The 55973-nt window shown below is 60.9% G+C and carries 52 protein-coding genes and 3 pseudogenes (1 of these 55 cut by a window edge); 26 read left to right on the plus strand and 29 right to left on the minus strand.

Annotated elements, in window-relative coordinates; genetic code table 11:
- Nucleotides 1-473 (minus strand): FAD-dependent oxidoreductase (locus B7L72_RS15875; RefSeq protein WP_176212916.1); only part of this gene is annotated, 473 nt, incomplete at its 3' end.
- 124 nt (nucleotides 474-597) lie between these two features.
- On the minus strand, nucleotides 598-1077 hold the full coding sequence (locus B7L72_RS18375; protein ID WP_139788524.1) for a hypothetical protein: 480 nt from the start codon (nucleotides 1075-1077) through the stop codon (nucleotides 598-600).
- Here B7L72_RS18375 and B7L72_RS15885 point away from each other — a divergent pair.
- The 4 genes and pseudogenes from B7L72_RS15885 to B7L72_RS19005 form a co-directional block, all read left to right on the plus strand.
- Nucleotides 1076-3791 (plus strand): annotated as a pseudogene (locus tag B7L72_RS15885) (nitrate reductase). The gene B7L72_RS18375 and the pseudogene B7L72_RS15885 sit on opposite strands and share 2 nt — an antisense overlap.
- Nucleotides 3751-4641, plus strand: coding sequence for a uroporphyrinogen-III C-methyltransferase (cobA, locus tag B7L72_RS15890; protein WP_081195447.1), 891 nt, complete (start codon nucleotides 3751-3753; stop codon nucleotides 4639-4641). The pseudogene B7L72_RS15885 and the gene cobA overlap by 41 nt, the downstream one beginning before the upstream one ends.
- A 95-nt stretch (nucleotides 4642-4736) precedes the next feature.
- Nucleotides 4737-4904, plus strand: coding sequence for an alternative ribosome rescue factor ArfA (arfA, locus tag B7L72_RS15895; protein ID WP_081195449.1), 168 nt, complete (start codon nucleotides 4737-4739; stop codon nucleotides 4902-4904).
- 165 nt (nucleotides 4905-5069) lie between these two features.
- Nucleotides 5070-5198 (plus strand): annotated as a pseudogene (locus B7L72_RS19005) (RNA-guided endonuclease TnpB family protein); the annotation flags it as partial.
- Between the two features lie 441 nt (nucleotides 5199-5639).
- Here the strand turns inward: B7L72_RS19005 and B7L72_RS15910 are convergent.
- Both B7L72_RS15910 and B7L72_RS15915 read right to left on the minus strand, forming a co-directional pair.
- Nucleotides 5640-6170: a chromate transporter gene (locus tag B7L72_RS15910; protein ID WP_016914716.1), complete on the minus strand. Its 531-nt coding sequence runs from the start codon at nucleotides 6168-6170 to the stop codon at nucleotides 5640-5642.
- Nucleotides 6167-6724 (minus strand): chromate transporter, encoded by a 558-nt coding sequence (locus B7L72_RS15915; protein WP_081137758.1) that lies wholly within the window; start codon nucleotides 6722-6724, stop codon nucleotides 6167-6169. The genes B7L72_RS15910 and B7L72_RS15915 overlap by 4 nt, the downstream gene beginning before the upstream one ends.
- Nucleotides 6725-6939: 215 nt before the next feature.
- On the opposite strand from B7L72_RS15915, the gene B7L72_RS15920 reads away from it, so the two are divergent.
- Both B7L72_RS15920 and B7L72_RS15925 read left to right on the plus strand, forming a co-directional pair.
- Nucleotides 6940-7608 carry a GntR family transcriptional regulator gene (locus B7L72_RS15920; RefSeq protein WP_081195451.1) on the plus strand — a complete coding sequence of 223 codons (669 nt, stop codon included), beginning with the start codon at nucleotides 6940-6942 and terminating at the stop codon, nucleotides 7606-7608.
- A 101-nt stretch (nucleotides 7609-7709) separates the two neighbouring features.
- Nucleotides 7710-8297 carry a DUF1415 domain-containing protein gene (locus B7L72_RS15925; protein ID WP_081195453.1) on the plus strand — a complete coding sequence of 196 codons (588 nt, stop codon included), beginning with the start codon at nucleotides 7710-7712 and terminating at the stop codon, nucleotides 8295-8297.
- Here the strand turns inward: B7L72_RS15925 and B7L72_RS15930 are convergent.
- Together B7L72_RS15930 and B7L72_RS15935 are read right to left on the minus strand one after the other, a co-directional pair.
- Nucleotides 8275-8622 (minus strand): GGDEF domain-containing protein, encoded by a 348-nt coding sequence (locus B7L72_RS15930; protein ID WP_254893835.1) that lies wholly within the window; start codon nucleotides 8620-8622, stop codon nucleotides 8275-8277. The two genes, B7L72_RS15925 and B7L72_RS15930, sit on opposite strands and share 23 nt — an antisense overlap.
- 34 nt (nucleotides 8623-8656) lie before the next feature.
- Complete coding sequence (locus B7L72_RS15935) at nucleotides 8657-9157, minus strand: GNAT family N-acetyltransferase (protein ID WP_081195455.1); 501 nt, start codon at nucleotides 9155-9157, stop codon at nucleotides 8657-8659.
- An 83-nt stretch (nucleotides 9158-9240) separates the two neighbouring features.
- Here B7L72_RS15935 and B7L72_RS15940 point away from each other — a divergent pair, with 83 nt between their 5' ends.
- Nucleotides 9241-9873: a LysE family translocator gene (locus tag B7L72_RS15940; protein ID WP_081195457.1), complete on the plus strand. Its 633-nt coding sequence runs from the start codon at nucleotides 9241-9243 to the stop codon at nucleotides 9871-9873.
- 19 nt (nucleotides 9874-9892) lie between these two features.
- On the opposite strand, the gene B7L72_RS15945 is transcribed toward B7L72_RS15940, so the two are convergent.
- From B7L72_RS15945 to B7L72_RS15965, 5 genes are all read right to left on the minus strand, one after another.
- Complete coding sequence (locus B7L72_RS15945) at nucleotides 9893-10891, minus strand: LLM class flavin-dependent oxidoreductase (RefSeq protein WP_081195459.1); 999 nt, start codon at nucleotides 10889-10891, stop codon at nucleotides 9893-9895.
- A 110-nt stretch (nucleotides 10892-11001) separates the two neighbouring features.
- Nucleotides 11002-12276, minus strand: coding sequence for a nitrate regulatory protein (locus B7L72_RS15950; protein WP_081195461.1), 1275 nt, complete (start codon nucleotides 12274-12276; stop codon nucleotides 11002-11004).
- A gap of 73 nt (nucleotides 12277-12349) precedes the next feature.
- Nucleotides 12350-13702, minus strand: coding sequence for a NarK family nitrate/nitrite MFS transporter (locus tag B7L72_RS15955; protein WP_016914702.1), 1353 nt, complete (start codon nucleotides 13700-13702; stop codon nucleotides 12350-12352).
- 333 nt (nucleotides 13703-14035) lie between these two features.
- Entirely contained in the window at nucleotides 14036-15055 is a 1020-nt protein-coding gene (locus tag B7L72_RS15960; protein ID WP_081195463.1) for a patatin-like phospholipase family protein, read from the minus strand.
- A gap of 108 nt (nucleotides 15056-15163) precedes the next feature.
- A complete protein-coding gene (locus tag B7L72_RS15965; RefSeq protein ID WP_081195465.1) occupies nucleotides 15164-15919 on the minus strand; it encodes a murein L,D-transpeptidase catalytic domain family protein in 756 nt (251 codons plus the stop codon).
- Nucleotides 15920-16089: 170 nt separating this feature from the next.
- On the opposite strand from B7L72_RS15965, the gene B7L72_RS15970 reads away from it, so the two are divergent.
- Entirely contained in the window at nucleotides 16090-17727 is a 1638-nt protein-coding gene (locus B7L72_RS15970; protein WP_081195467.1) for a L,D-transpeptidase family protein, read from the plus strand.
- 76 nt (nucleotides 17728-17803) lie between these two features.
- Here B7L72_RS15970 and B7L72_RS15975 read toward each other — a convergent pair whose 3' ends face one another.
- A complete protein-coding gene (locus B7L72_RS15975) occupies nucleotides 17804-19465 on the minus strand; it encodes a peptidoglycan DD-metalloendopeptidase family protein (RefSeq protein WP_081195469.1) in 1662 nt (553 codons plus the stop codon).
- A gap of 611 nt (nucleotides 19466-20076) precedes the next feature.
- Between B7L72_RS15975 and B7L72_RS15980 the strand changes: the two genes are divergently transcribed.
- Nucleotides 20077-20997, plus strand: a complete 921-nt coding sequence (locus B7L72_RS15980) for a LysR family transcriptional regulator (RefSeq protein WP_016914697.1) — start codon at nucleotides 20077-20079, stop codon at nucleotides 20995-20997.
- A 78-nt stretch (nucleotides 20998-21075) separates the two neighbouring features.
- A complete protein-coding gene (locus B7L72_RS15985) occupies nucleotides 21076-22086 on the plus strand; it encodes a glutathione S-transferase family protein (RefSeq protein WP_081195471.1) in 1011 nt (336 codons plus the stop codon).
- Nucleotides 22087-22165: 79 nt separating this feature from the next.
- On the opposite strand, the gene B7L72_RS15990 is transcribed toward B7L72_RS15985, so the two are convergent.
- The gene (locus B7L72_RS15990; RefSeq protein ID WP_016914695.1) at nucleotides 22166-22645 is read right to left on the minus strand and encodes a PRC-barrel domain-containing protein; all 480 of its coding nucleotides are present in this window, start codon (nucleotides 22643-22645) and stop codon (nucleotides 22166-22168) included.
- Nucleotides 22646-22741: 96 nt separating this feature from the next.
- Entirely contained in the window at nucleotides 22742-22939 is a 198-nt protein-coding gene (locus B7L72_RS15995) for a CsbD family protein (protein ID WP_016914694.1), read from the minus strand.
- 508 nt (nucleotides 22940-23447) lie between these two features.
- On the opposite strand from B7L72_RS15995, the gene B7L72_RS16000 reads away from it, so the two are divergent.
- Complete coding sequence (locus B7L72_RS16000) at nucleotides 23448-25160, plus strand: DEAD/DEAH box helicase (RefSeq protein ID WP_016914693.1); 1713 nt, start codon at nucleotides 23448-23450, stop codon at nucleotides 25158-25160.
- Nucleotides 25161-25295: 135 nt separating this feature from the next.
- On the opposite strand, the gene B7L72_RS16005 is transcribed toward B7L72_RS16000, so the two are convergent.
- Entirely contained in the window at nucleotides 25296-26006 is a 711-nt protein-coding gene (locus B7L72_RS16005; RefSeq protein ID WP_016914692.1) for a glutamine amidotransferase, read from the minus strand.
- Nucleotides 26007-26118: 112 nt separating this feature from the next.
- Here B7L72_RS16005 and tpx point away from each other — a divergent pair, with 112 nt between their 5' ends.
- Nucleotides 26119-26622 (plus strand): thiol peroxidase, encoded by a 504-nt coding sequence (tpx, locus tag B7L72_RS16010; RefSeq protein ID WP_081195472.1) that lies wholly within the window; start codon nucleotides 26119-26121, stop codon nucleotides 26620-26622.
- Here the strand turns inward: tpx and B7L72_RS16015 are convergent.
- Both B7L72_RS16015 and B7L72_RS16020 read right to left on the minus strand, forming a co-directional pair.
- Nucleotides 26619-27287 (minus strand): gamma-glutamyl-gamma-aminobutyrate hydrolase family protein, encoded by a 669-nt coding sequence (locus tag B7L72_RS16015; protein WP_081195731.1) that lies wholly within the window; start codon nucleotides 27285-27287, stop codon nucleotides 26619-26621. The two genes, tpx and B7L72_RS16015, sit on opposite strands and share 4 nt — an antisense overlap.
- Entirely contained in the window at nucleotides 27280-28278 is a 999-nt protein-coding gene (locus B7L72_RS16020; protein WP_081195474.1) for an amidoligase family protein, read from the minus strand. The genes B7L72_RS16015 and B7L72_RS16020 overlap by 8 nt, the downstream gene beginning before the upstream one ends.
- A gap of 126 nt (nucleotides 28279-28404) precedes the next feature.
- Here B7L72_RS16020 and B7L72_RS16025 point away from each other — a divergent pair, with 126 nt between their 5' ends.
- Nucleotides 28405-30789: a mechanosensitive ion channel family protein gene (locus B7L72_RS16025; RefSeq protein WP_081195476.1), complete on the plus strand. Its 2385-nt coding sequence runs from the start codon at nucleotides 28405-28407 to the stop codon at nucleotides 30787-30789.
- On the opposite strand, the gene B7L72_RS16030 is transcribed toward B7L72_RS16025, so the two are convergent.
- Complete coding sequence (locus tag B7L72_RS16030; RefSeq protein WP_081195478.1) at nucleotides 30757-31194, minus strand: hypothetical protein; 438 nt, start codon at nucleotides 31192-31194, stop codon at nucleotides 30757-30759. The genes B7L72_RS16025 and B7L72_RS16030 overlap by 33 nt on opposite strands.
- A gap of 80 nt (nucleotides 31195-31274) precedes the next feature.
- Entirely contained in the window at nucleotides 31275-32297 is a 1023-nt protein-coding gene (locus B7L72_RS16035; RefSeq protein WP_081195480.1) for a J domain-containing protein, read from the minus strand.
- Nucleotides 32298-32478: 181 nt separating this feature from the next.
- On the opposite strand from B7L72_RS16035, the gene B7L72_RS16040 reads away from it, so the two are divergent.
- The 5 genes from B7L72_RS16040 to B7L72_RS16055 all read left to right on the plus strand — a co-directional run bounded on the left by B7L72_RS16040 (nucleotide 32479) and on the right by B7L72_RS16055 (nucleotide 37121).
- Nucleotides 32479-33900 carry a hypothetical protein gene (locus B7L72_RS16040; RefSeq protein ID WP_081195482.1) on the plus strand — a complete coding sequence of 474 codons (1422 nt, stop codon included), beginning with the start codon at nucleotides 32479-32481 and terminating at the stop codon, nucleotides 33898-33900.
- Between the two features lie 146 nt (nucleotides 33901-34046).
- Nucleotides 34047-34826, plus strand: a complete 780-nt coding sequence (locus B7L72_RS16045; protein ID WP_081195484.1) for a ThuA domain-containing protein — start codon at nucleotides 34047-34049, stop codon at nucleotides 34824-34826.
- Complete coding sequence (locus tag B7L72_RS16050; protein ID WP_081195486.1) at nucleotides 34823-35872, plus strand: Gfo/Idh/MocA family protein; 1050 nt, start codon at nucleotides 34823-34825, stop codon at nucleotides 35870-35872. Before B7L72_RS16045 ends, B7L72_RS16050 begins: the two co-directional genes overlap by 4 nt.
- Entirely contained in the window at nucleotides 35869-36030 is a 162-nt protein-coding gene (locus tag B7L72_RS18640) for a hypothetical protein (protein ID WP_176212905.1), read from the plus strand. Before B7L72_RS16050 ends, B7L72_RS18640 begins: the two co-directional genes overlap by 4 nt.
- A gap of 101 nt (nucleotides 36031-36131) precedes the next feature.
- Nucleotides 36132-37121, plus strand: a complete 990-nt coding sequence (locus tag B7L72_RS16055; RefSeq protein WP_081195488.1) for a LacI family DNA-binding transcriptional regulator — start codon at nucleotides 36132-36134, stop codon at nucleotides 37119-37121.
- Here the strand turns inward: B7L72_RS16055 and cdd are convergent.
- The 7 genes from cdd to B7L72_RS16090 all read right to left on the minus strand — a co-directional run bounded on the left by cdd (nucleotide 37118) and on the right by B7L72_RS16090 (nucleotide 44109).
- On the minus strand, nucleotides 37118-37525 hold the full coding sequence (gene cdd / locus B7L72_RS16060) for a cytidine deaminase (protein WP_081195490.1): 408 nt from the start codon (nucleotides 37523-37525) through the stop codon (nucleotides 37118-37120). The two genes, B7L72_RS16055 and cdd, sit on opposite strands and share 4 nt — an antisense overlap.
- A gap of 53 nt (nucleotides 37526-37578) precedes the next feature.
- The gene (gene deoD, locus B7L72_RS16065) at nucleotides 37579-38304 is read right to left on the minus strand and encodes a purine-nucleoside phosphorylase (protein WP_016914679.1); all 726 of its coding nucleotides are present in this window, start codon (nucleotides 38302-38304) and stop codon (nucleotides 37579-37581) included.
- Between the two features lie 158 nt (nucleotides 38305-38462).
- Nucleotides 38463-39707: a phosphopentomutase gene (locus tag B7L72_RS16070; protein WP_081195492.1), complete on the minus strand. Its 1245-nt coding sequence runs from the start codon at nucleotides 39705-39707 to the stop codon at nucleotides 38463-38465.
- Complete coding sequence (gene deoA / locus B7L72_RS16075) at nucleotides 39707-41059, minus strand: thymidine phosphorylase (protein WP_081195493.1); 1353 nt, start codon at nucleotides 41057-41059, stop codon at nucleotides 39707-39709. Before deoA ends, B7L72_RS16070 begins: the two co-directional genes overlap by 1 nt.
- Entirely contained in the window at nucleotides 41060-41863 is an 804-nt protein-coding gene (gene deoC / locus B7L72_RS16080; RefSeq protein ID WP_081195494.1) for a deoxyribose-phosphate aldolase, read from the minus strand.
- A gap of 82 nt (nucleotides 41864-41945) precedes the next feature.
- A complete protein-coding gene (locus B7L72_RS16085) occupies nucleotides 41946-43229 on the minus strand; it encodes a NupC/NupG family nucleoside CNT transporter (protein WP_081195495.1) in 1284 nt (427 codons plus the stop codon).
- Between the two features lie 34 nt (nucleotides 43230-43263).
- Nucleotides 43264-44109 carry an outer membrane protein OmpK gene (locus B7L72_RS16090; protein ID WP_081195496.1) on the minus strand — a complete coding sequence of 282 codons (846 nt, stop codon included), beginning with the start codon at nucleotides 44107-44109 and terminating at the stop codon, nucleotides 43264-43266.
- Nucleotides 44110-44385: 276 nt separating this feature from the next.
- On the opposite strand from B7L72_RS16090, the pseudogene B7L72_RS16095 reads away from it, so the two are divergent.
- The 6 genes and pseudogenes from B7L72_RS16095 to cyoE all read left to right on the plus strand — a co-directional run bounded on the left by B7L72_RS16095 (nucleotide 44386) and on the right by cyoE (nucleotide 50344).
- Nucleotides 44386-45154 (plus strand): annotated as a pseudogene (locus B7L72_RS16095) (DeoR/GlpR family DNA-binding transcription regulator).
- A gap of 266 nt (nucleotides 45155-45420) precedes the next feature.
- Nucleotides 45421-46482, plus strand: a complete 1062-nt coding sequence (cyoA, locus tag B7L72_RS16100) for a ubiquinol oxidase subunit II (protein ID WP_081195498.1) — start codon at nucleotides 45421-45423, stop codon at nucleotides 46480-46482.
- Between the two features lie 2 nt (nucleotides 46483-46484).
- Entirely contained in the window at nucleotides 46485-48509 is a 2025-nt protein-coding gene (gene cyoB / locus B7L72_RS16105; RefSeq protein ID WP_081195500.1) for a cytochrome o ubiquinol oxidase subunit I, read from the plus strand.
- Nucleotides 48509-49120 (plus strand): cytochrome o ubiquinol oxidase subunit III, encoded by a 612-nt coding sequence (gene cyoC / locus B7L72_RS16110; RefSeq protein ID WP_081195502.1) that lies wholly within the window; start codon nucleotides 48509-48511, stop codon nucleotides 49118-49120. Before cyoB ends, cyoC begins: the two co-directional genes overlap by 1 nt.
- A 1-nt stretch (nucleotide 49121) precedes the next feature.
- Nucleotides 49122-49463 carry a cytochrome o ubiquinol oxidase subunit IV gene (gene cyoD / locus B7L72_RS16115; RefSeq protein ID WP_026001799.1) on the plus strand — a complete coding sequence of 114 codons (342 nt, stop codon included), beginning with the start codon at nucleotides 49122-49124 and terminating at the stop codon, nucleotides 49461-49463.
- Nucleotides 49421-50344, plus strand: a complete 924-nt coding sequence (cyoE, locus tag B7L72_RS16120; protein ID WP_026001798.1) for a heme o synthase — start codon at nucleotides 49421-49423, stop codon at nucleotides 50342-50344. The genes cyoD and cyoE overlap by 43 nt, the downstream gene beginning before the upstream one ends.
- 115 nt (nucleotides 50345-50459) lie before the next feature.
- Here the strand turns inward: cyoE and pta are convergent, their stop codons facing one another.
- A complete protein-coding gene (gene pta / locus B7L72_RS16125; protein ID WP_081195504.1) occupies nucleotides 50460-52643 on the minus strand; it encodes a phosphate acetyltransferase in 2184 nt (727 codons plus the stop codon).
- The gene (locus B7L72_RS16130) at nucleotides 52644-53825 is read right to left on the minus strand and encodes an acetate/propionate family kinase (RefSeq protein ID WP_081195506.1); all 1182 of its coding nucleotides are present in this window, start codon (nucleotides 53823-53825) and stop codon (nucleotides 52644-52646) included.
- Nucleotides 53826-53978: 153 nt separating this feature from the next.
- Here B7L72_RS16130 and B7L72_RS16135 point away from each other — a divergent pair, with 153 nt between their 5' ends.
- Both B7L72_RS16135 and B7L72_RS16140 read left to right on the plus strand, forming a co-directional pair.
- The gene (locus B7L72_RS16135) at nucleotides 53979-54899 is read left to right on the plus strand and encodes an EamA family transporter (RefSeq protein WP_081195508.1); all 921 of its coding nucleotides are present in this window, start codon (nucleotides 53979-53981) and stop codon (nucleotides 54897-54899) included.
- A 128-nt stretch (nucleotides 54900-55027) separates the two neighbouring features.
- Nucleotides 55028-55537: a porin family protein gene (locus B7L72_RS16140; RefSeq protein ID WP_039176693.1), complete on the plus strand. Its 510-nt coding sequence runs from the start codon at nucleotides 55028-55030 to the stop codon at nucleotides 55535-55537.
- 206 nt (nucleotides 55538-55743) lie between these two features.
- Here the strand turns inward: B7L72_RS16140 and aztD are convergent, their stop codons facing one another.
- A protein-coding gene (gene aztD / locus B7L72_RS16145; RefSeq protein WP_081195510.1) for a zinc metallochaperone AztD crosses the window boundary here: on the minus strand, nucleotides 55744-55973 show its 3' end. The gene runs 1030 nt beyond the window's last position; only the last 230 of its 1260 coding nucleotides appear in the window; the start codon falls outside the window, past its right edge; its stop codon occupies nucleotides 55744-55746.

Genomic DNA, 55973 nt, shown 5'->3' on the forward strand with positions numbered 1-55973 from the left:
ACCACCACCACGTGGCCACCGCGCTGGGCAATGGCTTCCAGGGTGGCGACATCCTCGAGGGTGCGAAAACCGTGTACGCCGCGCAGGGCGACCCCCGGCAGGTCGGGCATGGCCGAGCGGGAGCCGGTGGCTATCACCAGGCGGTCATAAGAGAGTGCATCGCCCGAGTGAGTGATGACCCGCTGACGTTGACGGTCGATCTGCGCGACGCGCTGGCCAAGGCGCAGGGTCACGCCTTGCCGGGCAAGGGCCTCTGGGTCTTGCAGGGTCAGGGCCTGCTGCTCCAGTTCACCGGCTAACCGAGGTGACAGCAGGATGCGGTTGTAGGCAGGCACCGGCTCCTCGCCGATCACGGTGATGCGTGCCGGGCGCGCCGGGTGACGCAGCAGCGTTTCGACCAGTCGATGGCTGGCCATGCCGTTGCCAATGACCACCAGATGCGCGTTGGGTGTGCATCGAGAGACCGTTTCCATGGTGGCTCCTGTGAATAAAAAACGCCCCTGACACGACCTTCACGAGGAAGGGTGTCAGGGGCGTCGTTGCCCATGGGCAGATTCAGTTACATGTCGCAACCGCCATTGGCTGCGCGATGTAAACTCATATGACTAGCAGCAGCAAAAAATCGGCCAGCCGATGGCTGGAGCAGTATAGTTTTTTTAAAATCAACTGCTTGACGTCATCAATAGCGGCCCCATTAACCGTGATATGGGCCATGGCTGCACTGGTTTGGTGCCTTGTGGAGTGGTTCTGCACCAGCGAAAGGCTCGCTGGCGTGTTGTGGAGGCACTGAATGTGAGAGGCGGTTTCTTTAGGTTTATGTTTTTGCTGATATTTATGAGTTTTTTGGAATATAGGGCCAATACTTGCAGTACTCCAGGTAACAACCAACAACGGCTCATTGCAGCACATTTGCCCATAATCAGCACAATGACTAATCGCGTCGAATAACGCTAAACGCAGCAAACCACTGATGAGTACGGCACGTGACGTGCCCCTGTGACAACGGCGTCCAGGCAAGCCTCTTGAGAGAGGCTGGCTTGGGCGCTTTTTGCTTTTTAGCGCGGGAGGAAATGCCATGCCAACGACCGCTCAGGTCAACACCACCTGCCCCTACTGTGGCGTGGGCTGCGGAGTGACGGCTACCCTGGTAAACGGCCGCGTTGCGGCGGTAGAAGGGGATCGCGGGCACCCTGCCAACCATGGCCGGTTATGCGTCAAGGGCACGGCGCTGCATGAAACCCTGGGCCATCATGGGCGACTGCTGCGCCCTCGGGTCGATGGCCGTGAGGTGAGTTGGGAGCAGGCATTGACCGCCACGGCCGAGCGGCTGCAGGCCCAGCGCAGTGCCCATGGCAATGGCTGCGTGGCGGCCTACCTGTCAGGACAGCTGCTGACCGAAGACTACTATGTCGCCAACAAGCTGTTCAAAGGCTTCCTCGGCACCCCGCATCTGGATACCAACTCACGGCTATGCATGGCGTCGGCCGTAGCGGGCTACAAGCGTGCCTTCGGGGCGGATGCCGTGCCCTGCCAGTATGAAGACCTGGAAGAGGCCGAGCTGGTGGTGCTGGTGGGCTCCAATCTGGCCTGGAATCATCCTGTGCTGTATCAGCGTCTGAAAGTCGCCAAGGAGCGTAATCCACTGATGCGTGTGGTGGTGGTGGACCCGCGAGTCACGGACACCTGTGATATCGCCGATCTGTACCTGGGCATCGCGCCAGGCAGCGACGCCTTTCTGTTCAACGGGCTGCTGGCCTGGATGGCGGCCCAGCAGAAGCTGGACGACGTCTATTTGCAGCGGCACACCGAAGGGATCGAGCAGGCGCTGGTCGCCGCCCAGCAGAGCGCCGGTAGCCTGCAAGCGGTCGCGAAGGCCTGCGACGTCGACGAAGAGCGGCTGGAGACCTTCTACTACTGGTTTGCCAGCCAGCTGCATGTGGTCACTCTGTACTCTCAGGGCGTCAACCAATCCTCCAGTGGTACCGACAAGTGCAATGCGATCATCAATTGCCACTTGGCGGGCGGCAAGATTGGCCTGCCGGGGGCCGGGCCCTTTTCGATCACCGGCCAGCCCAATGCCATGGGAGGTCGCGAAGTGGGCGGGTTGGCGAACCAGCTGGCGGCGCATATGGATTACCACACGCCCGGGGCACGCCAGCGTGTCAGCCGCTTCTGGTCGACGGAGCACCTGCCAGCCTCGTTGCCTGACGGGCCGGGCCACAAGGCGGTGGAGCTGTTCGAGGCCATCGAGCGTGGCGAAGTCACGGCGCTGTGGGTCATGGCCACCAACCCGGCAGTGAGTCTGCCGAACGGTGAACAGGTGCGTCGCGCCCTGGCCAAGTGCCCGCTGGTCATCGTTTCGGAGTGTGTGGCCCATACCGACCTGCTGCCCTTTGCCGATATCGTGCTGCCCGCGTCGGGTTGGTCGGAAAAGGATGGCACGGTCACCAACTCCGAGCGGCGCATTTCCCGCCAGCGGGGAATGCTGCCTCCGCCGGGCGAGGCTCAACACGACTGGTGGATCATCTGCGAGGTGGCCAAGCGGTTGGGGTTCGCAGAAGCGTTCGATTATGCCCACCCCTGGGAAATCTTCGATGAGCATGCGCGGCTTTCCGGCTATGAAAATAGCGGTGCCTCTGCGCGGCTGTTCGACATCTCAGGCCTGAGCGGCCTGGGCCAGGCGGCGTATGATGCGCTGGCCCCCATTCAGTGGCCGGTCACTCGGCAAGCGCCCCACGGCACGCCGCGGCTGTTCGTGGATGGCCAGTTTGCCACGCCCAACGGTCGTGCACGGCTGCTGCCGATCGATCCGCGTTTGCCCCAGCAGGCGCTTTGCGAGCGCTACCCGCTGCGCCTCAACACTGGCCGCGTGCGCGACCAGTGGCACACCATGACCCGCACGGCCCGTGCGCCTCGCTTGATGAACCATCGCGCCGAACCCTTCATCGAGCTGCATCCCGAGGACGCCGCCGAGCATGGGCTCGAAGCGCAGTCGCTGGCTCAGTTGAGCGCGGCCACGGGGGGAGTATCGGGGGCGTGTGCGCCTTGCCCATGGGCAGCGGCGGGGGGAAGTGTTCGTGCCCATGCACTGGACCGACTGCTTTACGGGCCAGGGGCGCAGTGGCACCTTGCTGCAAGGCATCACCGACCCGGTCTCGGGCCAGCCAGAATCCAAGCAGGGCGCTGTGGCCCTGCGTCGGTTACCCATCGCCTGGCAGGCCACCTTACTGGTGGCCCAGGCAGACGAGTCGCCCGCGTGGTGCGACAGCGATTACTGGGCGCGTATTCCCTTGCCAGGCTGTACGCGCTGGCAACTGGCGGGCTGCCAGCCGAGGGAGGATTGGCTGGCCACGCTCGCCCACTGGTGTGGAACCCCGGCCTCGCTATGGTGTGAAGACGCCGCCACGGGGCGCTTGCGAGCAGCCAGCGTGATCGACGGGCAGCTGCGCTGGTGGCTGATGGTCGGGCCGCCTGACGAGCTGCCAGGGCTTGCCTGGTTGGCTGAACGGTTCACCGATGCGGCCCTCTCCAACGCTCAGCGGCGACGCCTGCTGGCCGGCTGTGACGATGGCGCAGCGGATGCTGGCCCAGTGGTGTGCAGTTGCCATCAGGTGGGGCAGGCCAGCATCGTCAAGGCTATTCATCAAGGGGATACCAGCCTCGAGGCGCTGGGCGCACGGCTGGCCTGCGGCACCCAGTGCGGGAGCTGTATCCCTGAATTAAACGCGTTACTCGAACAGGAGCGGCCGAATGCGCACACTCGCCAAGCAGTTAACCCAGAAATGGCCTGAGGCCCTCATGCGTTTTGGCCTGCGGGCCTTGGCGCCGCTGCAAGACGACGCGATGACGAACGTTCGCTTGTCGCTCAGCGGCGAGTGCCGGGCAGGTACGGTCTACCTGGTGGGCGCTGGCAGCGGGGACGTCGAGCTGTTGACGCTGAAGGCGGCACGGTTATTGATGCAGGCCGATGCCGTGGTCTACGACCGTCTGGTCGGGGATGACGTGCTGGCGCTGATTCCCCCCGGCACCGAGCGCTACTACGTCGGGAAAGCCCGAGGCCACCACAGCGTGCCACAGGCCGACATCGGTCATTTGCTGGTGTCACTGGCCCTGGCGGGCAAGTCGGTGGTGCGCCTGAAAGGCGGTGACCCGGGCGTGTTCGGGCGCATGGGCGAAGAGCTGGCAGCGCTGGCGCAAGCCGCGTTACCGGCACACATCGTACCGGGCATTACCGCCGCGTCGGCAGCCGCAGCGGGGATGGGAATTCCTTTGACCGACCGCAGCCATGCCCAGCAACTGCGCTTCATTACCGCGCAGCTGTGCCGAGAAGGTGGCACCCCGGACTGGGCAGCGCTGGCCCGACAGGATGAAACACTGGTGTTCTATATGGGGTTATCCAAGGTGGAGACCATTTGCCACGGCTTGCGCCAGGCAGGACTGCCAGACTCCTGGCCCATCATGCTGGTCGCCAATGCCAGCCAGCCCGACCAGCAATCGCTGACCGGCACCCTGGCGAGCATGCCAGACCAATTGAGGGACCAACCGCTACCATCGCCTTGCTTGATCATGGTCGGCAGCGTGGTCAGCATGGTGGTGGGGGGCGCATCTTTAGCGGCCATTTCCAGCAGCCATTTCCAGTAGCGATTGCCGCTCCAGGGAACCAACCTGCCGATTCTCTGTCCAGAAGTGGGCCAATGCTCATTTGAAAGTCCGAAGGAATTTACATAGGTAAACGTATGAAAAAGCGACACGGTATCAAGGACAATGCCTTGAAAGCACAGCTGCGAACACCCATGTTCAAACTGCAGCAGCAAACGCCCAGGAAGGGAAAAGGCAGCTACTCGCGCAAAGGACGGGGAAGGTTGACTCGATCAGCCGACAGAGGGCATCGCCAAGCCGCTTGACGCAGGCAGTTTTGCGATGCTTTCCCCAGGCATCACTGCACACGCTGACGCGTGATTGCAGACTCTCATCAGCTTCGCCGACCCAGGCACCTTGGGGTGTCGGTCGGCTTTTTCGCCTACCGAGAGCTGATAGCGCACGAAGTCCTGGAAAATGACGCCCACGCGGGCACGCAAGGCATTGACCGCGACGTAAACGCTGCCCGCAACATACTGCAATCGGGCAAAGCCATTCTGGCCGGGGCTGACAAGCTTCGCCAGCATGAGAAAACTACCGTGGGGCTCACGGGAGGTTAAGCCTGTGGAGCTTGTGTAAGACCTGAGGTGCTATCACCAAAGGCAACGGGCTGCGAAGCAGGAACCTGGAAGGCAGCAACCAGGGAGTCCCCTTCCTTTCCGTTGTCAGACGGCAGCGCAAGCTGAGGGAGGGGAGGAGGTCAAGAGGCTGTAAACACTGTAAGCGATCGAGGCGACCGCTAGTGCAAGCAGTAAAGCGGATATGGGGCGTGTGAAAAATAGAGTCCAGTCAGTGCTGGTTTGAAAGGCATGCCTTAAATTCGTTTCGGCAATGGGGCCCAGCACAACACCTGGCACAAGAGGTGCAAGAGGGTAGTCCAGTTTTTTCAATATATATCCGACAATGCCAATGCAAGCCAATAGCTTCAGGCCGGCGAAGTGCCGCATGGAGTCAATCTCGTACAGAGCATCTTCCATCGCCGGATCGCTCAGGTTATATCTTCAGCCCAGAAAGAACCCTCCATAAACCAGTGCGCCGATGACAACGAACGCGGGGTGGGTGTTGAATCGCACGAGGGCGATGGCCGCGACGATGCCGATGATCAGGGTGTGAACGATGCCGCTGCTGGCGGTACTTTCCAGCAGGAAACTGAGCGTGAGCCACGCCATCATGATGGCAATGACCGGGCGTACCCACTGGCTCATGCGCTTGACCCTGGGCGATTCACGGTGGCGGTAGAGCAGCCCCAGTGCCCCGATCATCAGCAGCAGGGAAGGAACCACCGTCGCGGCCACGGCAACGGCGGCGCCTCCCAAGCCGGCGACTTCATAGCCGATATAGCCCGCCATCTTGGTGGCGATAGGGCTGGGAAGCGCGTTCCCCAGGGCCAGGGTTTCGGCAAACCCCTGCGAACTCATCCAGCCGTAGCGGCCAACCACTTCTGCCTCGATGAGCGGGATGATGGCTGGCCCGCCACCGTAACCCACGATGTTGGGAATAAAGAACGCCAGAAACAGCTCCCAGTAGATCATGCGGCCTCCTTCGAGCGCGCTTGGCGGTTTGGCCGCAGCAGCGCTGCCAGCAGAATGGCGCCGATGACAAAGCCTGGGTGAACGCCAAGCCAGTAGATGACGCCACCCGCGACGACGGCCATGACAATACTGACCAGCCAGCCCAGCGCGGCGCGTGATTTATCGAAGAAATCCCAGGTGAGCTGGCCCATCATGACCATCACCACCGGGATCACGGCCTGCCCCATGCCCTGTATCCAGCCAATGTCGCGATAGCGACTGAAAGCACCCAGCATCACGACCATGGCGATCAGCATGGGCAACACCACCGCCAGCACGGAGAGCACGCACCCACTGATACCCGCCACGCGGTAGCCAATGTAGCCTGGCATTTTGGTGGCGATGGGCCCCGGCAGGGTATTGCCAATCGCCAGCACATCGGCAAACTCCTCGTCGGTGAGCCACTGATGACGTGTCACGACTTCTGCATGCACCAGCGGTATCATGGCAGGGCCACCGCCAAAGCCAAAAATGCCCACCCTGAAAAAAGCCCAGAAGAGCGCGGTTTGTTTCATGTGTCGAACGCCTGTGTAAACGTCTTCGAGGACGGCGTGGCAAAGGCCGAAGCGGGGGTGAATGGCATGCGGATGACTCTTTGATCGTTTATGGGTTAAAAAATCGATTATCTTGTCTAAAATAGAATATAGGCGAGCCTGTCGAGGGGCGTCAACACTTGGTCTCTTCATCTCTGCCAACCGATGCAGAGAAAAACCTGCCTGAGGACTCGGTAATGAACAAACATATTCAGCTCTCCGCAGAGAAAGTGCCTGGCTCCATTTACGACGTTTTGCGCCGTGATTTGGTCGCGGGGCGTTTTGCGGCAGGGGAGAAGCTGGCCATCAATGCGCTCAAGGAGCAGTATCAGGTGGGGCTGAGCCCACTACGTGAAGCCTTGAACAAGCTGGCAGCCTATGGCCTGCTGATTCAGGAGAATCAGCGTGGTTTCAGAGTGCCCAAGCTCTCCCGAGAAGAGCTGGACGACATTGCTCGGATGCGCACCGAGCTCGAAGGCATGGCGCTGGAGCGTGCCATTGCCCACGGAGATGCGGTATGGGAAGCCGATCTACTGGCGGCGGCACACCGCCTCAAGCGGGCCGACCTTACACTGGACAAGGTAGAAGAGTGGGAACGGCTGCACACCCAGTTTCATCGTACGCTGGTGGCGCCCTGCGGTTCGGTGTGGCTGCTGCGCTTCATCGAGCAGTTGCACGACCAGTTCGATCGCTACCGTCGGCTAGGCCCGAAAATGCCCACCGTTCGTCAGGAACTGGACGATCAGCACCATCAGCTGGTAGAGCTTGCCCTGAAACGAGATGCGGTTGCTGCGCGGGCATTAATGGACGACCATATCCAAAAATCCTACGAAGTCGCGCTGGCGCGGTACCACCAGCATGCCTGATGGCTGGGTTCCAAAAGAGTGTTAGGGATCGTTTTTAAGAATCATTTTTTAGAGATGGTTTTTAGTAATCGTTTTTAGTAATCGTTTTTAGGAATAGCTTTATGGATACCGCTTCCTCTGCTTCGCATCACGCTGACGATGCCCTGGTCGTTGCCCAGACGCTCACTTGGGTGGCCAACTTCATCGTCGGGCACAATATCTGCCCCTTTGCCAAGCGTGAATTGGAGCGCGAGGCGGTGCGTGTGGAAGTCGTGCGCTCCAAAAAGGTGGATATTGCGCTGGAGGAGCTGGTCGCCGAGTTCGAGTGGCTGGATGCCCATCCAGAGGCAGAAACCAGCCTGCTGGTGTTTCCCACGCTGTTCAAAAGCTTCGACCACTACCTGGACTTCGTGGAACTGGCGGAACAGCTATTGGAACAGCTGGGCTATGAGGGCGTGTATCAATTGGCGACGTTTCACCCCGATTACTGCTTCGCCGATGCCGACCCCGACGAGGCCGCCAACTACTCCAACCGTTCGCCGCACCCGATGATCCACGTATTACGCGAAGCCAGTGTGGAAAAAGCCATCGAGTTCCACGGCGATACGGCGGCCATTCCGGAACGCAACATCACTTACCTCACCGAGATGGGCCAGGATGCGCTGGAGCAGCAGTGGCAGCGCTGTTTTACTGGTCAGGTCGATAAATGACCAGGCGATGTTTGCCCTGATGCTTGGCCTGATACAGCGCGCTGTCGGCATGGCGTAGGATCTGTTGCATGTCCATGCCATGCTCGGGCCACACCGCAGCGCCCAGGCTGCAACCGACTTGGGCGGTCATGTTGCCGGGCAATTCGATAGGCAGTGCGATTTGAGTGAGTAAGCGCTGGCTTACTTCCTCGGCTAGAGAGTGACTATTTTCTGGCGTGCTCTTGATAACCATGAGGAACTCATCGCCGCCCAGCCTGGCGACCACAGCGAGATCATTACGAAACGTATCGGTAATCAGCCGTGAGTAGTGATGTCTGCCGGTCATGGCCTCAATGCGCTATGTAAGCATTCACTACGAGTCACTTGTTGAGAGATTTGTGCATGACGTAGGTGTCCACCAGTCCCAGCGACGGATGGCGAAACGCCTGGGGTACGGTGCCGACAATGGCAAATCCCAGCCGCTGCCACAGGGTGACCGCAACGTGATTGCTGGCCACGACGGCATTGAACTGCATCGCCTCGAAGCCAGCGTCACCGGCCAGTACCTGAGAGTGTTCGCACATGGCGCGGGCCACGCCCTTGCCGCGTGCATGGGGTGTCACCATATAGCCGCAGTTGCAGACATGCTTGCCGGGGCCTGCGGCATTGGCCTTGAGGTAATAAGCCCCCAGCAGTTGACCTTGCTCGTCCTTGGCGGCCAGGCTGTGCAGCGGCAGCGTACACCATAGATGGTAGGCATCATCAAAGGTGATGTCGGGGTCTATCGCGTACGTTTCCTGTGCCGCTACAATACTCTGGAACGTTGGCCAGAACAGGGCGAAATCGTCGCGGGTCATCGGGGTAAATGCAAAACGCTGCATGAGTATTCCTGCATACAAGACATGGCATACGCTAGCATAAGCGGATGCCTGAAAGCGTCAACCGAAAGATGGGGAGCCGTCACATGACCCTCGAGAGTGCCCTGACCTATTTCGTGGCGATCTTCGTCTTCGCCATTACTCCTGGCCCCGGTATCTTTGCGCTGCTGGCCAAGGGGATGTCCCAAGGCGTGCGCGCCTGCTGGCCGCTGGCTGTGGGCATGACCGTGAGTGATGTCATCTATCTGATGCTGGCCTTCTATGGGCTGGCTGCCTTGGCAGAAAACTGGGGTGAAGCCTTCACCGTGTTGCGCTATGTGGGCGCGGCTTACCTGTTTTATCTGGGCTGGAAAATGTGGACGGCCAGCGTCACGCCCCCGCGCCTGGAAGGCGGTACGCCCGTGGCGGCCACATCCGCTCGTGAGGCCCTCAAGGGGCTTACCCAAGGGGTCCTGATCTCGGCCTCCAACCCGAAGGTCATCCTGTTTTATGTCGCGTTTCTACCCACCTTCATTGACCTGACCACGCTGAACCATGGCGACATGCTGCTGGTGGTTGGGCTTACCCTAGTGGGCTTGATGATGGGGCTGATGCTGGTGGCGTCGTTTGCCTCGTCGGCACGGCGCTTTTTCCAGTCCGAACGCGCCCAGAAGGGCACCAACCGCACAGCAGGTTCCTTGATGCTGGCGGCAGGTGCTTTCTTGATTGCCAAAGGCTGAAGGTCACCAGGTGAACGTGTCAGGCGTCCTTGACGACTGACGCGACGATCTCATAACTGCGCAGGCGGTCCGCGTGCTGATAGAAGTCACTGTTGATCATCAGCTCGTTGGCCTCGGTACGTGCCTGGAAGTCGGCCAGCTGCTCCTTGACCGTTTCAGGGCCACCGATGATGGCCGCGCCAAGAAACTGGGCGACCTGGGCGCGCTCCATGGGGCTCCAGTCCAGATGATCGACCGGGGGTTGTGACTGCGTCGGACGGCCGCGAATCAAATTGAGAAACTTCTGCTGGGCAGTCGTGGCCAGATAGAGGGCCAGGTCGTCGCTGTCGGCCGCTATCACGGGTAATCCTACCATGGCATAGGGTTCCGCCAGATGCTCGGAGGGCTGGAATTGGTCGCGGTACAGGCGCAGCGCTTCGAAGAGATAGCCCGGCGCAAACTGCGCAGCAAAGGCGAAGGGGAGCCCTAGCCTGGCGGCCAATTGGGCGCTGTAGCCACTGGACCCGAGCAGCCAGATGGGCACATGGGTGCCCTGGCCCGGCACGGCCTTGACGGTTTGCTGGGGCTGGGCTTCGCCCAGGTAGCGGCGCAGCTCTTCCAGCTGTTCTGGAAAGTCATCGACACCTGACTGGGCGTGCCGCCGCAGGGCACGCATGGTCGCGCCATCCGAGCCAGGGGCACGGCCCAGCCCCAGGTCGATCCGGCCGGGGTAGAGCGTCTCCAGGGTGCCGAACTGCTCGGCCACCACCAGTGGAGGGTGGTTGGGCAGCATGATGCCGCCGCTGCCAACGCGAATGGTGGACGTTTGCCCTGCCACGTGGCCAATCAGCACGGCCGTGGCAGCGCTGGCGATACCCGCAATATTGTGATGCTCGGCCAGCCAGTAGCGCTGGTAGCCCAGCCGCTCCGTGTGCTGGGCCAGGGCCACGCTATCTTGAAAGGTCTCGGCGACACTGCCGCCTTGACGAATGGGCGCCAGGTCCAGAACAGACAGCGCAGTGTGGGCAAGTTGGCTCATGGTGACACCTGTTTAAACGGTCATGGTCAAGCGGCTTGATTTATTAGCACGCTTTCGAATACACCGTTTATGCGGGTGCCCCTGGCAAATTGCAAGGGGCCAGACGGCCATCAATGGCGTTGGCGCTTGTCATCTTTACGCTGCAGCATCGCGGAAAGGTCGAGAATCGACTGGGCCATGTCGGCCATGCTACGGCTCTGGTCCATGGAGGTCTTGCGTAGAAAGCGGTACGCCTCCTCTTCGCTCATGCCCTGGTGGGCCATGATCAGCCCCTTGGCACGCTCGATCAGCTTTCGTTCTCGCAGGGCCTTGCGGGTATTTTCCAGCTCGTCGCTCAAGCCCTGCAGTCGGCTGGACTGAGCTTGCGCCAGCTCGATCAGCGACCGGCTGAGCGGCGAGTGAAGCGCGCTGGCCGTCAGGTCGCCCAAGGGGTGCGAAGGTGCCAGCATGAGCAGCTGTTCGCAGGGGGCAGGCAGCGGATGGCCCGGGGTGCTGGTGGCGTGTTCCAGGGCCCTGCGGGCCTCGGCGATTTTGAGATGGCACAGGGCGGTCAGCTGCGTGTTGAGCGTATCTTCCACCGCCTTGATGGTATCCAGCCGCAGCGTGGTGAGTTCGTACCAGGTTTCGCCCAGCGAGTCGCTGACGCCCATGGGCGCGTTGGCACGCTGGCAGGCGATATCGCGAAGCTCGCGGATGCCCGCCAAGGTCCTGGGCGAAAGCGCCTGCTGCCAGGCGGCCAGCGCCTCGGCGGCGGCAAATTCGGCAAAGGTGTCGAAACAGCGCTGCTGCGCGGCCATCAGCTGGTTGAGCAGTTCACGGTGCGCGTCATCGAAGTGCCCCAGCGTAAACCCAAAGGCGCCGCAGGCGCGCTCTTGCCCGGCCAGCTCCTTGCCCTGCATCAGGTGGAAGATAGCTACCAGTGCCCGCGTAATATCGGGGTCTATGGCGGTGTCGGCGGCTTCGAAAACGATGGCCAGCAACCCGCTGATCAAGTGGTTGAACGCCTGCGTGGCCGCATCAGGCGAAATCGTGAACTGATCGATGGCGCGGCGCAGCGCCGGAAGTTCATCCAGGGCTTGCCACACACCCGCTATGCGGCGAAGCAGCCTGGCGGCTGCCTGTGAGCGAACTTCCTGGCCCAGCGCTTCCAGCCGCTGGCGCATGGCCGCCTCGGCACTTTGGCTATGTTCGAGGTAGGTGGCGCGGCGTGCCTTGAAGCGCTTCCCCTGGGAAGCCAGATAAATGGTCGAAGCGCCCCGTTCGCGCTGCAGAACGTGAATGAACTGACTGATATCGCTGACGATATCGGCGGTGGTGGCCAAATGATGAAGGTTGTCGATATCACAGCGCAGCGCGGTCAAGAGTAGCTGTTGGGCAGAAGACATAGTAGTTCCTTGTTACTCGCCGCCTGAAAAGACGGCGCCTCACTGGATGACCAGAGACGCGCCTGCTTAACTGCTAGCGTAAAGAGAGAGCGCCCTGTTCATGACGATCACCGGCGGCCTCACGGTAGGCCTTGGCTTCCTCGGCCTCGGTGGCATCGCTGAAGCGTACCACCAACACGCAAGAAGCCAGCAGCAGTACGGTAATGCCTAGATAAAAGAGCCCTTGCTGGTAGCTGAGGCTTTCATTACGAAACAAGAACGCGGCGGAGACGGCACCAATGTTGCCCCCAGCGCCAACGATGCCTGCCACGGCTCCCAGCGCTTTCTTGTTGATGAAGGGGACGACCCCGTAAGTGGCACCTTCCGCCATCTGCACGAACAGGCTGAACACCAGCATGATGCCAATCGCCATGCTGAGCACGTGCATCTGCGAAAACGCAATCAGCGCGATGCCTTCGCAGATCAGAGCAATGAAGAGCCAGCGCACACGCCCCTTGAGGCCCGCCTGTTTGGCGAACAGATCGGAAAAGACGCCGCCCAGGGTGCGGGCAAAGATATTCATCAGCCCGAACAGGCCCGCAATGAGCCCTGCCGTGGCCAGAGTGAGATCAAAGGTATCGAAAAAATAGATGGCGGCGATGTTGTTGATGGTCAGCTCTACCCCGAAGCAGAGCCCGTACACTACAAACAGCGCCCAGACACGAATATCCTTGGCGGCAGCCATGAAGCTCTGCGCGGCGCCATACTCGCCGCTGGCTTCCGGTAGCTCGCCGCGGGCGCGCAGCTCGCTGAAATTGCCATCCGGGGCATCCTGGGTAAAGTACCAATAAGCGATACCCGTCAAAAACAGCACGACCCCTGGCACCAGCATGGCAAGCCGCCAGCCCAGCGCTTCGTTGACGCCCAGCATGAGTATTCCGGAGAAGATGAGCGGCATCAGGATTTGCGTCGTACCGCCCCCCAGGTTGCCCCATCCGGCGCTGGTGGCGTTGGCGGTGCCCACCACATTGGGGGCGAACATCATGGTGGTGTGGTACTGGGTAATGACGAACGAGGCGCCAATGGCACCAATGGCCAGACGAGCCAGCAGAAAGGTTTCAAAGCTGTTGGCCAGGCTGATCCCCATGACGGGAATGGAGCCCAACAGCAGCAGTCCCGTATAGGTCTTGCGCGGCCCGATGCGGTCGCAGAGCACCCCGATCAGTAGCCTGACCACCACGGTGATCGCCACGGAAGCAATGATGGTGTTGCCGATTTGGGTTTGCGTCAGAGACAGGTCTTCACGTACGACAGCCATCAGCGGGGCGATGCCGAACCAGCCAAAAAAACAGATATGAAAGGCAAACCAGGACATGTGGAATGCCCGCATCTGTGGCGTGGAGAAATCGAGCAGCCGAATACGATTGGCTTTGTGGCGGATGTTCATGGGTGGCCTCGGGTAGCATGGAACGAGTTCGTCAACGCACAACGCCAAGGGCACTGCACAGAGACGGGAACACGCCTTCATCGTTGAAGGTCAGGTTCGACGCACTCGTACCCGGCTGGGCCTGGTCCACGCCTATAACACTGGAAATCACCAAGCAAATAATTCGCCACTAGCCATTTTTTAAATATAAAACATTGATTTAATGAATAACGATGGGGGCGCTGGGGGTGTGGTGCCAAGGGGGGTGAGCAGGGGCGCACTCGATTGGGGCAGTAGCGCCGAGTCGAGTGCGCCAAGTTGGCGCAATATCAGAGGGTGCCTGCTCTTGAAGGACTAGCCATGCAGGTACACGGCGTCGATATCCAGCGTCGAGCGCTCACCAATCGCCTCGAAGTGCTCGTTGAGCCACAGCTCTGCAGCCGCTTTGCCCTGGTCGAACAGGTGGCACAGGAACGGCCATTCGGCATTGAGCTTACTGGATACCGACAGGCTCTCCAGTGCCTTGTCGCCACTGATGCGATGAAAAAGAGCCTGCTGGTAGCAGTTTTCGATGCCTTGCTCCTCCAGTGCATGCTTGAGCAGGGCGATCATGCGGACTTCCTTGATCAGCGCAGCGTTGAAGGTGATCTCGTTCAGCCGGTTCATGATGGCCGAGGCCGTGGTGGGCAGCTCATCGCGGCGGATGGGGTTGATTTGTACCAGCAGTATGTCGCGCGCGCTGCACTCTTCCATCAAGGGAAACAGTGCGGGGTTACCCATGTAGCCGCCATCCCAAAAGGCTTCGCCGTCTATTTCGACGGCCTGAAACATGAACGGCAGGCATGCCGACGCCATGACGGCATCGACGCTCATCTCTTCACGACGAAACACGCGTTGCTTGCCGGTACGGACGTTGGTCGCCGCGACGAAGAGTTTCAGCTGGTCGCACTGGCGCACGCGGTCGAAGTCGATATGCGACGCCACGATGTCTCGCAAGGGGTTCAGGTTCAGTGGGTTGAGCTGATAAGGGGAAACCAGGCGAGTCATCAGGTCCATGGTGACATAGCCCGGTGAATGATCCAGGCTCCAGTTGCCGGTCAGTACGTCCATGGGGGAGCGGCGGATGGGGCTCGCCATGCCCGCCCGGCTGACGGCTTTCCAGAAATCCCGCAACGCTTGCCGAGCCGTCTCCTTGCCGCCGCGAGTCAGCGCGTCGGCCATGACGACGCCGTTCATGGCCCCCGCGCTGGTCCCGCTGATGCCCTCGATGTCGATGCGGTCATCTTCCAGCAGGCGGTCCAGCACGCCCCATGTGTAAGCGCCGTGGGCTCCGCCGCCTTGAAGCGCCAGGTCGAGTTTTTTTGCTGATGCCATGTGATCCTTCCCAAAGTGGCTAATAACGTGCCCTTAAGCATGGCATAAATGAGCACGTTCGGTAACACGGGTATGGTGGCGGTGCTGGCGGTGATCACTATCACGCCATTATCTCATCTGCGCGAGCTGCAGATGCTCATCCTGGCCACAGCGCAGGAAGGAAGAGGTCGCTAGCCACTCTTCATCGGGGTAGTAGGCAAACACGTACTGCTCTTCCTTGAGGCTGTCGATAAGCGGGTAAGTGATGTCTTCGCGAACGGCAGGGCAGCCATGGCTTCGCCCCAGTCGCCCCGTCTGGGCGATGAACTCTTCGCTTACATACTCCGCCCCATGAATCACGATGGCGCGTTGAAAAGCGAGGTCGTTCACCTCTGGCTCCAGACCCTCCAGACGCAGTGAGTAGCCATTGCGCCCGTAATAGCTGTTCATGGTGCGAAACAGTCCAATGCTGGATTGAAAACTTTCGGGGACGTTCGAAAACACTTCTGCCACGGCATCACCCGACCCTCGGCCATGGGACACCAGCTCTTCGAACAGCAACGCGTGCTGGTGCAGGTCGAAGACCCACAGGCGAGGCTCTGTGGAGGGCAGCGAGTAGTCGATGACCGCCAGGCGCTCGGCGTAGGGGTCGGCACAAGCGATGGCCTGCGCGGCCAGACGGAGCGCCTCACCGGAGACGCCAGGCGCCAGTTGTTGTAACTGATGATGAAGGGGCGACACGCCGATGGGGGGCTGGGAAGATACCTGGGCATAAAAGCTGGCAGCCTGGAGTGGAGAGGCGCCAAGTAACAGGCTCGTGGCGGTCATCAGGGTCAAAAAACGGGGGGTATCAGAGCGAAAACGAGTATACAAGGGTGAGAGCATCGAGTGTCATCCTGCCAAAGGTGCGATAAGTCCCCACTAGAAATGACCATGAACAGGCGCAAGCAGCTATGCTGAAGTAAAGTGTCAGACTATTCGGCCGGTAACGGGAACTGCCGATATCATTGGGCATCAGCGCCGTACAGCGCTGCATCATAACGCAAGGAGAGGCGATGAACGATCATCTGCGACTAAGACAATGGGCGATAGGCGCCCTGGTTGGACTTGTCCTGTCTGGCCCCTTGCTGGCGGTGGCTGCGGAGCCTGCTCCTCCTGGCATGCAACAAGCCTTGTCACAGCAGGTTGAGCGGGCAGGGGAGTCACTGCCGGTGGCAGCGTTTTATCAGCTCAATGGCGGGCAACCGGTTTGGCAGGATGAAGCCCGTGTGAAAGCTCTGGTGGAGGGGTTGAACGGCCTGCTGGATGATGGCCTGAGCCCCGAAGATTACCGCGCGACGACGCTGCTGGAAGAGTTCCGGGTTAGCCGCGCATGGGATGCTGCCGCCCAGGCACGCTTCGATGTCGATGCCACTCGGGCTCTGCTGCTGGCGCTGGAGCATCTATCGTCAGGCAAGGTCAATCCTCGTCAGGTGGAACCTGGCTGGGACGCTTCACGCCCAGAGCGCAGTTACGCGCTGCCTCGTGTGCTGAGCGCCGTGGAGCGTCACGATGTGGAATCGGCGCTGGCCATGGCCCGGCCCAGCTCACCCGAGTATGCCCAGTTACGCCAGGCATTGAGTGCCTACCGTCAATTGGCCGAGCAAGGCAGCGTTCCTTACCTGTCCGGTAGAGAAGCCTCGCTGCGGCCTGGCGACCGCGACGCTGATGTGGTCACGCTACGCCAACGGCTGACCCTGTGGGGCGCCTCGGGGCTGTTGGGTGCCGACAGTAGCGCCTATCCAATGATTGGCGTACAGGGGGCGCCGCGCGACCAGCAGCTGTTCGATGACACCCTGGTGCAAGCAGTGAAGCATTTTCAACGCCGCCACCAGTTGCAGGAAGATGGCATCGTCGGGGAGCGCACCCGGCTGGCGCTGAACATGCCGGTGGCTTCACGGGTCGACCAGCTGCGGGTCAACCTGGAGCGTGCGCGCTGGATACGCCCCGCCTTGCAGCGTGAGCCTCGGGTGTGGGTCGATATTGCGGACTACCGGCTGCATTACTTGCGTCCTGATGGCCAGCAGTGGGATGCACGAGTGGTCGTTGGCACGCCGCGGCGTGAAACGCCGGTCATTCACTCCACGATCAGCCACCTGACCATCAACCCCAGCTGGACCATACCGCCTACCATCATGCGGGAAGACGTGTTGCCACGGGTACGTGAGGATATCGGTTATCTGGCCCAGCAGAACATTCAGGTGTTGAGCCCCTCAGGGGAAATGCTGGATGCGCAGAGCATCGATTGGCAGCGCCCTGGAGGCGTTATGCTGCGTCAGGTGGCGGGGAGCCGTAACCCTCTCGGGAGGGTCGTGGTACGCTTTCCCAATAACGACATGATTTACTTGCACGACACCCCGGCGCGCGGATTATTTCAGCGGGAGCAACGGGCCTTGAGCTCCGGCTGCGTCAGGGTGGAAGGCGTGGCGGAGTTCGCTCAGATGCTGCTACAGGATAGTGGCAGTCGTCATCAGCTCAATGCGCTGATGAACAGTGGGCGCAGCGATCAGAACGTCAACCTGCCCCAGCGCATTCCCGTAGCACTGCACTACCTCACCGCGTGGCCCAATGCCCAGGGGGAGGTAGAGTTTCGAGATGATATCTACCGCCGAGACCCGGCACTGCTATCGGCGCTATCCGCACGCGACGCCTGATTCCCTCTTCCACGTATGCTACCTATGCGACAGGCCGCCCCTTGGGGCGGCCTGTCGAACGACGTATCACGATGAGCTACTGAACGGTGTCGCTATCGTTGTCACTGCTCTGGTTGCTGGCCACGCTGATGATGCCTGTCTCGCCACTCTCCAGTACCGCCAGGACCGGTTCGGCCTGACGTTGGAAGGCGATCAGAGTATCGCCACTCAGGCTGGTGTTTTCAGGCAGCTCGACGGTCATGGCATTGACCGGCGTATTGTTGACGATGACCTCATAATGCAAGTGAGGGCCAGTGCTGCGGCCGGTGTTACCGGATAGGGCAATGCGTTCACCCATGTCGACACGCTGACCCTGGCTGACCATCGGCTGCGAAAGGTGCAGGTAGCGCGTGCGGTAGCCGTTATCATGGCGGATGACGATATAGCGCCCTGCCGCGTGGTGATTGCCCACGCGCTCCACGCGGCCGTTGGCCGGCGCGATGATAGGCGTGCCGATCGGCATGGCAAAGTCGGTGCCGTTGTGCGGGCTGACCCGGCCTGTCACCGGGTGAAGGCGGCGCGGGTTGAAGTGAGAGCTCAGGCGATAGTTGCCTTCGAACGGACGGCGGGCAAAGGCCGGGTCCAGGCTGTTGCCTTCCGGGGTGTAGAAGTTGTCGTCGGAAGGGTTGCGCACCACGGTCAGATCCATGCGCTCGCCGTCATATTTGACCGCCAGCACCCGTGAATCCAGCGTTTCGCCATCGATCATGTCAGACTCGACCAATACCTGAAACTGATCCCCCCGGCGGCTGTCGCGACGGAAATCGAGTTTCTTCTCCAACAGGCGGGTCAGCTCGGTGACCGAGCTGCTGCTCAGGCCGGTAGCCTGGGCAGAGCGTGCAAAGCTGCCGCTCACGCTACCCGCGTAAAGCCGCTGTACCGGCTCGCCCTGGCGTTCGATGGTGGTGATAGCAAAGTGTTCGCTGTCTCGTTCCAGCAAAATGCCGTCGCGGGTGTTGCGCATCATGCGCAGCGACAGCAGTCGGCCTTCTTCATCCAGCTGGTAATCGAAGCTGTTGCCGGCGCGCCAGTTGGTCAGCAGGCGCTGGTCGGGCATGTCTTCCAGCAGCGCCAGTACTTCGCTGTAGCCTAGCCCCAGCTCGTTCTGAGCAACCACGGCAAAGGTTTCACCAGACACGACGATATGCGTCTGCCACTCGGGCACGAAGGGCTCTTCAGCGGCCAGCTCGCGCTCGAGAAAGGAAATATCGTCGAACAGCTCGATATCGTAATCTTCGTAGGAAGTAGCATCAGCAATGTCGACGGTGGGGTCGGTATTGAGCATGCCGCTTGCAAGAGTGCCCACGATCACGGCCATGTGCAGCGCGCCGTCATCGAGCGCAACGGCCAGGGGAGGCACGCTGGCCATGGAGGCTTCGGCGCTGGTGATCACGTCGAGGTCGACGATCTCGGTTGCTGCCAATTCGCTGAGGGGAATATGGTCACGGGTGGCGTCGAGGGCGCGGGAGGCGCGATCGATCGCTTCTGCAACAGGCGTTCGCTCTTGCCGCAGCGAGGGGACACCAGGAGCAGAGTCGCTGGGGAGAGGAACAAGTACGCTCTCCAGCGGTGTGTGAGGTTGATTCAGGTCGTTATACGTCGTCACCAGCTTTTGTGCGCCCAGCACAGTGACCATGGTGGCCACTGGTAATAGTAACAATTTATGCGTGCGGGGCAGCGAATGGAGGATTCGCAACATGGGTAAATGGACCGCCGAATTTGTGAAGTAAACGTAACAAGAAAGTGAGCAAACTCGGGAACCATACCCCAAGGAGGCAGGGGTGAATAGACTGTATATCCATACACAAAACATACTTCTGTCGAAATATGCAAATATTCGACAATGAGAACCGCTCTCGAACGCCGTTCGCTAACAAAAGTAACGGCGTAAACTGCCTTCGATGACCGCCGCATGGCGTGATCATCTTCTTAACCATAGACGCAAATGAAGGGTTATTAAAGATGTGCGTAAGTTGTGTCTAATTAAAACGGCATTTTAAGCACTTACCGACCAAAATGAGCGCTTGAAACGGACGTTTTTCACGGGCCAGGAAAGCGCATCGCCCAAAACGCCCTCCGACCTCGCAAACGTGGCTTTTTGAGGGTAATTGCTAATATTTAGAATGTGTTTTTTTGTTTCTGTATGTTTGTTTTTTGAAACACGGCGATGTTCCTGTGAGCCCGCGTATTAGCCCTTGGTGCAAAATTTGCTGTCAGGCCACGTACTCTCGACGTTTTACTGGCATCCTATGTGTTGTTTTTTCGAAGGTGAAGCGGTTTGTTTCGCTGTTTAGCGTCGAGGAAATCGAAATGTCTCGGGTAACACTTGCACAGTGGCAGATGCTCGCCGCCGTGGTCGACCACGGTGGCTTTGCAAGGGCGGCAGAGGCGATCCATAAAAGTCCCTCTACGCTCAACCATGCGGTACATAAATTGGAAGAACAGTTGGGTATCCAGGTACTGGAGCCCGTGGGGCGTCAGGTACGACTGACGGAAGCCGGTGAGCTGTTGCTGCGCCGTGCGCGTCAACTGATCGAGAGTGCGGCGTCGCTGGAGGACGTGGCCTCGCGCTTGGCTGCGGGCCTGGAGGCTGAAATCGTCGTCGCTATCGATCAAATCTTTCCTGCGGCGGCTCAGGCCAGGGCGCTGGAGCGCTTTTCGGAAACCTATCCCCAGGTGCGCGTACAGCTGCATGAGAGTGTGCTTAATGGCGGCACCGAAATGCTTTATGACGGGCGTGCCGACCTGGTGGTCACGGCCATTGAGGCCCAGGGGTTTCTTGGTGAGCCGCTGGTCAATGTGCACTTTGTGGCGGTCGCTCATCCACGCCACCCGCTGCATCAATTAGGGCGCGCGTTGGATCTGCGTGACCTGGCCCAGCATCGCCAACTGGTGGTGCGTGACTCGGCGTTGCGCCAATCGACCAATGCAGGCTGGCTAAAGGCTGAGCAGCGCTGGACGGTCAGCCATGTGGGCACCTCATTGGACATGCTCAAGCGTGGTCTGGGGTTCGCCTGGATACCTGAAACCCGTATCCTCGACGAGCTGGCCAGTGGAGCGCTGAAGCCGCTGCCGCTGAGCGCAGGAGGCGTGCGGGAAGTACCGGTACAGCTTATATTTCGTGACCGTGACCGGGCTGGCCCTGCGGCTCATGCCATGGCCGCTGCGTTGCGGCAGTCCGTCAAGGAGACGTGCAGCCAACATTCGATTCCCTCGAATGAAAGTCGGTAAAACATCCGCTTGAGCCCTCTCTTGTCGAGCGTATCCTGTAGACAGGCTATTTCATACGTTCGCAACGGGAGAAGCATCATGGGGTTATTGGTCAACGGCGAGTGGGTCGATCAGTGGTACGACACCAAAAAGCACGGTGGGGAGTTTGTCCGTGAGTCGGCACAGCTGCGTGATTGGGTAGGGGAACCTGCCGACAGCGGAAGCGTGTTGGAGGGCGAGGTCCAACGCTATCCTGCCGAGGCAGATCGTTACCACCTTTATATCTCCCTGGCATGCCCCTGGGCGCACCGCGTGTTGATCATGCGTCAACTGAAAGGCCTGGAGCCCTTGATCGGCGTCTCCCATGTCAGCCCGCTCATGCTGGACAAGGGCTGGACCTATCACCAGGACGAGGGTTCCAGCGGCGACCCGATCAACCACGTCGAGTTTCACCACCAGCTCTATACCATGACCGACCCGCAGTACACGGGGCGCGTGACGGTGCCGGTGCTGTGGGACAAGCAGCGTAATGCCATCGTCAACAATGAGTCGGCTGAACTCCTGCGCATCTTCAACCATGCCTTTGACGAGCTGACCGGCAATACGCTGGATTTCTATCCCTCCGACCTGCGTGATGTCATCGATGAGGTCAACGCCGATGTGTACGACCACATCAACAACGGGGTTTACAAGTCGGGCTTTGCCACTGAGCAGAAGGTGTACGAGAAGCATGTCACTGCGCTGTTCGACGCGCTGGAGCGCATGGAGAAGCGCCTGGGAGAGCAGCGTTACCTGGCGGGAGAATGGCTGACCGAAGCCGATATTCGTCTGTTTACCACGCTGGTGCGTTTCGACGCGGTCTACTACGGCCACTTCAAGTGCAATTTCAAACGCATCGAGGATTATCCCAACCTGTCCAACTACGTGCGTGAGCTCTATCAGTGGCCGGGCATTGCCGACACCGTCAACCTGGACCACATCAAGCGCCACTACTATTACAGTCACGACACCATCAACCCGACCCGTATCGTCCCTGCCGGGCCAGCGTTGGACTTTCAGCGCCCGCATGACCGTGAACGTCTACCGGGGCAAGGAGTGCGCCGTCGCTGAGTCAATGCGGCCATCCATGAAAATGGCCACCCGGTTGGGTGGCCATTGCGTACCTGTGTGTCGCTAAACAGCAAACGTATCAGTCGGAGCTGACGGCGTCACGGGCGGACTGCCAGGCACTTTGCGCGCCATCACGCGTGGTTTCCCAAGCATCGCGTGCGCCTGCCTTGGTTTGTTCCCACCAGTCGTGGTTGTAAGTAGGAAAGGCTTCCACTTCTTCAGACGTGGCTTGGAGCATGATCCGGTGCTCGGTATCGCCATCCGCTTCGGTGTGGGTTTCCAGCGTGAAGTGGTCGGTGCCGACAACGATTTCACGTCCGCCCAGCCCCAGTACAGAGCCGCTCTCTATGACCAGTGCAGTAATGCGCATCTCCTCATCGAAGAGAATGTTTTCCACCTCACCGATCTCTTCGCCGGAACCGCCCGCGAAGTAGACATCAGCATCCAGAATGTCTTCGGCTGAATACATACCCTGTGGCTCGGTCTGTGCGTGGGCGCCCATTGCCATGCTGCCCAGAAGTACCGTGCCGATAGCCGTTGTCAGTAGTGATTTACGCATAGCTTCTCTCCATGTTGCTATTGAATCAGCCAAATAGTCATCTATTGGAAAATGGATATGCATTGGCCTGCCTTTACGGCGCCAATGCCGAGACGATTAGAGGCCGTTGGCCCACTCGTCTGCACGGCGCTCGGCTTCTTCACGGGCCAGCCCGTATTTCTGCTGAAGCTTACCTACCAGCTGATCTTTCTTGCCGCCGATTTGCGTCAGCTCGTCGTCGGTCAATTCGCCCCAGCTAGAACGCGCCTTGCCTTTTACCTCGGTCCATTTGCCTTCGATCTGATCCCAGTTCATAGGCATCACTCCTTGAAGTTCGTGAACAACGTGAGGCACCTCTCAGGTTAGACCAATAGTGAACAAGTGCAAGTTTCAGGATGATATTGGTTAAAGTAAAAAAGCTGGTCAGCTTACCAGTGAGGTGGTAGGATGCGCGCTCCTCGCATGTGTTGACCCCTCCATCACGACGGCAAGCGTTGATTCGGTCGCCTCATGGCACCAAGCCGAAACGTTTGCAGGAACATCCCCTCGACTGGATGTTCATTGCTGTGAAGATGGCGCGCCTCCAGCATTTCACCAGACGGGTGAAATCGGCGCAGTAAGGTCGCCACAGCGGTTGGCCCGCAGCGTGCGGTATTGCCAGCCGAATGCCAGGTGCGACCGGCGTCTCCGACTCCACTGATGACGATATCCGCTATGCGGAGCCTTGTTCTTTTGCTGCGCACCGTGACGTGCGGCATATAACAGAGTCAGAGACGCTTACGATGTTTTTTGCCGGTGATACCGGCCTACCAAGGTGTGATTAATGACCTCGATTTCTGTCACCTCGCCGAGCTTCGGTGATCTGGCTCTTTTGCCTGCCGTTCTGTCTGCTGTAGAAGCGCAGGGCTACGAAACTCCTTCGCCCATCCAGGCGCAGACCATTCCAGCCCTGCTGGAAGGTCGCGATATGCTGGGTCAGGCACAAACGGGTACCGGTAAAACGGCTGCCTTTGCACTGCCGCTGCTGTCGCGTCTCGACATGCAGCGTCGCGAGCCCCAGGTACTGGTGCTGGCGCCTACCCGCGAACTGGCTCAGCAGGTTGCGGTTTCCTTTAGCAAGTATGGTCAAAACCTGCAGGGGCTCGAAGTGGCTACCCTGTGTGGTGGTCAAGAGTACCGTGAGCAGCTGGGCGCCTTGAAGCGCGGCGCTCAGGTCGTGGTCGGTACGCCCGGTCGTATCATCGACCACCTGGATCGCGGCAGCCTGAAGCTGGACGGTTTGTCTGCGCTGGTGCTGGACGAAGCCGACGAAATGCTGCGCATGGGCTTTATCGACGACGTAAAACGCGTGGTTGCCGATACCCCGAAAGATGCCCAGCGCGTGTTCTTCTCGGCCACGCTGCCGTCTGAAATCGAGCGCATCGTCAATCGCTATCTGGTCAACCCGGTCAAGGTGGCGATCGAATCGCGCACCACGACGGGAGAAAACATCGAACAGCGCCTGGTGCGTGTGGACGGTGGTGCCAAGCTGGAAGCGCTGGCGCGTATTCTGGAAGTGGAGCCGGTGGATGCGGCCATCGTGTTCGTACGTACACGTGCTGCCTGTACCACGCTGGTAGAGCAGCTGACGGCGCGCGGTGTCAACGCCGCTGGCCTGTCGGGTGACCTGGACCAGAGCCTGCGTGAGCGCACCATCACTCGCCTGAAGCGTGGCAAGGTCGATGTCCTGATCGCGACCGACGTCGCCGCTCGTGGTCTGGACGTTCCGCGTATCACCCACGTGGTGAACTACGACCTTCCCCAGGACGCCGAAGCCTATACGCACCGTATCGGTCGTACTGGCCGTGCGGGCCGCAGCGGTATCGCGATCACCTTCGCGGGCTTCCGTGAAGGCCGCAAGGTAGGCTGGATGGAGCAGGCAACGGGTCAGAAAATGACCGAAATGCCGCTGCCTGACGAAGCCGCTATCCGTGCGCACCGTGATGAAGTATTCCACCATCGCGTCGTGGCAGCCCTGACCAAGGGTGCCGAAGAGCAGCGCGCGCTGGTCGAGCGTCTGGTGGAAGAAGGTCACGACGCCGTCGAGCTGGCCTGTGCCTTTGCTGCCATGGCCCGTGCTGACGAAGCGCCGATTGGCCGTCTGCAAGCACCGCGCAAAGAGCGTGCTCCGCGTGAGGGTGCGCCCGGCAAACCTGCTGGTGCTCGCCGCGAGCGCTCCAGTGCGCCCAGCGAAGGCATGACCCGCTACCGTGTATCGGTAGGCCATAAAGATGGCGTCAAGCCTGGCCAGTTGGTTGGCGCGTTGGCCAACGAAGGCGGTATCGAAGGTGCCCGTATTGGCCGCATCGATATTCGCAACGCCTTCTCGGTGGTCGAGCTGCCCAGCGGCCTGCCGTCTACCATTCTGGCCAAGATGGCACGTGCCCGTGTGGCCGGTCGCCCGCTGGAAATCAGCGAAGACCGTGCGCCCGAGCGTGCACCGCGCCGTCGTCGTGACGATGGCGATGCGCCGGTTCGCCGTCGCGAACGTGCGTAAACGCCTGCCGGGCGACTGATGTCGCCCTGGCTACCATCCCCCCATGCCAAGGGCATGGGGGGATTTTTTTTTTGGCCATCCTGAACGTCATATCGCGGCGCGACCAAAAGCGCGCTACAGCATCGCAAACGCACACTACAGCATCGCGATGAACCGGGTCAGCAGGCGCGTGGCGTCGGGGGTCTCCGCGACGTCTTGCAGCAGTTGATCCGGGTCTTCGCCCTGGTCGCGCAAGGCAGCGCGCTGGCGTTCGATATAAGCGCGCATCACCGGCGGTGAAAACTCGGGATGGAACTGGACGCTCCATTGGCGTGGCCCATAGCGCAGCGCCTGGTGGGCATCGTGGCAATTGTGCGCCAGGATGCTGGTGCCGGGGGGAAGCTGCATGACCGCTTGGGCATGGGTCAAGTGGGCCACGAAACACTCCGGGAGTTGCCCGAACAGCGGGTCCTGGCGGCCTGCCTGGGTCAGGCGTACGCTGCGTGTGCCGGATTCACGCCCCGCCGGGTGGTAATCACTCACACCGCCAAACGCAGCGGCCATCAGCTGGTGGCCGTAGCATACGCCCAGCAGCGGCAGGTCGTCCGCCAGTGCCTGCTGTAACCAGGGCTTCAGCGCCTCGCTCCAGGGGAGCTGCTCACTGACCATGCTGTGGGAGCCGGTAATGATGGCTGCCACGATATCCTCCGGCGGCTGGCTGGTGAGGCGTGCATCCCATACGTCGAGGGTCAGGTGGTCGGGCAGGGCGTCCTGCACCTGGTCGATGAACAGCTGTTCGAAATCCCCGTGCTGATCCACCACTTCGGGGAAGGCGTCGCCGGTTTTGATAATGACTACAGAGGCCATGGTGTTCTCGCTAGCGTGTCGCGATGGATGAGGGATAGCCGAATCAGGGAGTTCCACGGTAAGCTGGGCCACTGATCGTCATTCCCCTTTTACCATACATTAGGAGCTTGATATGCAACAGATTACGCGGGCAGGTCAACCCATGGATGTGGCGGGCACCTTACCGGCGGTGGGGCAGGATGCACCGGCCATGACGCTCACCAACGGCAGCCTTGAAGACGTCACCCTGGCGACCTATGCAGGCAAGCGCAAGGTGCTGAACATCATCCCCAGCGTCGATACGCCCACCTGTGCAACGTCCACGCGACGCTTCAATGAGCTGGCCTCGTCGCTGGACAACACCGTGGTACTGGTGGTGTCTGCCGACCTGCCGTTTGCGGCCAAGCGTTTTTGCGGTGCCGAAGGGCTGGACAACGTGGAGACGCTCTCGACGTTCCGCCACCGCGAATTTCAGCAGGACTGGGGCGTGGCGCTATGCAACAGCAACATGGAAGGGCTCTGCGCCCGTGCCGTGGTGGTGCTGGATGCCGAGGATCGGGTGCTGCACAGCGAGCTGGTCAGCGAGTTGAAGAACGAGCCTGATTACGACACGGCGCTGGCTGCGCTGAAAGGCTAGCGGGACGCCTTGGCCGCCTCCACCAGCGCACGTATCAAACGCTGCTGGGGGCGGTTGAAGATCAGCCACTCCGGGTGCCATTGAACGCCTATCAAGAACGCATGGTCCGTGGACTCGATGCCCTGCACCAGCCCATCGCGGTCACGCGCCACGATCCGAATGCCCTTGCCTGCCCGGTTGACCGCCTGATGATGAAGGCTGTTCACACGACACCAGGTTGCCCCCAACAAACGATAGAGCTGGCTGTCGCCCACGATGTCGACGGTTTTGCGGGGCAGTACCGTGCGGCGCCGCTTCAAGCCTTCGTGGGTGGTGTAAATGTCGGGGTCCAGGCTGCCGCCCAGATGCACGTTGATCAGCTGCGCACCTCGGCAGATGCCCAGCACTGGCGTATGGCGAGGAATGAAACGCTTCAGCAGGTGGAGTTCCAGCTCGTCACGGGCTGGGTCCAGGCGTACGTCCAGCTGCACTTCACCGCCGTACAGGTGGGCTTGAATGTCGTCTCCGCCGCCAATGATCAGGCCGTCCAGGTGCTCCGGCAACGGGCGAGAAGGAGAAAGGCGTAGCGGCCTGCCGCCGTGTCGCCAGACGGCAAACCAGTCGAAGCACCAGGCAAGCTGGCTTTTGTAATCCGAGGTCGTGATGCCGATTAGAGGTCTAGGCATGGCCAAACAGTCTGCGCTTGAGGCGCCGCCACCAGGGTTGGTTCTGTTCGGCCATGTACTCCTGGCAGCGGGCGTGAAGGATGTCCTGGTCGTGGGCCAGCTTCTCTACCTCCACCCAGCGGTTCCACTCCATCACGCTGCCCCAGCCCGGCTGCGACAGCTGCGCATTGGGCAGCCGGTAATGAAAAGTGGGCCGTGGCTTGGTCAACTGGCCGTGCAGCAGCTCGTGAGGGTGTTCCGGGCGCAGGTGGGCGAACAGCGGCAGCAGGTCCAGCTCGCGGTTGCGGGTAGGGTTATCGGCCAGGTAGTCGTCGATGAAGGTGTCGAGGTCCGGCTGGTAACGCAGATCCAGCACCTTGCGGGCGTACTCCTTGGGAAACGGGTTGGCGTGCGGCAGCATCTCTCGGGTGATATCCACCTTGATTTCCTGGCGTAGCCAACTGGCCAGCAGCAGGTAGGCGCGTAGCATGGCGAGCAGGTAATCGACCTCGCCGCGCTCGATCTCTGGGTTCAGGTGCAGGCCGAAGCCGTACAGCAGGCTGGCATCGGTGCCTTTGGCGCCTTTTTCCCGCAGCGTTTCAAAGAGCGTATCGAGTGTTTCTAGCTCGTCCCAAGGAATAGGCGGGCAGACGATTTCGGTGGGCACCAAGCCGGTCACCATATCGCCGATTAGCTCGCGGGTTTTTTGGTGAAACTCTACTCGCCGCTGGTGCTGCTGGCGCGCCCATTCACTGTCGCTTTCATGGTGCTCTTCCAACAGTGCTTTATCAGGGTGGGCGTATTGGGTATCCAGCTCAATGCCAAACTCTCCCCAACGTGTGCCTTCCACCTGTAGCCGATGAGGGCTGACCACGTTAAGCTCCCCACCAAATAGCGTGCGCACCAGCTCAGCCGTCTCGCGGGGCGGTAGCCCGGCAAACTCGATTTCAACGCCGACGCAGCGTGTTTGGCCATCTTTATTTACGCGTTTGGGTGGGGCTTGCAGCGTCATCTCGGTATCCTTGAGAGGAACGTTTGAAGGCTCAGCCTATCATAGTCACACGTTGAGGCTGAGCGTAATCAGCGAAGTAAATGTTAATCACCGGTACCTGTGGCCGGTCTATATCGGGAGTAATGCGTGCGACAGCACTGGATAACCCAAATCATCGTAGGCGTAGTGCTCAGCATGCTGCTCAGCGCGGCGGCACTGGCGCAGAGTGTTTCCTTGCCTAACCTGACGGGTGGCGACTCGTCGGAACAGTCCGAGGTAAGTAACGAAGATTTTCAGCGCTCGCTTGGCAATGTGATCTCCATGCTTGAAAACGAGGAGCAGCGCACCGCACTACTGGATTCGCTGCGCGAGCTGCAGGTGAGCACCGAGGCCGCCGAGGAGGATGGCGTCGTTCGCCAGGGGTTGTTAGGCGCGCTGGCCGATACGCTAACCGACATTGGCGAACAGGCCCAGGCGGGAGATTCACCGATTGACGAGTGGTCACGCCAGCTAGTGCAGGGGGCGGATGACTTACGCGCTTTACATGAGGGCGCTGACCAAGGGGAGGTCATTCGCGCGGTGGCCGACGGCGCCGTGTTGGCCTTTGTATGGAGCGCGCTGTTGGTAGTGATGATTGCCTTTGGCCGCTTAGTCGCCACGCGTCGCCACTGGCCGTTGGATCTTCCCCGCGACCCCAAAGCGTGGCTGCTGGCGGTGCACTTTTTACGTCGCATGCTGCCGTGGACGCTGTCATTTGCCATTACGCTCGGTATTGGTCAAATCCTGCCTTACAGCCCAGGGCGTGCCGTGGTGCTGGTGGTGGCATATATTTGCCTATGTGGCCGCGCGCTTTCGGTAGTGTTTGAGACCGTGATCGCCTTCTTCAGTCGGGGCCATCGCTTCCCGGCAGTGCAGGTGTTACAGCACAAAGCGCTACGTGGCCTGTTTGTGATTGGCGCGCTGATTGCCTTGGGCGATGCGGTGAACTCCACGCGCTTAGTAGAACTACTGGGCACAGAGCTTTCCGGCTTGGTATCGGTGCTGGCGAACATGCTGGCAGCGCTGCTATCGGCGCGCTTTATCTTAAAGTTTCAGCGCCCCATACGTCATCTGATTTGCAACCGGCCTTACAAGCAGCGCCGCGATGCCAGCGCCGCGGTTGAGATGATTCGTACCTTGGGAGGGCTGTGGCATATCCCGGCGCTTTTAATGGTTGGCGGCTCGCTGCTGGCGATTTTCATTACCGTGGGGGATGTGGGCACGGCCCTGGCACGCTCGATTGTCTCTGCCAGTTTACTAGTGCTGACGCTAGTCGTGACCGGGCTGCTGCGCCGCCAAGCCGAGCGGCTCAACAAGCGCCGCCATCGCCGCCGCTTCAGCCAGTACCGCAAGCGTTTGGAACGTTTCGGGTTCGTGCTGGCACATATTTGCGCGTGGATGGTGTTCGCCGAGCTCTCTATGCAAGTGTGGGGCGGTTCGCTGTTTGGTTTAGGCCAGCCGGCGGTGGCCAGCGCCCGCATCGGGCAAGCGCTGGTGAGCCTTGGTGCTACGATTTTGCTGGCCTGGCTGGTATGGATCTTTGCCGATACCGCCATTCAGCGGGCGTTGACCTCTTCGGCTCGCTCCCGCGGGCGGCGGGTAAATCAAGCCCGCGCGCAAACCATCACGCCGATGATCCGTAACGTGATTTTTGTCACCATCCTGATCATTGCGGTGATTGCTGGGCTGGCCAACCTTGGGGTCAACGTCACGCCGCTGCTGGCCGGTGCTGGTGTGATCGGTCTGGCGGTGGGGTTTGGCGCGCAAACCTTGGTGCAGGATTTGATCACCGGCATCTTCATTCTCATCGAAGACTCGCTGGCGGTGGATGATTTCGTCACCATCAATACGCACATGGGCACCGTCGAAGGGCTGACGCTGCGGACGGTCAGACTGCGCGACTTGGACGGCGTGCTACACATCATTACCTTTAGCCGTATCGAATCGATCCACAACATGTCGCGCCAATTCGGCATTGCCTTGATGCGGATTCGCATTCCCTATGACATGAAAATCGATGACGCCATCACGCTGATGCAGGAAACGGCTCAGGAATTGCGCAAGGACCCGATGATGCGTCACTACATCTGGTCGCCGCTGGAGATGCAGGGGGTGCAGGCCTTCGAAGATGGCTGCCCGATATTACGGATGCGCTTTCGCACCGCCCCCGAAATGCAGTGGGACGTGTCACGGGCCTTCAATCTGCTGCTGAAGCAGCGCATGGAAGCCCAGGAAATTGACCTGGGTGTACCGCGGCTCAGCGTGCGTATGGAGGCACGCTCTGAGGCCCGTGGCGACGAGCCCCATGGCACCGACATGACGCTGCAGCATCGCCAGCAGGGCGACGTCGATTCGCCCCAGCATGCCCCCGAACCACCCAGGCCTGCGCCCAGGCCCACCGAGGCCGAAACTCGCCGTGACGAGCGGCAGCGCCCCGAGGGCTCAACAGCCGTGCCGCCGCTAGCGCAACCCCAGCCCAAGTCCCAGACTTAGGGCAATGCCAGTGGCTAGCCCCAGGCCTGTGCCCAGCGCAAACAGCGTGACCAGCAGCCAGGGCCCGCGCAGCCCTCGCCAGCGGTTATATAGCGAAACGGCGTGGCTGACTCGGTCGACCAGTTCGTCATGGCGCGAGATGGCGTGGTCAGGGGGCAGCGAGAAGTCATTGGCCACGTCACCTTGCCAGTGTGCTCCGTGGGTCAATCCAAGGCGCGCGCGGAGGCGGCCGATGTCGCTCAAGGTGCCGTGCAGCGCATCGTAGGTTTCACGGTGCGGGGCCACCGTCAGCACCGAGGTGGCGTCCTGGCGCAGGGCGCTATTGGGGCAGCGCGCCACGGCGGTGTCGATCTGCTGCTCATTGGCATTGGGGGGCAGGGTCAGGCGTTGGTAAAGGTCGCGCATAATCCGGCGTCGGTCTCGTAGCAGTGAGCACAGTGAAAAAGCATGGTGACAGGCTATTGGTCGGCAGGCTTGCCGATCCATCATGCCTGGTAAGTTTGCATCAGATAATCATACGCGTTTTTGATGCGCTGAAAACGTGCCGAGGCCAGCGCCACCTGATGTTCGCTTTCCGAATAGAAGCGGTCGGGGTGATGCAGCTGCGCCATGCGTCGATAGGCCTTGCGCACCTCTGTCTTGCTGGCGCCGGGCGTCAGCCCCAGCACGGCCAGTGCCCGGGTGGTACGGTCGGGTGGCGGGGGAGGATGAGGGGCGCGCTGATAACGTTCGCGGCGGGCCTGTTCCGCCCGGGCTTGCTCCTGCTGTTGGCGGGCGTGTTCACGACGCGCCTGTTCGGCGCGAGCCTGCTCCTGGCGCTGTTGCTCTGCACGTGCGTGTTCCTGGGCTTGCTCGGCACGCTGCCTAGCCTGGCGCGCTTCCTCCTTACGCTGCTGTTTTTGCTGCTGACGCTGCGCGCGTGCGTGCTGCTTGTCGGCCTTGGCGCGCTGCTGCTGTTCGGCCTGTGCCTGGGCGGCTTGTTCTCGCTCGGCAGCCTGGGCTTCCTGCTCGGCCTTGTGGGCGTAATACGCCGGGTCGTGCACCTGCCAATAGGCATCGCGGCTAGGGTCTTCCGGGGCTCGCAGCGGCTTGCCGGTCAGTTCCTGAAACAGGGTGTTCAGGGTCGTGGGCACCACGTTCAGCAGGTCGGCCAGAAAGCGCAGAATATAGTGGTTGGCCAGCGATAGCTCGCCATCGTCGGTAGCCACCGTGATGGCCTGGTGCATTACGCTGAGGCTACGCTCCCTGGAGCACTCCTTGCGCACGACTTCGGCGGCCAATTGAATGGCGTGAAGGTCCTGGCTATGGGCAATGCTCATGATCGGCCCCAGTTCGTGCCCATGGCGAAACTGCGCGCTGACCTGGGCCAGCCGACGTCGGCGTTGCCCCTCGGAAACGTGCTGGCGATGCACGAGCACCCAGCCAAGCAGCAGTAGCGTGGCCGTATCCACTTGGCTACGACTTTTTAGCAGCAGCAGCTCAAAGGGTGAAAAACGGGCGATGGGCATCCCTGGGCTCCAAGGCGAAGAAGTAAAGCGCTGATCCATGATATGCGCTGCATGGCGCGACCTTCATGGTACGGTCTTTAATCGAGGTGCGCTGGCAGACGACGCTCTGCCAGCCAGCCGTACTCGCGAGCTCACCATGGTATATCATCGAGTCTGTCATGAAAGCAGGAGATAAGTGAGGGTGATCAACGTTGAACGTAAAAACAGCTTCCAACTGCGCTTGTCTCGACGGCTGAAGGAAGAGACCTCACATACGCTGGATGTGTACTTGTTCGTGCCTCAAGAGCTGGGGCTGAGTACGCACATCATCTCCGAAGAAGCATTTTATCACGCCGCCATCAACGTCTCGCGCACTTACTACAGCGACGAGTACCATCTGCCGCTGGTGCATAGCCGCCTGGCCAGTCGTAACCAGCTGGGCAGCGACTCCTACCGCTTGAGCCTCAGTCTCTACGCCTACCAGTACGTGGTGGCGCTGGAGCGCACCACCCAGGGCATGCTTTCCACTGCCCGTAAACTGCGCCGCCTGCAGGGTGAGGAGAAGAGCAATACCCACGACAAGGCGAGCGAGCTTTACGACCAGCTGGTCGAGATGAGCGACCTGAGCGACGGCATTCTCAAACGCCTGCGGCGTAACCCGCCCACCGATGAGCGGCTATACAAGTACTTTGCCAACATCGACAACTATCTTTCCTGGTTCACCGAGCAGCAGCTGCTGGCGCTGGTGGCGCATATGCCGAAAGGAGGGTCTTTCAGCGAGGTCAAACGACGCCTGGTGACCATCTGCCACCGTGAAGGTGAATACCGCGAGCAGCAGGAGTACAACGCCGAGCGCGTACGCGATGACCCCACCCGCATGTCCAACAAGATGCGCCTGCTGCGACGGCTGATCGAGTACCCGATCACGCTCAAGCAGCGTGCGCTGGAGCTGGGTAGCGGCGAACAGAAAGCCGTCAAGGCCCTGGCCACCGCGGTGGTCATGGCCTTCGTGTCGCTGGGGGTACTGCACCTGCGCGACGTGATTGGCGACATCACCGCACTGTTCGTGCTGGCCATGGCGCTGCTCTACGCCATGCGCGAAGTGTTCAAGGACGACCTGCGCAATACCCTATGGCGATGGCTGAGAAGAGGCCGACCCAAGTGGCGGCGACAATACATCGACCCTACCCGCAATGCGCTGGTCGGTCGGCAGCTCGAATGGTTCGACTACAAGCGCTATACCGCCCTCGACCAGGACATACAGCAGATGCGGCGGCGCACGGTGGCCCAGCGCGAAGAGGTGGTCATGCACTATCGTTCCAGCTCGCGCATGTCCCCCACGCGCTTCTTGAGCGGCTATGAGCATACCCGCGAAACCCTGAGCATTGACCTCTCCATGCTGACCCGACTGATGAGCAAGGATAAGCACCATATCTATCGCCTGAAAGAGGGGCAGGCGGTGCGGGAAAGCGTCGAGCGCCGCCACCTGTTCAACCTGGTGGTGCGCGAAACGGGCAGCGAAGATGCCCCTTACCTGGCGCGCTGGAAAGTCGTGGTCAGCCGCTCGGGCATCGTGGATGTCGAGCGCGTCGCCGAGAACCGCCCCGACGAAGCTCCAGTCTGAACAGCAATAGAACCTGACGCCAGTGCGCCGGTGGTGTTCGACTAAAATCCAATAAGTAAACGTTTACTCTTCTTGAGTAAACGTTTACTTTTCTCCTCAGCGCTCACATTCGTGAGCAAGCACCTCTCAACGCTGAGGAGAACGACATGACACTCCGAGTCACCGTATGGGGCGAAAACGTCCACGAACAAACCAACGACGTAGTGGCGCGTATTTACCCCACCGGCATGCACCAGTGCATCGCCGATGGGTTGAATGAAGCGGAAGCGCTAACGGCCACGGCGGTCACGCTGCAGGACCCCGAGCAGGGGCTTGACGAAGAGACGCTGGAGAATACCGACGTGCTGCTGTGGTGGGGCCACGCCGCCCACGGCGACGTGCTGGAAGAGACCGTCGACCGCGTGCAAACGCGCGTGCTACAGGGCATGGGCTTGATCGTACTGCACTCCGGCCACTACTCGAAAATCTTCAAACGCTTGATGGGCACTACCTGCTCACTGAAATGGCGGGAAGCTGGTGAGCGTGAGCGGCTCTGGGTAGTGAATCCTGGCCACCCCATCGTGCAAGGGCTCGGAGATTACATCGAGCTGCCCCATACCGAAATGTACGGCGAACCCTTTGCGGTGCCCAACCCGGACGAGGTGATTTTCATCAGTGCCTTCGAAGGCGGCGAAGTGTTCCGCTCCGGCCTGACCTACAAGCGCGGTAACGGCAAGATTTTCTACTTCCGTCCCGGCCACGAAACCTACCCGATCTACTACGACGAGCAGGTAAAGCGGGTGCTCAAGAACGCCGTGGTCTGGGCGCAGCCGGAAGGCTCCCGGTGGATCGACAGCTGCCCCAACGTCCCCGCCGACCAGGCGCCCAACCCGGTCGAGATCAAGGGCGAAAGCCTGCACAAACCCGGTGAGGAGGGCTTCAAATGATCCGTATTGCGATTATTGGCGCGGGCAGCATGGCGGGGGAGCACGCCAAGCACTATGGCCGACTCGAAGGCGTCGAAGTGGTTGCCGTCTGCGACCGTGATTTTCCCAAGGCGCAGGCCTTCGCCGAGCGCCATGGCATTGCCGATGTGTACCAGTCGCTGGACGACATGCTGGCCCGCGACGATATCCACGCGGTGAGCAATGTCACTCCGGATGGCGTGCACAAGGCCACGTCGCTGGCGGCCATTGCGGCGGGTAAACACATCCTGTGTGAAAAGCCCCTGGCCACCAATGCCGAGGATGCCCATGAGATGGCCGCTGCCGCCCAGGCCGCCAAGGTCATCAACATGGTCAACCTGAGCTACCGGGACGCCCCCGCCATTCAGCACGCCCGAGCGCTGATTACCGGCGGCGCCATCGGCACCGTTCGCCACGTGGATGCCAGCTATCGCCAGAGCTGGCTGGTGAGCAACGCCTGGGGGCGCTGGGATGAGGATAGCCAGTGGCTCTGGCGGCTCTCGGAAGCCCACGGCAGCAAAGGCGTGCTGGGAGATGTGGGCGTGCATATCGTCGATTTTGCCAGCTTCCCGGTGGGCGATATCACTCGCGTCAACTGCGAACTCACCTGCTTCGACAAAGCCCCGGACAACCGCATCGGCGACTACCTGCTGGATGCCAACGACACGGCGCTGATGCGCGTGCGCTTTGCCAACGGCGCCATGGGCACGATTCAGGCGACCCGCTGGGCAACCGGGCACCACAACTCGCTGACGCTGAGCGTTCACGGCGACAAGGGGGCGATCCGCGTGGATCTCGATGCCTCCAAGGATGAAGTTCAGGTATGTCTGAACGATGACGTGCATCCCGCTCGCTGGAGCACCGTCAAGGCGCCGCCCACGCCCAGCATCTACCAGCGCTTTATCGAGAGCATTCGCACTGGGGAGAACGACCAGCCCGACTTTGCCCGGGGCGCGGCCATTCAAACCGTGCTGGATGCCTGTTTCGTTTCCAGCCTGGAGGACCGCAGCCTGGCAATTGCCAGTTGATCAGCAGATTTCATCTGACCGCCGAAGCCCAGCAGAAAGCCCACGCCATCGAGTTTGGCCGTAACCCCACGTGCCCGGTACTGTATGAGGATGACGAGGTGCTGGCCGTGCAGCAGCTGGAGGGTGAACTCTCGCGTCTGGGAAGACGCGGCTGGTAACGCAAGGGCTTGGCTAGAACGGGGTTGCTTGCGCTGAGGGCGGCGATTTTCCGCCCCGCTTTTTGTACAATCAAGCCCCCCAACGGCGGCTGAGGCCAGGCATGAAACAGCACACATCGAGCGCACCGGCGGCGACCATCCGCGAAATTGCCCGGCGTGCCGAGGTATCCATCGCGTCGGTCAGCCGAGCCTTGAACGGCAAGCCCGGGCTGAGCGACGCGCTGCGCGAGCGAATTCTGACCATCAGCCGTGAGCTGGCCTATCAACCCAGCGCCGCCGCTCGCCAACTGATCAGCGGTAAGGCGGCGGTGGTGGGGATCTCCCTTGGGCGACAGGATATCGAGCTGCGGCCCTACTACATTCTGCTCTACCAGCACCTGACCGTGGCCCTGCACCAGCAAGGCATGGTACCGGTGTTTTTTCACCACGATCAGACCCATGAGCTGCCCGAGCGGGCAGGAGCCGCGATCTTGCTGGGCGAAACGGCAGAAGATGCCAGGCCAGGCCTTCTGCAGGCAGCGGGCGTTCCCTTCGTACGGATTGGCAACGCAGGAGACGGCTTTTCGGTGGCCCCGGACGATGTCTCGGGCATTTACCAGATGACGCAGCACCTGATCGAACAGGGGCGAACGCGAATCGCGTTTGTGGGGGGAGAGCTGGACGTGCCGCGACCTCTCAGCCGCCTTTCCGGGTATCAGCGTGCCGTCACGGAGGCAGGGCTCAGCGAGCAGTGGATTAGCCTGCCGCATCGGCTGACCTCGGACTCCCTGACCAGCTATCGCCAGCTCAGCCGCTTGCTCAAGGAGCGCCCAGACGCCCCCTTGCCCTTCGATGCGCTGGTCTGTGCCACCGACGAGCTGGCGCTGGGCTGCGTGGCCGCCCTGGAAGACAGCGGTATTCGTGTGCCCTGCGAGGTAGCCGTCACCGGCTTTGACGACCTGCCCACCCTGGCCACGGGGTTGACCACCGTACGCCAGGACATTGCCGCCATTGCGACGATGAGCGTGGAGCTGCTGGGCGATGCGTTGGCAGGAAAAGCGCCCCGGCACGTGTCGCTGCCGGTGGCGCTGGTGCTGCGGGAAACGGCTTAACGCCCCGGCAGCTGCTCCGGCCCAAAAGCGTCGGGCAGCAGGCTGTCCATGGTGTAGGTTTTCAACACCTCGCCCTGTTTGGAGAGCACCATGATTTGCGTGCTGGGGGTGGCGAATTCGCGGATGCGCTGGCGGCAGTCGCCGCAGGGCGTGCAGAGGTGCTCGCCGGGGCCCATCACGTAGACCTTGGCCAGCTCGCGCTGGCCAGCGGTAATCATGGCAGAAATCGCCGAGGCTTCGGCACACAGCCCTTTGTAGTGGGCGACTTCCACGTTGCTACCGGCAAACTGCTGGCCGTCGGGGCACTCCATCACCGCCGCCACGGGGTGGTTGGAGTAGGGCGCGTAGGCGTTGCCCAGGGTGGTCAGCAGCGTGTCGACCAATGCCTGATCCGCGTGGCTCATGGCGCTATTCTCTCTCTGTGTTCAGGATGTCTATGGGCTCAAGACGCCGGGCATTACGCCTTGGCGGCGTCATCGCGCAGAACGGTGTCGAGGGCAATCACCATCATGTCGTTGAAGGTGGTTTGGCGGTCGGCGCTGGAGAGCGAGTCACCTTTCAGAATGTGGTCGGAGACGGTGCAGATGGTCAGTGCACGGGCACCAAACTCGGCGGCCACGCCATACAGGCCTGCGGCTTCCATCTCGACGCCGACGATGCCGTAGCGCTTCATCAGCTCGGCCATGTCGGTCTGCGGGTTGTAGAACAGGTCCGCCGAGAAGATGTTGCCGACTTTCACGGCGACGTTCTGCGCTTTGGCGGCTGCCACTGCGTGGCTGGCCAGCTCGAAGTCGGCAATGGCGGCCAGGTCGTGGTCATTGAAGCGCATGCGGTTCACTTTGGAGTCGGTGCTGGCACCCAGCCCGATCACCACGTCGCGCACGTTGACATCGTCACGTACCGCGCCGCAGGAGCCCACGCGGATGATCGACTTCACGCCGTAATCGGTAATCAGCTCTTTGGCGTAAATGGACACGGAGGGGATGCCCATACCGTGGCCCATGACGGAAATCTCGCGGCCTTTGTAGGTGCCGGTGTAGCCGAACATGCTGCGCACGTCGTTGACCTGGCGCACGTTCTCCAGGTAGGTGTCGGCGATGTACTTGGCGCGCAGCGGGTCGCCAGGCATCAGGACGGTATCGGCGAAATCGCCCATTTCGGCATTAATATGCGGTGTAGCCATGTCACGCTCCCATATAATTTAACGGTCTGAATCAGCCCTTCGCGGGGGCGCTGTGAACCCTTCCCTGGGCGCTACTTTCGCCATCCATGGCGAAAGACCCCCGCTACGGGCTGATTCAGACCTTGCTCGATTTTTTGCTAGAGGTTGGTTATTTGCCTTTAAGCAGCGTCAGGTAAAAAGCTCTCGCCGTCGGCCATGGCGTCTACGGCGAAGAACGCCGCAAGGGTTTGGCCAATGTCGGCAAAGGTGCCGCGCTCGCCCAACGGGCCGGGGGCGAAGCCTGCGCCGCGTACCATGATCGGCACGTATTCGCGGGTATGCTCGGTGCCTTCCCAACTGGGGTCGCAGCCGTGGTCGGCGGTGAGCAGCAGCAGGTCGTCGTCATCGAGGGCTGCCAGCAGCTCCGGCAGGCGGGCATCGAAGTGCTCCAGCGCGGCGGCGTAGCCCGGTACGTCCCGGCGATGGCCGTAGACCGAATCGAAATCCACGAAGTTGGTCATGATCATGGTCGGGCGGTCGCTGGTCTCGTTGGCGGTGCGCGCGACTTCCGCCAGGGTGGCATCCATCAGCGCGTCGTGGCCGCTGGCCTTGACCTTGTGGGTAATGCCGCAGTGGGCGTAGATGTCGGCGATCTTGCCAATCGACACCACTTCGCCCCCGGCATCGGCGAGCTTTTGCAGCACGGTGGGGCTGGGCGGCTCGACGCTGTAGTCGCGGCGGTTGCCGGTGCGCGCAAAGCTTGCGCGGTCTTCGCCAATGAACGGCCGAGCGATGACGCGGCCAATGTTGTAGGGCTCCAGCAGTTCGCGGACGGTTTCGCACAGCGCGTAGAGGCGTTCCAGGCCGAAGTGCTCTTGATGGGCGGCAATCTGGAACACGGAGTCGGCCGAGGTGTACACGATCGGTTTGCCGGTGGCGATATGCTCTTCGCCCAGGCGAGCGATGATCTCGGTGCCTGAGGCGTGGCAGTTGCCGATCACGCCGGTCAGCTCGGCGTCACGAATGATGGCGTCCAGCAGTTCGAGTGGGAAACTGTCGGTTTTATCGAGGAAGTAGCCCCAGTCGAAACGTACCGGCACACCGGCAATTTCCCAGTGGCCGGAGGGGGTGTCCTTGCCGCTGGAGATCTCTTTGGCGTGGGCGTAAGCGCCCGTCAGTTGGTCGGGCAAACTGACACCTTCCGCCACGCTGCCAGTGGCGTCGCGGTGGGCGTGGAACAGGCCTAGCGCGGCCATGTTGGGCAGCGACAATGGGCCGGAGCGCTCGGCGGTGTTGGCTTCTCCTCGCGCGCAGGCGGCAGCGATGTGGCCCAGAGTATCTGCCCCCTTATCGCCAAAGGTGGCGGCATCGGGGGCGCTACCGATCCCGAAAGAGTCGAGTACCAGGACGATGGCGCGGCGCATCAGGCTTCTCCTCGGAAGGTCTCTTGCAACAGGGTGTTGGCGGTGGCGTCGGCATCGCCGATGGTGACCGCCGCACGGAGCTGAGCAGCGGCACGGGCCGCGGCGTCTTCCGTGCGGGCGTGGACGATGGCCAGCGGGCGCTGGCTGTCGACACGGTCGCCGATTTCGACGATGTCGCTGAAGCCCACGCTGTGATCGACGCTGGCGTCGTTACGCAGGCGGCCGCCGCCCAGCTCTACCACGCTCATGCCCACGGCGCGAGTATCGAAACGCTGCACGATACCGCTCTGCTCGGGGTAGACCGCTTGAACGATCGGGGCGGTGGCCAGGTAGCTGTCCGAGCGCTCCATGAAGTCGGCGGGGCCGCCCAGTTCGCGCACCATACGGGCAAACACTTCGGCTGCTGCGCCGGAGGTCAGCGCGTTGTCCAGCTTGGCGAGGGCTTCTTCGCGGTTGGCCACCAGTTTGCCCGCAATCAGCATCTCAACGGCCAGTTCGCGGGTGACCTGCATCACGCGGCTGTTGGCTCGCTCGCCGCGCAGCAGCGCCAGGGTTTCGACGATTTCTACCGCGTTACCGGCACACGGGGCCAGTGGCTGGCTCATGTCGGTAAGCAGGGCGGTGGTGGGTGTGCCTGCCTGGGTGGCCACGTTGGCGATGCTTTTAGCCAGCTCGCGGGACTTTTCCGGGGTGGGCATGAACGCGCCGCTGCCCACTTTGACGTCCATTACCAGGGCGTCCAGGCCAGAGGCCAGCTTTTTGCCCAGAATCGAGGCCGTGATCAGCGGGATGGACTCCACGGTGGCGGTGACATCACGCACGCCGTAGATGCGCTTGTCGGCCGGGGCGAGGTTGCCGGTTTGGCCGATGATCGCCACGCCGGTGGATTTCACCACCTCACTGAAGCGCTCGGGGGCGGGGTAGGGGTCATAGCCGGGGATCGACTCCAGCTTGTCCAGGGTACCGCCGGTGTGGCCCAGGCCCCGGCCGGAGATCATCGGTACGAAGGCGCCGCAGGCCGCGACCCACGGGCCCAGCACCAGCGACACCAGATCGCCCACGCCGCCGGTGGAGTGCTTGTCCACGATGGGGCCGGGCAGGTTGAGCGAATCCCACTGCATCACGTGGCCAGAATCGCGCGTGGCGGTGGTCAATGCCACGACTTCTTCGCGGCTCATGCCATTCAAAAAGACCGACATGGTGAAGGCGCCGATCTGCGCATCGCTGATACGGTCATCGGCGATGCCCTGCACGAACGCCTTGATCTCTTCAGCGGGCAGCAGCTGGCCGTCGCGCTTCAGGCGAATCAGTTCTTGAGGGAGCAGCGCGTGGTGAGAAGCGTTGGACGACATTTAGTAGCCTCCGTTGGTGATGGAGAGCAGCGCCGCGTCAGCGCCACCGTCGAGTGTGTTCAACAAGTTGCCCAGCAGGCTGGAGGCGCCAAACCGGAAGTGTGCCGGGGTGACCCACTGCGGTCCCATGATGTCGGCTGCCAACGCCAGGTACTCAGCGGCTTCTTCTGCGCTGCGTACGCCGCCGGCGGCTTTGAAACCAACGTCTTTGCCGCTGGCCTTGATGGCCTTGAGCATGATCTCGGCGGCTTCCAGCGTGGCATTGACCGGCACTTTTCCGGTCGAGGTCTTGATGAAATCCGCGCCACCTTCGATGGCCAGCTCACTGGCACGTTGGATCAGCGCAGGGTTCTTGAGTTCGCCGGATTCGATGATGACTTTCAGCAATGCCTGGCCACCACAGGCGGCCTTGCACATTTCCACCAGCTCGCGGCCAGTCTCTTCATCGCCTGCCATCAAGGCGCGGTAGGGGAACACCACGTCGACTTCATGAGCGCCCGATGCCACGGCTTCGCGGGTTTCACGGGCCGCGCTCATGATGTCATCGCCTCCATGGGGGAAGTTGGTGACCGTGGCGATCTTGACCTGGTCATCCAGCTTGTGGGCGCTCAGCGCACGGGCTGCCGTGACGATGAACGAGGGGTAAACGCACACCGCTGCCGGGTGGCCGTAGGGGGTCTTGACCTGCTGGCACAGCGCTTCGATCACGCTGTCGGTGTCGCTGTCGTTCAGGCTGGTGAGGTCCATTAACGTCAGGGCGTGACGGGCGGCCTGGATAAGCTGGGGGGAAGCGGTGGCAGTCATGAAGTTCTCATTAATCGGTAAAAGACAAAACGGGCACTGCGTACTAAAGCAGCGCCCGTTGCGTTATCGCGTACTCGCTGCGTCAGGCGGTGAGGCTGCTCAACGCCAGGAAGAAACCGGCAATCGAGGCAGACATCAGGTTGGAGAGCGTGCCTGCCAGCACGGCTTTCACACCAAACCGAGCAATCTCCTTGCGGCGGGTCGGGGCAATGCTGCCCAGGCCACCGAGCAGAATGGCAATCGACGACAGGTTGGCAAAACCACACAAGGCAAATGACAGGATGGCCATGGTGTGGGGCGTCATCAATTGACCCGTGGCAGCCACCACCTGTTCCCCTTCAATGTAGGGAGCCAGGTTGATAAAGGCCACGAACTCGTTGACCACCAGCTTCTGGCCGATGAACGAGCCCGCCAGGGTGGCTTCTTCCCAGGGCACGCCCAGCAGGAAGGCCAGCGGGGCAAACAGCCAACCCAGAATCAGCTCCAGGCTCAATGCCTCGAAACCGAACCAGCCGCCCACGCCGCCCAGAATACCGTTGACCAGCGCGATCAGGGCGATGAAGGCCAGCAGCATGGCACCCACGTTGGCTGCCAGCATCAGGCCGGAAGTCGCGCCAGAAGCCGCTGCATCCAGCACGTTGGCGGGCTTGTCGTCCTGCTCTTTCAGCTCTTCATCGACCTTGGAAACGCTGTCGCTATCTTCCACGTTCTGGGTTTCCGGCATGATCAGCTTGGCGAACAGCAGGCCGCCAGGCGCCGCCATGAACGAGGCCGCCACCAGATACTCCATGGGAATGCCCAGCGCGGCATAGCCCGCCAGCACCGAACCCGCCACGGAAGCCAAGCCACCACACATCACCGCAAACAGCTGCGAAGGGGTCATGCGGGCAATGAACGGACGCACCACCAGCGGTGCCTCGGTCTGGCCCACGAAGATGTTGGCCGTGGCCGAAAGCGACTCGGTGCGCGAGGTGCCCAGTGCCTTCTGCAATGCGCCACCCAGAATCCGGATGACCCACTGCATGATGCCGACATAGTAGAGCACGGCAATCAGCGAGGAGAAAAAGATGATGACCGGCAGGACTTTGATGGCGAAGACGAAGCCGACATTGTCCACGTCAGCCAGCCCGCCAAACAAAAAGCCGATACCGTCATTGGCGTAGACCAGCACCTGGCTGACGCCTGCCGAAATGGCCTGCAGAACGGCCTGGCCAAACGGTACGTAGAGCACGAACGCACCGATACCCGCCTGGATCGCGAAGGCACCCAGCACGGTACGCAGGCGAATCGCCTTGCGGTCATAGGAGAAAACAAGCGCAATGGCCACCAGAGTGACCATGCCAACCAGGCTCATGATGAGGGTCATGGGAGTACCTTCGGAGCGTGAGAAGTGGGAGCGATTACAGCAAGTTTAGCTTGACTGAGTAAATCATCGCGTTCTGATAGGCGTCGGGTGTACCCAGCTTGTTCTCTGAGTAGCGATACTGCACGCCGGTGGTGATCAAGTCAGACGGGTGCCACCAAAGGCTCAATGCGCCGTTGGTCCCCACGCTCCCTGCGGTACCGTTGACGTAGTTCTGGGAAAGGTAGTCGCTGTCGCGACCGAAGGTCTGCTCGTGCCAGTTGGTCACACTGAAGTTCTGGTCCAGCGCGGTGAAGTCATAGCCCGCGACCCAGCCAGCCATGTAGCCGTTCATGCCCGTGTAGCCATCACTTTGAACCCTGGCAGCACCGATGAAGGGCTTGAACCACAGGCCGTTGGCGAACGTCGTGCGGTAGCCCAGGCCGAGAATCTGGTCCTGCTCGCGGCCATTGAAGCCGTAGTCGCGGAAGTCATAAACGTGGGCGTAAAGCGACAGCGGGCTGTCACCCAGGTAAATGTGCGAGGTCACTTTGCCTGCGGTACGGAAGTTGTCCTTGCCGCCACTGGCTTCGTCGAACTGGTCGTTGGTCGGGTTCTCGAAATCGAAGAAGCCGTAGAACTCGCCCCAGCCAAAGCCGACGCCGCCTTCGATTTCAACGAACGTGAAGTCGCTCTTGGCGGCATTGCTCGCCGTGCGCGCTTCGGTGCCGTTGGACCAGTCCAGGTAGTTCAGGGAAACGTTGGCAAACGACCAGTGCGGGGTCATTGGGTCACTCGCTGCGTCATTGGCAACGGCCGGGGCTGCGGCCAGCGCACCAGCCAGGAAAACGCCAGCGCCAAGCGTGACGAGCGAAGAAACGTAAGAGGGGGATAAAGCGGTCATGAAAGCCTCAACAAGGGTTATTACGGTGCCACGAGTGGTGGCATACCGACGTTGTGGGTCGTGCAGGCTGGCGTTAATGTTAAAATTATAACATCGAGTGTTATTTTTTTAACGTTGATTTGCAAGTATTGTCACATCAACACTACCCGAGTGTTTCATGCGCCTCATGGCGGCAAACAGAGTGGCGGGGGAGTGGAAATTCGCGGGGCGCTGTCTCAGCATAAGCGTACCTGTGCGCTGTAACCCGATAACAAGATGAATCACAAGGAGATGCCTGTGAATGACCGGAGTGCCCAGCGCCTGGCCATGTTGCAAGAAGCCCTGGCAAGCGGGGGAACCTTGCACCTGCGCGATGCTGCCGAGCTGTGCGGAGTGTCGGAGATGACCATTCGCCGAGACCTCGCCACGCAGCCATCTCCCTTGAGCCTGCTGGGGGGGCGGCTGGTGATGGCCAGCTACCCCGGCGTGACGCCGGTCTACGACCTTACCGAGCAGCAGGCCAGCCACTATCATGTCAAACATCGCCTGTGCCAGCGTGCCGCCAGTTTCATCGATGAAGGCGACACGCTGTTTATCGACTGTGGCTCTACGCTGATTCCCTTGCTGGGCCAACTGAGCCACTTCCGCGAGCTGACCGTGGTGACCTACGCGCTGAACGTGGCCAACACGGTTGCCGCGCTGCCCAACGTGCGGCTGGTGCTGCTGGGGGGGGCTGTTTCACGCCTCGTCGCAGTCTTTCGGCAGCGATGGCATGCGGGGTGCCATCGAACGGCTGGGCATCAACAAGGCGCTGATTTCAGCGGCAGGAGTAGACTGGGAGCGCGGAGTGAGCTGTTTTCACTTCCACGAAGTGGCTCCCAAACAAGCGGCGATTGCTACCGCCATGCAGCGGTTGCTGGTGGTCGATGCCAGCAAGTTCGGCGTCGTACGGCCCGCCTATTTTGCCTCGCTGGCCGATTTCGACGTGGTGATCACTGACGACGAGCGCGCCCCTGGCCTGCTGGAAAACCATCCCGCCAGCTCCCTCAGCATCAGCGTTGCCTAACACATTTGGCCGCCCCTGGGGTGCGGCAAAGCGTCTCTTTCTGATTGACGGAGATCAATGGAAAATACTTTAGTCTTAATTTATACACGCAACGTGTGGTTAAGACTCGCTACCTAGCCCTCCCGGTAGCGCATACCTTTCCCGGAGCACGTCAATCCTCGACGGTTTTGGGAAATGTATGGGGTAATAGTTAGCTTGCTACTTAGCTGGCTAGTTAGCCAGCCAGCAGCAGGCTGTATCAGCCACTCTCTCACGAGACTACACCCATGCAATTACCTACCCTTTGGCGCAGACGAGGCATTCTTGTGCTCGTTGTGCTGTGCCTGCTGTTGGCGGGCTGCAGTTCTGCATTGCTGGACCCAAAGGGGCAGATTGGCGTCGAGCAGCGCTCGCTGATTCTGACCTCCTTTGGGCTGATGCTGATTGTGGTGATCCCGGTGATCGTCATGACGCTGCTGTTTGGCTGGCGTTACCGGCGCAGCAACAGCGTTGCCAAGTACCTGCCTGACTGGGCCCACTCCAATGCCATCGAGGCAGCGGTGTGGAGCGTGCCTTGCGTGATCATCGCCGTTCTCGCCTTTCTTACCTGGCAAACCTCGCGCTCCCTGGACCCCCACAAGCCCATCGAAAGCAGCGTAGCGCCCATGGAAATACAGGCGGTGGCGCTGGACTGGAAATGGCTGTTCATCTACCCCGAGCAGGGCATTGCCAGTGTCAATGAAGTGGCCTTCCCGGTGGATACGCCGGTGCGCTTCAGGGTCAGCTCTGGTTCGGTGATGAATGCGTTCTTCATTCCCCACCTGGGCAGCCAGATCTACGCCATGGCGGGCATGGACAACGACGTGCACCTGATCGCCGATGAAGTGGGCGTCTACCCAGGCCGTTCCACCAACTACAGCGGAGCCGGTTTCTCCGGCATGACCTTCGACGCCCACGTGACCTCGCCAGCCGACTTCGATGCCTGGGTGGCCAACGTGCGTGAAGCAGGCCAGACCCTGACCTACCCCGAGGGCTACAACGCCCTGGCGACCCCCAGTGAATACCACCCGGTCGAACACTACTCGGCAGTGGCACCCGCCCTGTACGAAACGATTCTGACCAGCTTCCACGGGGGTGGTGAAGGCCACGGCGGCCATGGTGGCCACAGTGACCATGCGGCACATAGCGACGCCGTAGTTGAAGCCCACGACAGCCATGGCGAAAGCGGTGAGCTCGAGAGTGCCCAAGTGGCCTCCCATCACGCTGCCTATGGCCACGTTACCAATCAGCACGCTAGCGATGAGCACGCCATGGGCGGCCATCCTGACAGCGTAGAAGCCGGGGGTTGAACATGTTTGGAAAATTGACGCTCGACGCCATTCCGTATCACGAACCGATCATCATGGTCGTGGCGGCGTTCATGGCGATTGGCGGTGCGGCGCTGCTTGGCGCGCTCACCTATTACCGCAAGTGGGGCTGGCTGTGGAACGAGTGGTTCACCTCCGTCGACCACAAGAAGCTCGGTATCATGTATTTTGTGGTGGCCCTGGTCATGCTGCTGCGTGGCTTTGCCGATGCCATCATGATGCGTACCCAACTGGCCTTGGCGGCCGGGGGTGCCGCAGGTTATCTCCCTCCTGAACATTACGATCAGATCTTTACCGCCCACGGCGTGATCATGATCTTCTTCGTTGCGATGCCCATGGTCATCGGCCTGATGAACCTGGTGGTGCCACTTCAGATAGGCGCCCGCGACGTGGCTTTTCCGTTTCTCAACAACTTGAGCTTCTGGCTGTTTGCGGTCTCTGCGGTGCTGGTGAACATCTCACTGGTGGTGGGGGAGTTCGCCAAGACCGGCTGGCTCGCTTATGCGCCTTTATCGGGGATAGAGTTTAGCCCTGGGGTGGGGGTCGATTACTGGATATGGGCCTTGCAGATATCCGGGATAGGCACGACGCTCACCGGCATCAACTTCTTCGTCACGATCCTGAAAATGCGCACCAAAGGCATGACCCTGTTCCGCATGCCGATCTTCACCTGGACATCGCTGTGCGCCAATATCCTGATCATTGCCTCGTTCCCCATTCTGACCGCGACCATTGCCCTGCTGACGCTGGATCGCTACTTCGGCATGCACTTCTTCACCAATGACTTTGGCGGCAACATGATGATGTACGTCAACCTCATCTGGGCCTGGGGCCACCCGGAAGTGTACATTCTGATCCTGCCCGCCTTTGGCGTGTTCTCGGAAGTCATCGCGACCTTCGCCCGTAAGCGCCTGTTCGGTTACAAGACCATGGTGTGGGCCACCGTGGCCATCACGCTGCTGTCGTTCATCGTCTGGTTGCACCACTTCTTCACCATGGGCGCCGGGGCCAACGTCAACGCCTTCTTCGGCATCATGACCATGATCATTGCCATCCCCACCGGGGTGAAAGTGTTCAACTGGCTGTTCACCATCTTCCGTGGCAGCCTGGAGCTGACCTCGCCGGTGCTATGGACCCTGGGGTTCATCATCACCTTTACCCTGGGCGGCATGACCGGCGTGATGCTGGCGCTGCCAGCAGCCAACTTCGTCCTGCACAACAGCCTGTTCGTGATTGCCCACTTCCACAACGTCATCATCGGCGGCGTGGTGTTCGGCATGATGGCGGGCCTGACCTACTGGTTCCCCAAAGCGTTCGGCTTCACGCTGAGCGAAAAGTGGGGCAAGCGTTCGTTCTGGTGCTGGTTCATCGGTTTCTACGTCGCCTTCATGCCGCTTTACGTGCTGAGCTTCTTCGGTGCCGTGCGTCGCATGCAGTCCTACGCCAACCCTGAATGGCAGCCCTGGATGATTCTGGCCTGGGTGGGTGCCGTGATCATCATGATGGGCATTGCCTGCACCGTGATTCAGTTCTGGGTCAGCGTGCGCGACCGCAAGCTCAATGCCGACCTGACCGGCGACCCCTGGGATGGCCGCACGCTGGAGTGGTCCACGTCTTCCCCCGCGCCGTTCTACAACTTTGCCCGTTTGCCGGAAGTGGGCGACATCGACAGCTTCTGGTCGCAAAAACAGCGCAGTAACGAACAGCTCGAAGACGCGCCCTACACCGATATCCACATGCCCCGTAATACCGTAGTCGGCCCGGTGATCAGCCTCTTCGCACTGGTGCTGGGTTTTGCGCTGGTGTGGCACATCTGGTGGCTGGCGGGCGTCGGTGCGTTGGGCGTGGTGGTGAGTTTCCTCGCCCGTGTGTTCAACGATGACATCGACTACTACGTGCCCGCTGCCGAAGTGGAGCGTATCGAGCGTGAACATCAGCGCCGCAAAACCTCGGCATCCAGCAGCGCTGTCGATAGCGAACAAACCAACTATGTGGAGGCGCGAGCGTAATGGCCACGGATACCTTACATCACGGGGCCATCGTAGAGCCCCACGAACATCACGATGCCGCAGGCACCAAGGTCTTTGGCTTCTGGGTCTACCTGATGAGCGACCTGGTGATCTTCGGGTCACTGTTTGCCACTTATGCCGTGCTCATGAAGGGCACGGCGGCGGGGCCTACGGCTGCCGATATTTTCGAGCTGCCGTTCGTGCTGGTCGAAACCTTTCTGCTGCTGTTCAGCAGTTTTACCTTTGGCATGGGCGTGTTGGCCATGAATGCCGAGCGGGTGGGGCAGGTCAAGGCGTGGCTGGCGGTCACCTTTGCCCTGGGGGCTGCCTTCGTCGGCATGGAAGTGTATGAGTTTCATCACCTGATTCATCAAGGGTATGGGCCAGACCAGAGCGCGTTTCTGTCGTCTTTCTTTACCCTGGTGGGCACCCATGGCCTGCACGTCACTGTGGGGCTGGTATGGATTCTGGTGATGCTGGTGCAGCTTTCCACCAAGGGCCTGACGCCCATGACGCGCCCGCGTATCCTGTGCCTCAGCCTGTTCTGGCACTTCCTGGATATCGTGTGGATCTGTGTGTTCTCGTTCGTCTACCTGATGGGGGTGCTTTGACATGAGCCAATCGTCATCACATTCAGCAGCGCATTCAACGACTTCCCATGGAAGCGTTAAGTCGTATGTTGTCGGGCTTCTGCTATCTTTAGTGCTAACCGTGATTCCGTTTGCGGTTGTCATGAGCGGTGCGCTAAGCACCGCCGCGACGGTGGTGGTCATCGCTGTAACAGCCGTGCTGCAGATTCTGGTCCAGCTGGTCATGTTCATGCATATGAATACCAAGGCCGACGAGGGGTGGAATCTAATGTCCTTCGTTTTCACACTGACGATACTCGTCCTGGTGGTAGGGGGCTCTTTATGGATCATGCAGCATCTGCATCTCAACATGATGATCGGCTGAACGTGGCACCGAGCCGCTGGCGAGACCTGCTGGCGCTCACCAAGCCGGGCATCATTGGCGGTAACTTGATCGCCACGCTGGGGGGCTATTTTCTGGCCGCCCACGGCACCTTCGATGTCGTCACGTTTGCCTCGGTGATGCTGGGCATTGCGCTGGTCATTGCCTCGGGCTGTGCCTGCAACAACGTCATCGACCGGGATATCGATGCACTGATGGCGCGTACGCGCCATCGCCCGCTCGCCAAGGGGCGTATCTCGATTACCCAGGCACTGGGTATTTCGGCGCTGCTGGGCGTGGCGGGGGTCGTGTGCCTGGCGTTGGGCACCAATGGCTTGACGGTGGCGCTGGCGGTGATTGGCTGGGGCGTGTATGTCGGGGTCTACAGCCTCTACATGAAGCGCCACTCCGAGTACGGCACGCTGGTGGGCAGCCTTTCCGGGGCCATGCCCCCGGTGGTGGGCTACTGTGCCGTCACGGGGCAGTTCGATAGCGGTGCGCTGATGCTACTGGTGATTTTCTGCCTGTGGCAGATGCCGCACTCCTATGCCATTGCGATTTTCCGCTATGCGGATTATCAGCGGGCATCAATCCCGGTACTGCCGGTGGTACACGGGATCAAAATGGCCAAGCATCACATCCTGGGCTATATCGTGGCGTTTATTCCCGCCTCGCTGGCGCTGGTCCTGGCCAGTCAGGCGGGGATGGGGTATCTGTGTGTGGCGCTGGTCATGGGCGGGTACTGGCTCTACCTGGCACTGCGCGGCTATCGGTTAGATGACGATGTTCGCTGGGCCAGGAAAGTGTTTGGGGTCTCCATTCTGACGATCACCGCGATGAGTTTGGTGATGGTGCTGGAAGCCATGGTGCCCATGTGGGTGTAATGCCTAACAACGATTAAACCTGACGCAAAACCTGAAACGCCCCGAACAGTGAACTGTTCGGGGCGTTTTTTTAGCGTGGCTTTCAGCGGATACGTATACAGGGCTCGGCGAGTGCCTAGCCTTGCCGCTGGCTGGCCTGGATTGCGGTGAGGGCGATGGTGTAGACGATATCATCCACCAGGGCGCCGCGGGACAGGTCGTTCACCGGCTTGTTCAAACCTTGCAGCATGGGGCCAACGCTGACCACTCGGGCGCTACGCTGAACGGCCTTGTAGGTCGTGTTGCCGGTATTGAGGTCGGGGAACACGAACACGGTGGCCTTACCCGCCACGGGGGAGTCGGGAGCTTTCTGCTTGCCCACGCTTTCGATGGCGGCGGCGTCGTACTGCAGCGGGCCGTCGATGGCCAGGTGCGGCGCGCGCTCCTTGGCGATGCGGGTCGCTTCGCGGACTTTATCCACGTCGGCGCCGGTGCCGGAGTCGCCGGTGGAGTAGCTGATCATCGCCACCCGGGGCTCGATACCGAAGGCCTCGGCAGAGCGCGCGCTCTGCAGGGCGATTTCCGCCAGGGTTTCGGCGTCCGGGTCCGGGTTCACCGCGCAGTCGCCGTACACCACCACTTGCTCGGGCAGCAGCATGAAGAAGATCGACGAGACCTGGTTGTACTCCGGGGCCGTCTTGATCAGCTGAAACGCCGGGCGAACCGTGTTGGCGGTGGTGTGTACCGCGCCCGACACCAGGCCGTCCACCTCATCCAGCTGCAGCATCATGGTGCCCAGCACCACGTTGTCCTGAAGTTGCGCTTCGGCGGTCAGCTCGTTGAGCTTGCCTCGGCGGCGTTCGACCATGGGGCCGATATAGTTGGCGCGGGTGCTTTCCGGGTCGATGATGGTCAGCGTGTCGGGCAGCGTCAGGCCACGGTGGTGGGCCACGCTTTCGATGTCCTCCCGCTTGCCTAGCAGAACGCAGTCGGCAATACCACGGCGCTGGCAGATGATGGCGGCTTCGATGGTGCGCGGCTCGTCGCCTTCCGGCAGCACGATGCGCTTTTTGGCCTGCTGGGCCAGCTTCACCAACTGATGGCGGAACGCCGACGGCGACAGGCGGCGGGGGTAGCCACGGCTCAGTTTGGCTTTCAGCCACTCCAGGTCCATGTGTGCCGCCACGTAGCGTGCCACCTGCTCGGCGCGCTCGAAGTCGTCCATGGGAATTTCGCTGCTGAGCTGGCTGAGGTTCTGGGCCGTGGTCAGGCTGTCGGTTTCCACCGTCAGCACCGGCAGGCCGGTCTTCAGCGCCGGGCGACACATCTCGATCATGCCGTCGTTGGGAAGGAACCCGTTGGTGAGCAGCACGCCCGCCAGCTGAGTGCCGTTCATGGTGGCCAGCGCCGAGGCCAGCACCACGTCGTCACGGTCGCCGGAAGCCACCACCAGACTACCCGGCGCGAAGATATGCAGCGCATTGGCCGCACTTCTGGCACACAGGCTGGTAGAGAGGACGCGGCGGCTGGCGGCTTCGCCTTCGTTGAGCATCTTGGCATTCAGCGCCCGGGCTACGTCTAGCGTGCGCGGAGCGCTCAGGGTCTTGCTGTAGGGTACCACGCCAATCAGGTGGAAGCGGTCGGTGGCTAGCGCCGGGGAGTAGCGTCGCAGTTCGTTGAGTACCGGCTCTTCCAACTGCGGCTTGATGGTGCCCGGTGCAGCGGAAAGATCATCCTCCTGACCGTAGGGCAGGTTTTTCATGCGCATCAGAATGCCGCCCAGGGTGCGGCTGGAGCTGACGCCGCCAAAGCTGCGTGCGTGCATGTCCAGCTCTTCCGCCAGGTGCTGGGGCTCGTTCAAGTCGCCGGTGCCCACCAGGATGATGCGGGCGTTCAGGGCATGCGCCAACTGCGCGTTGGTCTGGGTCGCGTAGGTGGTGTGCTGGGTCGGCACGACGCCTTCCACCACCACCAGGTCCAGAGCGCTGCCGTCGCGGTACGCCTGCTGGGTGACCTGCTCGTAAAGCTCGACGACGTTTTCCATCAGCTCGTCGGTCTGGTCGTCGCGCAGCAGCCGCTCCAGGCGTGCCTGGGAAATAGGCGAGGGCGGGCGCTGGTTCAGCGTCCGCGAGACCAGCGCCGTCGAGCGGTCAAGGCCCGGGCCGTTCAGCTCGTTCTGCATGAACGGCTTCAGAAAGCCAGCTTTCAGGCCAATGGTATCCAGCGCTTGAATCAGGCCCAGACAGGCCGAGGTCAAGCCTGCCCCCATGCTGGTGGGGACAAGCAGAATGGCTTGGGGTTGCTCGGAAGAGCTGTTCATTCAAGGGGTCTCCACACAGTAGCGGGTTTCCATGGCAATGCGGCCCTCTTCATCGGTGGGGATCACCCACACTTCAGGGCCGTTATGGCTCGCGGTGTCCAATTTGCCTTCTTTGCCGCGAATGGTCGCTTCGTTGGCGGCTTCGTCCATACTGAAACCGAAGTGGGGCAGCAGCGCCAGCACTTCACGACGTACGATAGACGAGTTTTCGCCAATACCGCCAGTGAAGATCACGCCGTCTAACCTGGGTAATGCACAGGACAGCGCCGCCAGCGACTTGGCGATGCGGTAGCAGAACACGTCCAGCGCCAGCTTGGCACCGGGGTGGCCAGCCACGGCCTGGTCTTCCACTTCACGCATGTCGTTGGTCAGGCCGGAAAGGCCCAGTAGGCCGCTTTGCTTGTTCAGGACGTTATCGATCTCTTCCACCGACCAGCCCAGTTGGCGATGCAGGTGGGCATGCAGGCCGGGGTCGACGTCACCGCTGCGGGTGCCCATTACCAGGCCTTCCAGCGGGGTAAGGCCCATGCTGGTATCCAGGCTCTGGTTGTTCCACACGGCGCTGGTGGAGCAGCCGTTGCCCAGGTGGGCGGTCAGCCAGCCGCCTGCACCACGGCTGCTCAGTTCCCCGGCGCGCTGGCTGACGAACGCATGGCTGGTGCCGTGAAAGCCGTAGCGGCGAATGCCATGTTCGGTGTACAGCGCTTCCGGCAGCGCGTAGCGGTAAGCGCGGGGCGGCAGTGTCTGATGGAAGGCAGTGTCGAAGACGGCCACCTGGGGCAGCTCGGGAAACACCTTGCGCGTGGCGGCAATACCCGCCAGATTGGCAGGGTTGTGCAACGGGGCCAGGGCTGCGGTGGTTTCGATGGCGGCAATCACGCTGTCGTCGATCAGCGCCGCTTGGGTGAAGTGCTCTCCTCCATGCACGATACGGTGGCCCACGGCACCGGGAACGCGGCCTTCCAGGCGCTCCAGAATGGCGCTTAGCGCTTCGCCGTGGTCGGCGCCGGGCAGCGGCTGGGTGAAGCTCTCACCGGCGCTGTTCTTGCCTTTCAGGCGAGCGTCGCTGCTGCCCAGACGTTCTGCCAAACCGGCTAGACGCGGTGCCTGAGGGTCTGAATCGATCAAAGCGTATTTAATGGAAGAAGAGCCACAGTTGATAACCAGCACCCGTGCGTTCATAACAACCTTTGTAAAGTAGTCAGGAGGAAAGGGGGATAGGCTTTAGTTTAGCATGTAGAGACTGAGAAAATCAGCGAAGAATTTGGTTGGCCTTCTATGTAAAATGTCGTCATCCTGTTCCTTATATAACCTAACGTGAGCCGTTTTGTTCCTATGTCGTCGATTTCCAGCCCCGCGCTTTTGCCCCGTCATCTCGCCATTCTGCTGATGATGTGTGTGGCCACCATGTTCGCCGCCAACCACGTGTCGGCGCGGCTGGCCTTCGATAACGGTACGGGGCTGCTGCTGGCGGTATTGATGCGTTCAGGGGTGGCCTGCGTGATCCTGCTGAGCCTGTTCGTGCTGCAGAAAAAGCGCTTCTGGCTGCCGCCCGGTGCCTGGCGCTGGCAGCTGGTGGTGGGGCTGTTGATCACTCTGCAAAGCGTCAGCCTGTATTCCGCCGTGGCTCGCCTGCCGGTGGTCATTGCCCTGTTGCTGGTCAACACCTTTCCCATTCAACTGGCGCTGCTTAGCTGGGCGCTGGGTGGCCCCAGGCCTTCGCTGCGCAGCTGCCTGATCATGGGCACCATATTGATTGGCCTGCTGGTGGTGCTGGATATTCCCAGCTGGTTGGCCAACGCCGATGCCATGGGTCCCGAGTGGTTGGCAGGCATTGGCTTTGGGCTGCTGGCCGCCTTTGCGTTTGCCTGTGCGCTATGGATCACCGAGCACCGCCTGGCAGGCGTAGGCAGTACCCTGCGTAGCCTGCTCACCATGCAGACCGTATTCGTGGCCATGATTCTTGGCGGGCTACTGGGGGCAGTGCCTGGCGGCATGAGCCTGCCCGATAACAGTAGCGGCTGGGCAGGGCTCATCATGCTGGCACTGCTTTACGGCAGCGCGTTTTCGGTGCTGTTCATCTTCGTGCCCCGCCTGGACATGGCGCGCAACGCCCCCGTGATGAACTTCGAGCCGGTGGCTTCGCTGCTGATCGGCTACCTGGTGCTGGGACAAATGCTCAGCCCCAGCCAGCTGCTGGGCGGCGCGGTGGTGGTGGGGGGCATCGTGGTGCTCAGCCTGTCGAGAGGCCGCTAGCCTACGCCACCGGACGCCGAAAAAAGGAAATTATATGCAAAGCGTGGGACGGCATTTGCGTTCTCTCGGGGGTTGAGCCACACTTGATCAGTGTAAGGAAACACTGTTTTTTAACTGAGGTGAACCCCATGAAAACGTCCGTTCTTTCCCTTGCCTCTGCGGCACTGCTGGTAGGCGCCGGTACTTTTGCGGCATCAGCTCAGGCCCAACAATCTTTCCAATACCCACAAGGATACGTGGGTGGCGATGCCATGTTCTGGAGCCTGGACCCCGACCGCGGCTCATCCCGCGACGATGTCGGCCTTCGCCTGCGCGGTGGTGCTCAGTTCAACGAGTTTTTCGCCCTGGAAGGCCACCTGGGCACAGGCGGCTCTGATGGCAACGTAGAGCTCGATTATCTGGCCGGTGTCTACGCCAAGGGTATTCTGCCCGTCTCGCCGGATGTCCGCCTCTACGGTCTGGCTGGTGTCACCGAGGTCGATTTCGACCGTGACCGTGAAAGCGGCTTCTCCTATGGCGCTGGCGCGGAAGTGGACATTGCCGACAACCTGGCACTGGGCGCCGACTACATGCGCTACCTGGACAAATCCGCGTATGACTTCGATGCCGCCAGCATCGGCCTACGCTATCGTTTCTGACGCGACTGCTGCTGACATCATCATGTACAGGTAACGACCTGACAAACTCGTATCAAGGGAACCCCGCCCCGCTGATCTGCCGACACAGGCAGACAGCGGGGCTTTTTGTTGGTCGGCTCAAAGTACTCATTTACACCTTGTAAACTCCGTCTTTTCGCCGATTTTTGCCTTGTCTGGCCATCGCTCGCCGACCTTTCGTACAAAGCCTAGTGCCCGTGAGAGACGCCGGTGCCGCCCACCGCCACGATATTGAACGGCTTGCCTTCAAGGGCCATCTCATCGACCTTTTCGAAGGTTTCCGCACTGACGAAGTGCAGCGTTTCGGTAGCGGGGTCGGTGACCACGATATGCTCACCCGCCACGGCAATGCGTGGGCGCGGGTCGTTCCAGTGGCCATCCATGGAGTAGGGCTCGGTCAGGCGCAGCGACTGGGCCA

The sequence above is a fragment of the Halomonas sp. BC1 genome (assembly GCF_002078135.1).
GTDB classification, from domain to species: domain Bacteria; phylum Pseudomonadota; class Gammaproteobacteria; order Pseudomonadales; family Halomonadaceae; genus Vreelandella; species Vreelandella stevensii.

What these genes read in the sequence shown, in the direction of transcription:
- B7L72_RS18375 (WP_139788524.1), bottom strand. Translation starts at nt 1,077, where the DNA reads ATGGCATTTCCTCCCGCGCTAAAAAGCAAAAAGCGCCCAAGCCAGCCT.
- cobA (WP_081195447.1), top strand. Translation starts at nt 3,751, where the DNA reads ATGCGCACACTCGCCAAGCAGTTAACCCAGAAATGGCCTGAGGCCCTC.
- arfA (WP_081195449.1), top strand. Translation starts at nt 4,737, where the DNA reads ATGAAAAAGCGACACGGTATCAAGGACAATGCCTTGAAAGCACAGCTG.
- B7L72_RS15910 (WP_016914716.1), bottom strand. Translation starts at nt 6,170, where the DNA reads ATGATCTACTGGGAGCTGTTTCTGGCGTTCTTTATTCCCAACATCGTG.
- B7L72_RS15915 (WP_081137758.1), bottom strand. Translation starts at nt 6,724, where the DNA reads ATGAAACAAACCGCGCTCTTCTGGGCTTTTTTCAGGGTGGGCATTTTT.
- B7L72_RS15920 (WP_081195451.1), top strand. Translation starts at nt 6,940, where the DNA reads ATGAACAAACATATTCAGCTCTCCGCAGAGAAAGTGCCTGGCTCCATT.
- B7L72_RS15925 (WP_081195453.1), top strand. Translation starts at nt 7,710, where the DNA reads ATGGATACCGCTTCCTCTGCTTCGCATCACGCTGACGATGCCCTGGTC.
- B7L72_RS15930 (WP_254893835.1), bottom strand. Translation starts at nt 8,622, where the DNA reads ATGACCGGCAGACATCACTACTCACGGCTGATTACCGATACGTTTCGT.
- B7L72_RS15935 (WP_081195455.1), bottom strand. Translation starts at nt 9,157, where the DNA reads ATGCAGCGTTTTGCATTTACCCCGATGACCCGCGACGATTTCGCCCTG.
- B7L72_RS15940 (WP_081195457.1), top strand. Translation starts at nt 9,241, where the DNA reads ATGACCCTCGAGAGTGCCCTGACCTATTTCGTGGCGATCTTCGTCTTC.
- B7L72_RS15945 (WP_081195459.1), bottom strand. Translation starts at nt 10,891, where the DNA reads ATGAGCCAACTTGCCCACACTGCGCTGTCTGTTCTGGACCTGGCGCCC.
- B7L72_RS15950 (WP_081195461.1), bottom strand. Translation starts at nt 12,276, where the DNA reads ATGTCTTCTGCCCAACAGCTACTCTTGACCGCGCTGCGCTGTGATATC.
- B7L72_RS15955 (WP_016914702.1), bottom strand. Translation starts at nt 13,702, where the DNA reads ATGAACATCCGCCACAAAGCCAATCGTATTCGGCTGCTCGATTTCTCC.
- B7L72_RS15960 (WP_081195463.1), bottom strand. Translation starts at nt 15,055, where the DNA reads ATGGCATCAGCAAAAAAACTCGACCTGGCGCTTCAAGGCGGCGGAGCC.
- B7L72_RS15965 (WP_081195465.1), bottom strand. Translation starts at nt 15,919, where the DNA reads ATGCTCTCACCCTTGTATACTCGTTTTCGCTCTGATACCCCCCGTTTT.
- B7L72_RS15970 (WP_081195467.1), top strand. Translation starts at nt 16,090, where the DNA reads ATGAACGATCATCTGCGACTAAGACAATGGGCGATAGGCGCCCTGGTT.
- B7L72_RS15975 (WP_081195469.1), bottom strand. Translation starts at nt 19,465, where the DNA reads ATGTTGCGAATCCTCCATTCGCTGCCCCGCACGCATAAATTGTTACTA.
- B7L72_RS15980 (WP_016914697.1), top strand. Translation starts at nt 20,077, where the DNA reads ATGTCTCGGGTAACACTTGCACAGTGGCAGATGCTCGCCGCCGTGGTC.
- B7L72_RS15985 (WP_081195471.1), top strand. Translation starts at nt 21,076, where the DNA reads ATGGGGTTATTGGTCAACGGCGAGTGGGTCGATCAGTGGTACGACACC.
- B7L72_RS15990 (WP_016914695.1), bottom strand. Translation starts at nt 22,645, where the DNA reads ATGCGTAAATCACTACTGACAACGGCTATCGGCACGGTACTTCTGGGC.
- B7L72_RS15995 (WP_016914694.1), bottom strand. Translation starts at nt 22,939, where the DNA reads ATGAACTGGGATCAGATCGAAGGCAAATGGACCGAGGTAAAAGGCAAG.
- B7L72_RS16000 (WP_016914693.1), top strand. Translation starts at nt 23,448, where the DNA reads ATGACCTCGATTTCTGTCACCTCGCCGAGCTTCGGTGATCTGGCTCTT.
- B7L72_RS16005 (WP_016914692.1), bottom strand. Translation starts at nt 26,006, where the DNA reads ATGGCCTCTGTAGTCATTATCAAAACCGGCGACGCCTTCCCCGAAGTG.
- tpx (WP_081195472.1), top strand. Translation starts at nt 26,119, where the DNA reads ATGCAACAGATTACGCGGGCAGGTCAACCCATGGATGTGGCGGGCACC.
- B7L72_RS16015 (WP_081195731.1), bottom strand. Translation starts at nt 27,287, where the DNA reads ATGCCTAGACCTCTAATCGGCATCACGACCTCGGATTACAAAAGCCAG.
- B7L72_RS16020 (WP_081195474.1), bottom strand. Translation starts at nt 28,278, where the DNA reads ATGACGCTGCAAGCCCCACCCAAACGCGTAAATAAAGATGGCCAAACA.
- B7L72_RS16030 (WP_081195478.1), bottom strand. Translation starts at nt 31,194, where the DNA reads ATGCGCGACCTTTACCAACGCCTGACCCTGCCCCCCAATGCCAATGAG.
- B7L72_RS16035 (WP_081195480.1), bottom strand. Translation starts at nt 32,297, where the DNA reads ATGCCCATCGCCCGTTTTTCACCCTTTGAGCTGCTGCTGCTAAAAAGT.
- B7L72_RS16045 (WP_081195484.1), top strand. Translation starts at nt 34,047, where the DNA reads ATGACACTCCGAGTCACCGTATGGGGCGAAAACGTCCACGAACAAACC.
- B7L72_RS16050 (WP_081195486.1), top strand. Translation starts at nt 34,823, where the DNA reads ATGATCCGTATTGCGATTATTGGCGCGGGCAGCATGGCGGGGGAGCAC.
- B7L72_RS16055 (WP_081195488.1), top strand. Translation starts at nt 36,132, where the DNA reads ATGAAACAGCACACATCGAGCGCACCGGCGGCGACCATCCGCGAAATT.
- cdd (WP_081195490.1), bottom strand. Translation starts at nt 37,525, where the DNA reads ATGAGCCACGCGGATCAGGCATTGGTCGACACGCTGCTGACCACCCTG.
- deoD (WP_016914679.1), bottom strand. Translation starts at nt 38,304, where the DNA reads ATGGCTACACCGCATATTAATGCCGAAATGGGCGATTTCGCCGATACC.
- B7L72_RS16070 (WP_081195492.1), bottom strand. Translation starts at nt 39,707, where the DNA reads ATGCGCCGCGCCATCGTCCTGGTACTCGACTCTTTCGGGATCGGTAGC.
- deoA (WP_081195493.1), bottom strand. Translation starts at nt 41,059, where the DNA reads ATGTCGTCCAACGCTTCTCACCACGCGCTGCTCCCTCAAGAACTGATT.
- deoC (WP_081195494.1), bottom strand. Translation starts at nt 41,863, where the DNA reads ATGACTGCCACCGCTTCCCCCCAGCTTATCCAGGCCGCCCGTCACGCC.
- B7L72_RS16085 (WP_081195495.1), bottom strand. Translation starts at nt 43,229, where the DNA reads ATGACCCTCATCATGAGCCTGGTTGGCATGGTCACTCTGGTGGCCATT.
- B7L72_RS16090 (WP_081195496.1), bottom strand. Translation starts at nt 44,109, where the DNA reads ATGACCGCTTTATCCCCCTCTTACGTTTCTTCGCTCGTCACGCTTGGC.
- cyoA (WP_081195498.1), top strand. Translation starts at nt 45,421, where the DNA reads ATGCAATTACCTACCCTTTGGCGCAGACGAGGCATTCTTGTGCTCGTT.
- cyoB (WP_081195500.1), top strand. Translation starts at nt 46,485, where the DNA reads ATGTTTGGAAAATTGACGCTCGACGCCATTCCGTATCACGAACCGATC.
- cyoC (WP_081195502.1), top strand. Translation starts at nt 48,509, where the DNA reads ATGGCCACGGATACCTTACATCACGGGGCCATCGTAGAGCCCCACGAA.
- cyoD (WP_026001799.1), top strand. Translation starts at nt 49,122, where the DNA reads ATGAGCCAATCGTCATCACATTCAGCAGCGCATTCAACGACTTCCCAT.
- cyoE (WP_026001798.1), top strand. Translation starts at nt 49,421, where the DNA reads ATGGATCATGCAGCATCTGCATCTCAACATGATGATCGGCTGAACGTG.
- pta (WP_081195504.1), bottom strand. Translation starts at nt 52,643, where the DNA reads ATGAACAGCTCTTCCGAGCAACCCCAAGCCATTCTGCTTGTCCCCACC.
- B7L72_RS16130 (WP_081195506.1), bottom strand. Translation starts at nt 53,825, where the DNA reads ATGAACGCACGGGTGCTGGTTATCAACTGTGGCTCTTCTTCCATTAAA.
- B7L72_RS16135 (WP_081195508.1), top strand. Translation starts at nt 53,979, where the DNA reads ATGTCGTCGATTTCCAGCCCCGCGCTTTTGCCCCGTCATCTCGCCATT.
- B7L72_RS16140 (WP_039176693.1), top strand. Translation starts at nt 55,028, where the DNA reads ATGAAAACGTCCGTTCTTTCCCTTGCCTCTGCGGCACTGCTGGTAGGC.